Genomic DNA, 57,671 nt, shown 5'->3' on the forward strand with positions numbered 1-57,671 from the left:
TTTATTAAAAATTCTCCTGGTTATATAGTTACCATCCCGGATTTTGACCTAATCCCGGATTTATATAAATTTCAGACTGGGGAATCGGATATAGATACATACAATCTTTAAAGATTCTTTTTTCAACAAGTACTTTTTGGTAATTGAAAGAACCATCTTCATTTTTAGTAATATCTACTCCATAAATGTCGGTTGTTTGATCGGCTATTTTCCATCGTCGGATATCCCAGAAACGGTGATCTTCGAATGACAACTCCACCCTACGCTCGTTTCTTAGTTTCGCTTTGAATTCTTCGGTAGTTAAATTGTCCGGATATCCCGGCATGTCTACATGGGTTCGTTCCCGTATAATTTTAACAGCTTCATTTGCTGATATCGGATAACCTTCTTTGTAGTGAGGATCTCCGTAAGCTTCCATCATTGCTTCAGCAAAGTTTAATAATACTTCGCTATACCGCATGATATTCCATACATGTCGCTTGCTGGTGACAAATTCACTTTTTAAACTGGTACTGCCGTCTACATATTTTCTTAAATAGTAACCTGTTACTGTTGCATTTTTCTGGGGTTTTCCGCTTCTACCCCCATACCAACATTCTACTTGTTGATCATAGACCCACCAGGCTCCGTTCTGTGCAACCAACTCATACATTCGGGGATCTCTCCCTTCGTAAGGGTTTTGAGGATCGTAGTTTGGATCGGCATGTTCGTATCCGGCGTTAGGAATAACAGGTAATCCACTCTCTTGCATTTCATACGCTTCCACCAGATTTTCGGTTGGACAATGTCCGGTGCTTCCGCCTCCTTCTATTCCAATTGGAAAGTTAACACGTTCAAACCAATTGTCTTCTCTTTGCATAACGCCGAAAATCAGTTCATTATTATTTGTGTAGTTGTTATTCCAAAGACTCCATAAGTCGGGAAGCGGCATATAGCCGAAATCCCAGGCATTATCAATAACGTCTGCTGCAGCTTTGGCTGCCGATTTCCATTTCTCAATATCATTGTTCGGATTGAATAATGGACTGGCTGCATAGAGTAGTGCCCTTGATTTTAAGGCCATGGCCGCTCCTCTTGTAGCACGTCCGGTCTCGCTTTTGATCAACTCTTTATAACTGATGGGTAGGTGAGGTGCTATGGCATCACATTCATCAGCAATAAACTGAATGATGGTCTCAAATGGAGTGCGTTTCTGCAGATTAGCCTCTTCTTCTGTTAGAAGTGTTGTGATAAGAGGTATGTCTCCGTAACGTTTGGCTAACTCAAAATAGAAATAGGCACGTAGGAAGCGAGCTTCGTACGGATAGTATTTGAATTGAGCCATGATATCATTATAATCTTCATTGTGCTTCAGATCTTCGAATTCCTGACCTTCCGTTTCTTTTAGAAACATATTTACAGCACGGATTCCTTTGAAATAGTCCCATTTGTCATCAAGTGTGTTGATCGCACTCCATGCTCCGTTGTTGAAACTATGTACAGGTGAAAGATTATCAACGAAAATAGCTTCATCGCATGCAGCTGACCGCATGGCATCATCACCTATTGTACCGAATGCAGCCGGAACATAGGAGTAAATATTGGTCAGAAAGTTACTGGTATATTTGAAACTGGAAAAAACAGCTTCTTTTTCCAGAAAATCGGATTCGTCGTGGTCCAGATAGTTACATGAACTTATACTGAAAGCGAGTAAACATATAAATAATTTAGTTTTCATTCTTTTGTTGTTTATGAGTTTGATATTAGAATGTCAGGTCGAAACCAAAATGAACGGACCGTTGTGCCGGATAAGATTTCCATATAACTTCGGGATCTGTCTCTTTTACATTATCCAGAGAGAATAAGTCCATACCTTTAACAAACAGTCTGAATTCCTGTAAGCGGAATCGCTCGATAACATTTTCCGGTAATTTGTAATAAGCTTCAGCCGAACGTAGTTTCAGGAAAGAAATGTTCTTCATGAATACAGAGTTACTCCGGTAGTTATTGGCACTTTCCGTGGTAGTCAGACGTGGATAAATGGCATCTGAATTATCAGCACCAGGTCTCCAGCAATTTTCTAGATAATGTGTAGAAATCGTTTGATTGTTCATCAAAGGATAGTAAAGGCTACTAAGGTCCCGCTGTACAGTATAGTGGCCTGCTCCTTGGAATTGAGCATTGATACCGAAACCTTTATATTCTAGATCGAATCCGGCTGAATAGAAAATTTCCGGACATTGCGTATTATATCCCATAGGAATAACATCCAGTTCGTCGATTCGTTTATCTCCATTTTGATCTTTGTATTTTAGATCCCCTGGGTATACAGTTGAAAATGTCTGTGTCGGACTATTATTGATATCTGCCTGATCTTTAAAGAATCCGATCACTTCCAACCCGTAAAATTGATTTATCCGTCCTCCCGTTGATTTAAGGTAATTATACGGTTTAAAAGCTTCATTCATCTCAATAATCTTATTCCTTGAAAAAGTAAACTGACCGTTTATATTAAAAGCAAAATTACCAATATGTTTTCCTATGTTCATTCCGATTTCAACACCGTAATTATTTACTATTCCGTTGGGAGAATTTGATGCCGTTGCACCAAAAAAGCCGGAAGTAACGTTTCCGTTCGGAACCATAATGTCGTATCTGTGATCAAAATAAGCCTCCAGATTGAAATCTATTAAATTCAATAAGCGCATATCAATACCGAGATTCGCTTTGCTACTTTTCTCGAAAGTCGCATTTAAACTAGGTAACTGACCTTCTGCTATACCGCCGTTACTTATGAAGTCATCGCCAAAGATGAATCCTCCGCCACCTCCAAAAGGGTACTTATCCATATTTTTCCAAACATCATCGTTTCCGGTTAAACCATAGGATAAACGCAGTTTCAGTAAATCCAACCAAGTGGCTTCTTTTAAGAATGCTTCTCTGTTAAGTAGCCAGGCCGCAGATACTGCAGGAAAGAATCCCCAGCGGCTATTTTTAGGTAAACGGCTGGTTCCGGATACAGCCATGTTTAGATCAAAGTAGTATTTGTTCATTAAGCCATAATGAGCATTCGCTACGATGTCCTGGTGCATATACGTGTTATGTTGTCCCAGATAAACGTTTTTATCTTGTTTGTAACGGATCGATGCAAACAGATTGCTTGAAGAAAATGATTTCTGATAATTCAATGCGAACTGAATATTGGAATGGCGGTTTTGATCATTTAGCCAACTGTTGAATCCTAATTGTTTTTCTTCTTTTCCATATTGTGTATTAATAGTATCTGTTGGAATCCCTTCACTATTAAGATGAGCAATATTCGATTCATACAAGTATTGTTTGGCACGTGTGTCCCATGTTTCCGAATAGGCATCGAAACCAATACGAAATTCAGCGCTGACTCCGGGCAACCAGGAATCCAGATCCTGAGTCAACGTCATGTCTGCCAATAATGTGCGGGCATGCGAGGTACTGTAGCCCGTTGAAGAACTTTCTGCAACGGGATTTTTGGCGTACATATCCGAGCCCCCCCATATACCATTATGCGTTTTAACAGGAAAGGCATTTGCCGGAAGGGTGTATAGTGTACTCATAAGAGCATCATCAGAAATTCCTCCGGGTTCGTATTTCTCTTTTATTTTACCAGATAGATTTACTTTTACGTGAGTAGAAGATGTGATATCTATATCGAGATTCGTTCGTACATTCAATATCGAATTTCCGAATTGAGTAGAGTAGGAATCTTGATTGGTGTTTTTAAGTAATCCTTTATCTGATATAAAGTTGAGCAATGAATAATAACGAATACGATCAGAACCTCCGTTAGCCGTAAAATTGACCTGGTCACGTTGTCCATGATCTCGCAGGGTTTCTTTTATCCAATCTACGTTAGGAAAAAGCGTTGGGTATTTTCCACTCCGGTAGGCATCAGTTTCTTGTTGTGTATAACGTTGAGCCAACCCTTCGTTTGTCAGTCCTTCGTTAACAGCCTCTGCGTAGGTTGCTGCATCGACCATTTTAGGAAGACGCATTGGTGTTGTGATGCTATGTTGATAAGATACGTGAATATTGGCTTTCCCCTTTTTCCCTCGTTTCGTTTTTACCAGCATAACCCCATTGGCTCCTCTGACTCCGTAAGGTGCTAATGCTGCTGCATCTTTTAAAATAGTAACGTCTTCTATTTCTTCAAGGACCAATGAGTTGATGTCGCGTTCCAAACCGTCAACAAGCACTAATATGGAGTTGTTGACCAGAGAACCGATTCCGCGAATATTCATACTTGGATAGCCTTCTCCGTCACCATATCCACCATTTTGCCGGATAAAAAGACCGTTCAGTTTTCCAAAAAGAGCATTTGCCGGGTTAATGTTGGAACGTTTCATTAGTTCTTTGCTATTGACAGAAGAAGCTGCAATCGTTGTTTCATCGACCTGTTCATCTGCCTGTCCTGTCACTTTTTCACTCTGTGCCCAAACAGATGGAGTGGCACACAGAAAAGATAGTGATATGATTGGAATTAATTTATTTCTCATGTTATTTCTCAAATTTAGTATTCGTAATAAAGGTTATCACCATCCCGGATTCTGAATCAACCCATATGCTTTATTGATTTCATTACTGGGAAATGCACTCAGATACCATTTGGGTGAGAACTTGCCGGGATTTGCCCACTGTCTGAGTTCTCCGTTTTCTGCCGGTTTAAATAATTTGTATTCATAACTGAATTCTCCCGTTTCCGAATTTTTAGTAATAACTACACGATGGGGAGTTTTCTGAAATATATCAATTCGTTTGTATCGTATCATATCGAACCAACGTACTTCTTCATAAGCAAATTCACAAGCACGTTCTGTCAATATGGCTTCAAGGAATTCCTCTTTGTTAAGTCCTTTCTTTAGATGACCGATACCTACCCGGTTGCGTAATTTGTTGATACATTCGTATGCCAGATTCATGTCGCCGTTTGTTTGGCAAAGAGCTTCTGCGTACCCTAAATATAATTCGGGTAAGCGGAGATAAGGCCATTGTACGACTTTTCCGGAGATTTCGGCGGGCCATTCGAATAATGGACCACCTCCACCGTCGAGAATGAATTTACGAGGACGATAACCAGACATAAAAGCTCCGTAAGAACCCTCAAATTCCTGATAGTGTTTTCCTCCGACATAGATTTCTGCTATACCTCCGTAATATTTGTCACCGTTTACGACCACCGTTTCGTATAAACGTGGGTCCCGTTGGTTGTAAGGATATTTAGGATCATATAATGGACTTTCTGTGATCGGTAATCCATCAATCATAGGGAACATATCGACAAGTTCTTGAGTACCGCATGCGGTTCCTGCATCACCGGCCGTTTCATAATGACTCCATCCCCATGTCCAATAGTCCGGTACAGTGTATCCATAGTGAGTTGCTATGACTGATTCTCCCGTTCCGCGATCCAGATAACCGGAACGGAATGCTTGCCTGGGATCAGATTTGTAGACTAAGTCATATTGTCCGTTTTTATTGAGTTCGTCGAAAAATGCTTTATGGGCGGTCAGAGCTTGATCCCAAAGTTCAGATTTGTAACTACCGAACCATACTAAGTGATTGCTGGCAGCTTCTCCTTCCATGTAAGGACTGGAGCTGTTAAATAGCGGACTTGCTGCAAAAAGCAATATACGAGCTTTTAATCCCATGGCGGAAGCTTTTGTTAAGCGTCCTTCCCATTCCCGATTTTCACTGGCGGACATAGCCCATGGTAACACAGTAGCTGCTTCATCTAATAATTTTATAATGAAATTTAATGTCTCTTGTGCTGTTCCTCTCTCTCTATGCATATCTTCGTTTGCAGTGTAAGCATGATCAATGATAGGAACACCGCCATAATGCCGGAATATATCGCAGTAGTGCATGGCAATAATAACCTTTGCTTCTCCTTTCAAACGTACTTTTTCGCTTTCTTCCATGTCTGGTACCCTATCCACATTTTCAATGAATAGCCATGCTCTGCGAATACCCGACCAGCACGGTCTTTGATAATAGCTGTATTTTGAAGAGTAACCGTTATTTTCATAATCGGCGGAATAGGTTCCATTGTAATGGATCGCAGCTCCTGATACACCGTCTGTCCATACATTGGAATAGACCAAATCAGTTAAACAATCCAACGGATCGGATCCCATTAGCTGGTTTCCTTGATTCCCCAAATTTAATCCGTAATGTAATGTGGCATACGCACTCCATAATGCAGTACGGGCATATTGGGCATTTGAATAAATGACGTCGATGTCCACATCGTTGGAGGGAGCTTTTTCCAAAAAATCATCGCCGAATTTCAGATCCTGACAAGAGCTGAGTGTGCACATGAAACCTGTTACGACGAATATATATTTGAATATAGAACGCTTCATATTTATTATTATATTTGATTAGAAATTAAGATTTAAACCGATGTTGAAGATCATTTGAAGAGGATATTCAAACTGTTTGTCATCAGTAGCCTCCGGGTCAGCAATCTTCAAATGGTCGAAAGTCAACAGGTTCTCACCGGATGCATAGATACGCATGTTTTTTAGATAGATTTTTTTCATCCAGTTTCCTTTGAATGTATATCCGATCTGTAGGTTTTTTAAACGCATATAAGAAGCATCTTTCAGCCAGAGTGTTGAATTACGTGTATAATTATTTGCGTTTGCTGCTCCTGAAAAACGAGGAGTTTTTGCCGTTTCCGTAGTTTCCGGTGTCCAATGATCATCGATCATGTATTGCAGTAATCCATAATTACCGCCGCCGAACGGAACACGAAGTCCGGCACTGATAAAGCGGGACACTTTACCTGTTCCGACCCACAGCATACTGAAATCAAAACCTTTATACTCAAAACCGATAGTGGCACCTGCTGTTAATTGTGGGTAGATTGGGTTACCGATCGGGCATTGATCGTTATCATCGATTATATTATCCCCATTCAGATCTTTGTATTTGGCATCTCCGGGTTTCAGATCCAACTTATGATCCGGTAAATTTCCGGATTTTATATCATTCTCTGTGACAAATCCGTCAAAGATGAAGCCGAACGGTTGACCGACAGACTGACCTGTTTCATACAGCCAGGGATATTTGTGCGGTATTTCATCTTTGTAAACAATTGTATTTCGGGCATACGATAAATTGGTGTTGATCCAGTACTTGAAATCACCTATATTATGATTCCATTTCAATACCAGTTCGAATCCTTTATTATTAACTTTACCAATGTTGACGACAGGCATTGTGATAGCTATAAAATTAGGAGCTGTATTACGTGTAGTCAGGATATCATGACGTTTCTCTATAAAATAGTCGAAAGAGCCCGATAAACGATCGTTCAATAGGGAGAAGTCCATACCATAATTTTGTTTTCCTGCTTTTTCCCATGAAACGAGAGGGTTACCCATCTGAAGTTCAGTTGCTCCGTCACGGTTACCGGAGACATCGACGCCGAAATTGTAGCTTGTCCCGTAAGGATCGTAGGCATCCGGCAGATAGAAAAAACGTGATTTTGTATTCATCAGGTCATTACCTACGATACCATAAGAGCCGCGTATCTTCAGATAATTGATGAATGATTGATTTTTCATGAATTTTTCTTCGGAGATGATCCAACCAGCTGAGAAGGCAGGAAATATACCATAACGGTGACCTGGAGCAAAATTTTCAGATCCGTTATAACCAATGTTGAAGTCTACCATATAACGGTTGTTATAATCATAAGTAGCGCGTCCAACCAGGCCTACATAACCGCGTGGAATACTGGTATAGTTAAATTGGTTGGGATCAGGATACTGATCGCGCCACTGGTTGTAAAGAATTAATCCTCCTACGTGGTGATTTCCAAATTTGCGGTCATAATTCAAGCTACCTTCCAGATACCAGTTACGTCCGCGATCAGTCGATTCTTCAAAATAAAGTTGAGTTTCTTCTCTGAATTTGCGGAAGAATAACTCGTTGGTATCGGGATCTCTGTGAGCAGTATAATAAGGTATTTCTTTATAACGATTTTTGGTATGTGTATAACCACTGTTATAAGAACCTTTTATCGTGACAGAAAGCCCTTTAGTGATAATATCCAGCTTTTGTTTTAATGAAAGGTCTAAATTAATTTCATTATAAATTCTCTGATTATACCCTTTACCGAAAAAGCATTCAAAAGGATCTGCATTTTCGAGTGCACCTTTATCCCATCCGATATTGTCTGGACTGGTGTGTATCCATTTACCCTCATAGAGGCCTGCTCCTCCAAAAGGTGTTACACGAGTCAGAAAAGTAAATAAATTACTTTTGGTGTTAGGTTCACGAGTATCTTCCAGACGTCCACCCAGGTTAATACTCAATAAAGTCGTTTTAGTTACATCTATATCTAGATTGGCACGATAATTATATCTGTTATATGTGAAATTGGAATTATAACCGGCATCAAATGAACGGAACAGACCGTCCTGAGTTAAAATTCCGACAGAGGTAAAGTAACGTACACGGTCTGTACCTCCAGAGATATTCAGGTTATGCTGGGATTGGAAAGAAGTTGGTTTCATAATCAGATTCATCCAATCCATATCAGGATATAATAAGGGATCTGTCTGATTCTTAAATGCATTTAATATGTTTTCATTAAAGACAGGACTAGCTCCGTCGTTTGTTAATTTTTCATTGAAAGCGACTGCATAATCGTAGCTGTTGGCATATTCATATACACGGATAGGTTTTTGTAGACTTGCAGATGTGGAAACAGATATTTGCGCTTTTCCTTCCTCTCCACGTTTGGTCGTAACCAAAATGACTCCGTTAGCACCTCGTACACCGAAAACAGCTGTTGCTGAGGCATCCTTCAATACTGTCACATTATCAATTTCATTCGGATCGAGACGAAAGAAAGAACGTTCCACTCCGTCGACCATGATGAGTGGAGCAGCCCTTTTGGCATCCAAAGAACCTATGCCTCGTACGAATATGGCAGGATCGTCGGCTCCTGGTTGACCGGAATATTGTATCGTTGATAATCCTGGAACTTTACCTGTTAATGCCTGTGCCACATTAGGAACAGGTGACTTCAAGATATCCTTGCTTCCGACTGAAGAAAGAGCACCAGTCACTGTTACTTTTTTCTGTGTACCGTATCCGATAACCTGAACTTCTTCCAGCATTTCAGAATCTTCGCTCATTATAATAGTAAGAATCTTGTTATCTTTTACAGGAACGATCTGTTCTTTGTATCCGATATAAGAGATTTTGAGTTTGGCAGATGTTGATGGTATGTTCAGGGTGAAATTTCCGTTACCATCTGTCATAGTACCAATTGTTGTTCCTTCAACGATGACATTGACTCCAGCCATAGGCTCATTGAATTCGTCTTTTACAATACCTTTTATGGTTATTGTCTGTTGTGTTACTACAGTGGTACCTGTAGTGCGTTCATTTGATGAAGTAGGAATGTTTATTGCTTTTTCAGCTTGTACTTTTGGGGCAATGACAATACTAAGAAAAGCAAACATGAAACTTCGTAATACAAGTTTTTTCATTCACATTTGATTTAGATGTTTTCTTTATTAGTAAGGGCAAAGTAATGAAATATAAGGTTTAGTCAGCAATGAGAAATTATTCAAAAATGTTTGAATTTTATTCATTCAACCCGAAAGATGGTTAAAAATGAGATTATTTTATCCTGATTGTTATCTGTTTTATAGGTAAGTAAGGTTCGCAAAAAAAATTATTTGTTTACAACATAATATTTGTAGTCTTGTTCTAAATAATATAGAGTATTTATATGGATCGTTGATGATTTTATTTTTATAGGATGATCTATTGATGAAATTGAGATGAAAAAATATGGGGCGAGGTAAGAAAATAATTAAGTATATTTTTCCGATAGTAGGGCTATTGGTTGTTTTTCTTACTATATTAAATCTTTATCTGGCTAACCGTTTGGAGCGATATCTGAAAGTAGAACTGAGTCAGCGAACAGCTGAAGCTACAGATGGTTTTTACAATCTGACATTCGATGACCTGTCTATCGGTTTCGTGAAAGGAGAACTAAAGATTGAAGGTGTCAGGTTGATGCCTGACTCGACTGTGTTTCAACAATGGAAAGCTATCGACAGCCTTCCCCGTACATATGTGAAGGCAGAGATCGGCGTGATAGACTTCAAAGGTGTGAACCTGACCTGGCGTTGGAGCTATAAAGAACTTCATTTTAACTCGTTCGAGATAAAAGATCCTCGGATAGAAGTGTTTGACTCTTATTATTCGGGGCGTATGGAGAAAAAGATACGGCATGCTGAAACGAAATCTTTGTATGAAGTGATCTCCCCTTATATTAATGTCTTAAGTGTAAGGACACTGAACCTGTCTGATGCCAGCGTTTTTTATACTGTCGAGAATCCTGTCACACCGATTGTTTACGGGCTGGACGATGTCAGTTTCCGTGCATACGGTTTTTTACTGGATAAAAATTCATCACAGAGTGGTAAGTTACTTTACTGTGATAACTTCGAGTTTGTCACGAACCAACCGCAGACTCTGCTAGCTAACAACGACTTTCTTCTCCGGACTGACAGCATAAAACTTAGCACGCAGGACTCGATTATTTATATAGAGAAGATACGTTTGATCCCGCAGGATAGTTTGTGGACGGAAAATAAGCAACGCCCGGACAGTTATGTCGATGCACAGGTCAAAACCGTAGAGGTCAACGGTGTTCATTTTAAACGGGAGGAAGCGCTGAATTATCTGACGGCGCGTTCGTTTGAAATATCTTCATCGGATATTCAAATATTTAACCTGGCTGGCAATGATTCGGAGGTTAATAAACCGGTTGACGGTGCAGCGAAGATCGATACCGATTCCCTGGTACAGGCCTTGTCGCTTTATGATATTATTTCACCGGTGCTTCATAGCGTTTCAATAAAAACAATAGGGATTGATGCCGCGAAAGTAACCTATTCGCAAGCAGTGAAAGATTCGGTGGAAGTCTATAAACTGGATAATTTTAATTTCCAGGCAACCGGTTTTCTGATCGATTCGCTTGCCGAAGAGAAACACGGATTGTGGTATTCTCAAAACTTTGCTTTTGAAGCAACCGGTATCAGTGGAAATATGACGGCACGCAATCATCGTTTCGATGTCGAACGTATGGCGTTGGATACAGAGTCCGGAGATTTTAGCATCGAGAAAATTCGTTTGAAACCGATATCGGTCAACTCCCGGAAAGATTATATGTCCGGCAGTATTGACACATTGGCTATGAAAGGTTTGCTTTATGACAAAGGAATCAGTGCCGACCTGTTCAAGATAGACCGTCCGGTAATTTATTATTATAAATCACCGTCTTATGCGAAAAAGAATAAAGAAGTGAAAGCGCCGGTCGATCCGAGGGCAGATGTTGAAAGTATCCTGAATCCTTTATTACAATATTTGTCTATCAAGCGGATCGATCTGAATCATGCCTATGTTACGTTGAATGACCGGAGTGTTCCTGATCCGGTTGTCTACAAATTGAAAGATTTTAATTTTTATGCAACCCGTTTTCTGGTGAATGACAGTACAAACCGGAGCGGCAGTCTATTCTTTGCCTGCGATCATTTCGGTTTTAGTTTCAGCGATTTCGATAATTATTTACCGGGTAAAGCCTATCGCCTGGCTGTGCGGAAAGGAAATTTCTCAACATCAAAAGGTGTATTGAGTTTGCAGGACGTGAAACTGCTTCCACAGGATTCTTTATGGCAGCTGGGGGCGGATTCATATATTAGTGTAGAAACTCCGATGGTCTATGCTACAGGATTGAGCCATTTGCCTCAAAAGTTGCTTCAACATCTGGATGCAGCCTCCCTACATGTCGAATCGCCTGATATACGAATGTTGAAAAAGGATGGTAGTTTATTGCATCTCACACTCCATGATTTGGAAATTGCTAAGATCGCCTGGGATAGCTTGCATTTTTCTGTCGGTTCGATAGATCTGTCTGAACCAGTTATCCGCTATCAGGCCGGAAACTCACCTGATACGATAAAGGTAAAAAAGAAATCTCCCCTGATCATATCGAATGATATCTATGAAGCAGTCAACCGTTTCACTCCTGATCTTTCACTGGGGAAACTGAATATTTCCAATGCTGTATGGGATCGTGATACCGCAAGCCTGTTTTTGGAAGGATTGCATCTCAATGCAAAGGACCGGATATTTGGATTGAAAACCGTCCGCTTCGCTACCCGGGATCTGGCATTCCCGTTGGATAATGGTTTTTATACGTTGAAGATAGGAAAGGTTAATCTGGATAATACCGATCTGAACTTGGAAAATATCCATCTGGTTTCTACCTATCCGAAGATGGAATTTGCTTATCGCCAGCCTAAGCATCAGGATTGGTTCGATATTAAAGTCGGTAAACTGGGATTATCGGGAATTGATTTACCTGCTTACTTTTCGGAGCAGATAGTCCGGATAAAAGAGGTGCAGATCGACGATGCAGAACTTCAAAACTTCAAGAATCAGCAGATTGCTGTTCCCCGCCATATTGTACCGATGATCTATTCCGGTTTGCAGAAGGCTCCGGTGAAAGTGGCTATCGACAGTCTTGGCGTGAATAACTTAACCGTTGTCTACGAAGAATTATCGAAAAAAGGGATACAACCGGGTAAACTCTTTTTCACGGAAATGAACGGTAAATTTTCAGGTTTTACCAATATAGTCTTTCGTCCGGATCAATATATCCGTCTGGATGCGAATGGCAAATTGATGGGCAAAGGCTATTTTACCGCTACCTGGATGCTTCCGGTCGATTCCCTGAATGACCGTTTCCTGCTGGATGCACATCTGGCAGACTTTGACCTGACTGCGCTGAACGAATTGATCACTCCCCTGGCTTTTGCTAAGGTAGAGAGCGGCAGGCTGACAGACTTCACATTCAGTACGGAAGCTTCAACAAAAGGAGCCACAGTCGAGATGTTATTCCTTTACAGAGATTTGAAAGCAGAGATAATGAAGGAAAAAAATGGTGAAGTGATCGATAATAAATTTCTCTCCCGCCTGGCCAATCTGGTACTGAAACATGATAATCCTGATCATCCTGAGCAGGGTACGCACCGGCCTCGTTATTCCCAATTAAGCATAGAGCGTGATCCATACCATTCTACATTCAATTATTTATGGCAGATCCTTCGTCCGGCACTGACAGAATCGGTGGGTGTCTCTAAAAAGGCACAGGATGTGGCCAAGGGAGTGACTGGATTTTTTACTAAAGTGAAGAACTTTTTCCATCCTAAAAAGAAGAACCGGCAAGAGGTAAAAGTTTTCGGACAAAATGAACCAGACAGTGAACTAATCCCGGACTGAACTGTTTTAACAATATAGGGTGTTGTATTGAAGATAAAAAATAGAATTATGGAATATGATATTATTCACTATCCTGAAAAGTTGCGCTTTGAATTAAAGCAGGATGGTTTAACTGCCTTTGTGCAGTACAGGCTCGTTGGCAATAATCTGGATATTATCCACACGATAGTGCCGGAGCCTCTCGAAGGTCAGGGGATAGCCGCCTCTTTGGTGAAAGCGGCTTTCGACTATGCGTTAGAAAATCAGTTGAAACCTCGGGCTGTCTGCTCTTATGCAGTCGCCTGGCTTAAAAGACATCAGGAATATGCAAGATAATCAGTTTGAAAATGAAGATTATCCTTTGATAGTCACCCCCAGTAGATGGGCTAGTTCGAGTGCTTGTAAAGAAGTGACGGTAGCTCCGCGTAACTCACAACCGACTATGGGACTTATTCGGATGCCGGATATGTCGCAGTTGCTGAAGTCGGTACCTTTTAAGGGCGTACGGTAAAATTCCGCTTCTTTGAGATCACTGGCGTTGAAGTTTACACTGGCAAACTGGCAATTTTCAAGAGAACTGTTCCGAAGATCACACTGATCGAAGCTGACGTATTTCAGTTTGCTCATGGTAAGATTCAGATATTCGGCTTTACAGTTGGTGAAAACCGTATGATTTAAAGCTGATTCGGAAAAATTAGTACCGATCAGTTTGCATTCGATAAATTCGATCCGGTGAAAACCTGAGCCGGAGAAATTGACATTTGATAAGTCGCAGTTTCGGAAGATAATATCACTGAACTGCGACTTTTTTATGCTGCAACCGATCAGCAGGCAGTTGGTGAACAGGCAGGATTGCATGCTGATATTTTCCGTTTTAACTTCGAATAGTCTTTGATTCCTGAAAGAATATTCTGTCACGTCTTCTCCTGCCAGCAGGAGTGTTTCGTCAAGTGGACCGTCTTCTTTTAATATTTTAGTTATGCGAGGGGAGGTTATCTTCATTTTATTTTATTTTTATAAGCGGGTAAAGATAGCTATTTTGATCCGTATTTCACGATGCTTGTATCGATATCGTTTTATCCCTTGCCGGAATAATATTATTCCGGTAGCATAATAATTGCTTTATTTGTATTCGAATCATTCCTGTCGGATGATTTTATTAAATAATACAGTTTATGGAAGATAAAAAGAATGGATACAAAAGCAAGCGATATGACTTTCCTACCAAGCGTTATTGCCAGACGCTGGATTTGAAAGACGATCCGGAATTGATCGAAGAATATAAGAAAAGACATGGACAAGCATGTCACTGGCCTGAAATAGGCGAAGGGATCAAGAGCGTCGGGATATTGGAAATGGAAATTTATCTGTGCGGGAACCGATTGTTCATGATCGTGGAGACTCCGGCTGATTTTGACTGGGATACAGCTTTCGCTCGTTTGGCGGGTTTACCGCGACAGGCTGAATGGGAAGAATATATGTCGGTTTTCCAACAAGCTGATCCGAATGCCAGTTCTGCCGAAAAATGGCAGTTGATGGAACGTATTTTCCATTTGTACGAATAACTTATAATTTACTTTTATACATGACAGGAGTCAGCCCCGTGTATCTTTTGAAAAGCCGGTTGAAATAAGATACGTTCTCGAAAGAAAGCGTATAAGCTATGTCTTTGACCGGACGATTGTCGGTGATAATCAACAACTGGGCTTTTTCTATTTTCTTTTGGTTGATGTACTGTACCGGAGTGACGTGTATTTCCTCTTTGAAAAGCCGGATGAAATGGTCTTTAGAGAGGCAACAAATCTCGGTCAGTTCATCGATGGTTATGTTCTTGTCGATGTTTTTACGGATATACCGGATCGTTTTTCGTATCCGGTTATCGGTAATCTCATATTTGTGTGTCGCCTCTTTCATAAAACGTGACAATAGTTGAAGCAAAATCCCCTGTGTTTCCATCATGGTATAGGTCGGGTTTTTAGTGTGAAGCAGGATGTTTTGCATCAGGGTGGAAGAATTGTCGTAGTTGGAAGGATCGTATTCTTTCAGGTTTCTTCCGGGATTGATGTCGGCCAGTTGTTCCACCAGTTGACTGTCCAGCGGGGTCGCATCCATTTCCACCGGAAAAATATAATCTTCCAGGATACGTTGGTTGGATAGCGGGTTCTCATAAATATGTATATAATATAATGTATAGAAATCGTCGCATTCATAACTATGTAGCGTGAATGGAGGAATCAGGTAAAGATGTCCGGGGGTAAGAGACTGGACCTGATCCTGTAAATGCAGTTTGGCTATGCCTTGCCTGACCAGATAAATGCGGGCGAACGGACTGTTTACATTTTTGTAATTCCAGTCGGCACGGTGAACCGCATATCCGATATTCAGCAGGATCAGGTCTGTATTCTCTTTTTCCTTCATCTTCCTTTGACTATAATCCGGTTAGTCCAGTAACTTGCCGGGGATAACGATTTTGTTTTCTTTTTGTGTCCGGAAGATAATAAATTCGATATCTTTCGACTTATCGATCTTCTGAAGAGCATCCTGCATTTCTTTCAGGTTGTTGACGGTGGTAGTTCCTATTTTCAGGATCACGTCATTCGGACGGACATAATCCCGTAGTTTACCGCCTAGAGCATTGACCGATACTACATATACTCCCCGTTCTGAGTCCATTCCTGTTGCCGACCGTTCACCGAGCGTTTGCAGGCTTTTGATCGTTGCCCCACTCCAGTTGATCACTTCGTCGTCTGCATGAGTGGCGATGATGATGGGAGTAGGCATTTTGGGAGTATGTGCGATCGATTTCAGACGAGAAGAGACCACTCCGAACTGGTCCATAACAAAATTGCGGAAGCCACCTTTGGTTATGGCTTCGGAATCATCGGCAACGGTAAAATCTCCTTCTGATGGATTACTGAATTGTACGGAAGTCACAATGGAGTGTTCATCTGTATTGTTTTTTCGGGCGGTAGCACAGGAGAGGCTATCAGTGAAAATATTATAGTCTACCATCAATCCCCATTCCCGTACACCGATCGGTTTGTATTCCGTCATAACGATATTACGTGTAAAGACATCGCCGCTGTTTATAAACCAGACATGTGGATGGAAAGAGTTATTGACCATGATGTTGTTTTCTACTACACGGTAAAAACCTTCCCGTAGCTTGATTCCTCCGTTGAGGCATAGGTTGTTATATATGTGGTAATTACTGGAACCGTCATCCAGATCGATATCCCAACCCCTGTCACAGCGGAAACGGTTATTTCTGATTACGGTCGTCCGGACAGCATCCGCCAGAATAAGGGCCGGGTCTTTGGCTACGATGGATTCCATTGTTTTGTAGCTCGGATGCCAGTAACGGTCGCGTCCCCAGGAATTGAAAGAACCGTGGTCGCCGGTTTCTTTCACCGTATCGAAAATGTCGTTGAATTCCAGGATATGTCCTCCCCATGTTCCCTCGCTGATATTGATTCCGGCGCGGGGGGTGTCGTAGATACTGTTGTGGCTGACGGTGATAGCTTGCGACATGGATAGTTCAACTCCGGTGATCTGTTTTTCAAACAGGCCGATCGAGTGGATCAGGTTATCGTATACCAGGCATTGAGCCGGATAGTTATTGCTTTTGGGGCCTTTGGCATGATCCAGTTGTTCGTACGGAATAAATTCTCCGTATTCAAAACTCGGTGAACGGACCGCATCCGGATCACCGACAAAACAAATGGCACTGGCACCGATCCGGGTGAGATGAGAACCGGATACTTCTGAATGACGGTTATAATTGGAAAAGAAAATAGCATTTCCTCCCAGGTTATGTAAGTAACAGTTGCGTAATGCACAATGCTCGGTTCCTTCAAAGAATACGGCAGCCCCCCGGTAGACCGTCCAGTCCGAGCGGAGCAGTTGTTCATACGGTTCCATGAACGTACGCAGTGTTTGTGTCAATTCCAAACCTTCCAGTGTGATATTCTTTACCGGGGTGGCTTCTGTTCCCCGAAATTCGATCAGGTGTTTGAGTTGAGGGGATTCGAAAAGTACTTTAGATACATTTTCGCCTTCCAATGGATAGTAATATAATGTATGTTCACCGGCAGCATAATACCATTCGCCCGGAGCATCGAGTTCTTCAAATATATTTTCCACCATCCGGTTATCCGGGTGAAGACCGGACTGGCGGTTATTTTGCCAGCCTCCTTCCATCTCTAATTCTCCTTTCTTATTTTTCCCCGTAATGCGGTAATGGAAGTCACCCCAGTCATGATTGTGCATGGCATGCAGATATCCTCCAGTGGGATTTTTCCATTTTTTGACCCGTTCGGGAGCGGTAGCCTGAGCAGATGTTCCATTGAAACGGACTGCTTTTTCATCGAAGTTCGGGTAACGGGCCATGTGGCGGAGCTGGCCGTCTGCAACCAGCATATCCATTACGGGGTTACCATCTATCCTGGCTTTCATAATCCCTTTTTTATAAGGTTCCCATTTTAGGGTTAAAGGGATACCTGAAGAGAGGATTACTTTTTCTCCCGGGTAGGCTTTTACGGAGAGTTGCCGACTGTCGTTTCCATCCTGCGGGGTGAATACGACCGGTTTGTCAAGAATATATTTCCCTTCCCGGATATAAATGACCACGTCTCCTTTTTCCGTCCGAGCCTTTTCCAAAGCGGCAGGGATACTGTTCAACGGATTCCTTAAACTTCCGTCGCCTGTGTCTTTGCCTGTCTCGGCAACGTAAAATTCAGATTGTGCCGATATCGGTAATGTTATAAGGGTCAGTAATATTACCGGCAGAGCATTTAGTACTTTACTCATCATTGTTACTTATTAGATTTAAATTGTTATGTAAGTGTGTTCTATCTCTTTTCTTTAACGTTTGCAAGATAGAGTTTTTTTATGGAAAATAACTATACTATTCCGGGTATGAATGATAAAATGTCGAAATCGTGTTATTCCTTCTCTTTTTTGTATCACTCATTTCATATTAATAATAGTTCTTTTGTATATCTAATTTAATCTGTTAATCTTATGGGCAAGCACACTTCTTTTCTATTCATTGCATTATCCTTACTTATGTCATGCAAGCAGGCCGGTACACCGGCAAAGGATGTTCTTTCGGTAGCCTCTCCGAAGGGGACGGCTGTGTTTCAGGATAACTGGGAAAATATGGGTGAGAATTACCTGTTTCCTGCATGGTTTTCGGATGCAAAGTTCGGTATATTTATCCATTGGGGTGTTTATGCAGTTCCGGCCTATGTAAATGAATGGTATCCGAGAAATATGTATCAGAAAGATTCTAAGGAATATAAGCACCATATTGAAAAATACGGCGATCATGTAAAGTTCGGTTATAAAGACTTTATACCGATGTTCGGGGCGGAGAAGTTTAATGCGGATGAATGGGTGTCGTTGTTCAAGGCTGCCGGTGCAAAATATGTGGTACCTGTTGCGGAGCATCATGACGGTTTTGCTATGTATGACAGCGATCTGAATCCGTGGAATGCCGTAAAGATGGGACCGAAGAAAGATATTATCGGTTTGTTGAAGAAAGCGACTGAGAAGGAAGGACTTGTTTTCGGCCTGTCGAGCCACCGGCTGGAAAACTCCTGGTTTTACAATGGAGGAATGGAGTTTCCTTCGGATGTGCAGGATAAGTCGGTCTCTCTATATGGTCGTCGACTGGAACAGGAGAAATATACGGATGAGGTCGGTCTGGACTTCTTGGCACATACTCATGAACTGATAGATAAGTATCAGCCTCAGTTGATCTGGTTTGACTGGACAGTGAATAATCCGGTTATACGTCCTTACTTCAACAAGTTTATGGCTTACTATTATAATAATTCGATAGATTGGGGAAGAGGTGTTGTGGTAAATACCAAGCATGGTTACCCGACAAATATCCAGGTTGGCGACGTAGAGCGTGGTAAATTGGATAAGATGCGTAAATATCCCTGGCAAACAGATACTTCCGTCGGTAAACATTCGTGGTGTTATACCGATGGTGAAGAGAATAAAACCCCGGAACAGATTGTACACGACCTGATCGATATTGTCAGTAAAAACGGTAACCTGTTACTGAATATCGGTCCCCGTGCGGACGGAACGATTACGGAAGAACAAAAATCAGTGTTGCTTTCTATCGGTGATTGGCTGAAAGTGAACGGAGAAGCGATCTACGGAACTCGTTGCTGGATAAAATCAGGAGAAGGAGATATTGCCGGTACTGCCGGTACCTTCACGGATAATGAAGCGACCGCTTATACCGCCCGTGATATGCGTTTTACAACCAAAGGAAACGATCTTTATGCGATTGTTCTGAATTGGGATAAGGCCGGTGTTTTAATAAAATCGCTGGATAAGACTACTGTTGCCGATGCAAAGATACTGGATGTGAAGTTGTTGGGATCCGATGCGAAGATCAGCTGGAAGCAGACCAACCAAGGTTTGAAACTATCTGTTCCGGCAGAGAAGCCGTGTGAATATGCTTATGCTTTTAAGATCAGTTTCGATAAGAAAGCAGGAAGCCATCTGGAATCGGAGATGATCGACATCCCGTTTAAGCACGGGGATGAATGATCTACATGGAAGCAACCTGTTGTTTGGATAAAATAGGGCTGTAAGCCAGATAATACTGATTATTAGCGTAGATAAAAAGTAGGGAACCGCCTTTAATCGTGTTGATAATAGGTTTGCTTACAGCCTGTGGCAATGCCGGACAACCGAAGCTGCGTCCCAGGCGACCGGATGAAGCTATGACCGAGGGGTTGGAGTAAGCTGCTCCGTGGATCACGATCGCCCGTTCTTTTGCGCGGTCGTTGATCCCTTTTTCCAGTCCGTTAAGGACAAGCGAATAACCGTTTTTACCCTGATAGGTATTTTCTGTCAGAAAGAATCCCAATGAACTTTTGAGAGAACCGTTCTCGTTGGAGAAAGAAGTTGCATAATTTCCTCCGCTATTCTTTCCGTGTGACACAAGTGAAGAGAATAACAGTTTTTTATGTCTCATATCGAATACGTAAAAACGTTCTTCAGTGGAAGGCTTGCTGAAATCGACCAGTGTCAGTATCTCTTTAGACTTTTCTTCGATTTTATTATATCCGGCGATTGCCTGTTCGAATGCCGTGAAGTTTACGATCCCTTCCAGTCGCATCTCCTGGTATAATTGCCGACAGCTTGAAATTTCATACATGACAGGTTCTGAACTTCTCATTTGGGAGAAATTCACAGGTATGAACAGGAGGAGCAGGTAGATGAAAATTTTGTGCATGTCTGTGTGAATCAGACTGCAAAGTTAGAATTTTTAATCGAAAACAAAAACGAGTGCCTCATAAACCGGTGCCCAGTCGTAAATAAATTTAGCATGCGAAGTGGCGTTCCGGACACACATGTGGGAGCGGGGAGTCGTGCCTAATGATGGGCTGTATTCGATAAATGTTTTGCGTGGGGCATTGACCGGTACGCCGTGGATATACCCTCCGTTAGTGAAGCGGCTGGCATAGGGTGCAAATCCTCCGGTTTCTGTTGTCCCGTCCACCAAATAGATCATACGGGGTTTCTTTTCCTGGACGACATATACGCCGGGAGGAGTTTCCTGGGCATAAGGTGGTCTGTGTAACCCGGTAGTTGCAGGATTCATACTTCTAACCAGCCATTTATCGCCATCCTGTTCCAATGTCGCAATGTTTTGATTCTTTGTATCGACGAAGATAGCTTTTCTGAATGCGATCGTGTCGGGAATGGTCTTAATATATTTTTTAGGGATCATCCATTCCTTTCCGGTATGTACGGAAGCCACTTTCGTAAAATTCGTGTAATCTTCCAGATGTTTAACCAGGGCACCGTCTCTGCCGTAGAGTTCAGGAACGGAGGTATCTGTCGTCAGGTAAAGAGGGATTCCTTGGAAACGTTCGACACCTAAAGAATCCGCAATGCGCCGATATGAATCCCTGTGGTAGTTTTTTACCAACGGAGCTTCTCCGTTTTTGTTCCTGTAATTCTGCAGGACTGACCAGGTCGCCGGTTTCTTCTGGATAGATTCCAGCCAGGAGAGGCGTTCTTTTATTTTATCCCACTGGAATTCCCGTGTCGTGTCTTTATAAGGATATGTGTCGGCCAAGGTATGCTGGTCATAGAGCAGTTCTTTTTCTATGATGATCTCTTTGGGAACCGTATCGATTACCTCTGCCGCTTCTATAGCTATAGAGTCGGGAAGAGCTTCTCCGCCGGAGACCGCCCTGTCCGTTTTAGTCGTACAGTAACTAAGCAGAATAAGACAGAATACCGGAAATATAACAGCTTTTTTCATCCCATTTATCTTTTTTGTGAATATACGGTTTTTTATCGGAATAACCGCAAGTACCGGCAGAAAAAGAGGTTACTCCGGATGGAATAACCTCTCTGCTTTTTACTCTGTGAAACGGTGAGTGATCCATCCTCACTTAATCATATTTAATAACGCTGACCGGACAGCTTTCAGCAGCTTCTTTGATCCCTTCTTCGAAATCGTTGAAGTTCACCCCTTCATTTACGTGGGAACGGTCAGTTACATGAAAAACTTCCGGACATATACCTTCGCAAGTACCGCAAGCGATACAATCGTCTTCTATCCAAACACTTTTAATAGCCATAGTTTATACATTTAAGATGATTATATCCTAATAACAGATATGGTAAAGAAAATGTTGATATGTCCGGCAGAAAGACACTTGTCCAATTAAAACTAATTTAACGCATTAAGCCGTTTGATTTAAAATTATTTTATTACGTTTACAGCATAGATAAAATCATTGATTAACCATTCATAAACTAAAAACAACATGGATAACGCTATCTTTAGATTTCCTAAGCCAATTAATGAGCCGGTAAAATCGTATGCACCCGGATCAAGTGAAAAAGCAGCCCTGAAAAAAACATTAGCACAACTGTCGAATGAAGAATGGGATATTCCATTGATCATCGGAGGGAAAGAAGTTCGTACGGGTAACACCGGTAAAGTGGTTATGCCACACGATCATCACCATGTATTGGCTACTTACCATAAAGCAGGTGAGAAAGAGGTACAAATGGCTATCGATGCCGCTATGAAAGCGCATAAAGACTGGTCGGAACTGCCCTGGGTAGAACGTGCGTCCGTTATGTTGAGGGTGGCGGAACTCTTTGCTACAAAATATCGTTATCTGTTGAATGCTTCCGTCATGCTGGGCCAGAGCAAGAATCCGTTCCAGGCAGAGATCGATGCTCCTTGTGAGTTGATCGACTTCCTGCGCTTCAGTACATTCTATGCCAGCCAGGTGTATGCAGACCAGCCTTATTCGGAAACAGGTATCCTGAACCGGATGGAATATCGTGCACTGGAAGGTTTCGTGTTCTCGTTGACACCGTTCAACTTTACTTCTATCGCCAGTAACCTGAATATGGGACCGGCTATGATGGGGAATGTTGCTGTATGGAAACCGTCTACGACAGCTATCCATTCGAATTACCTGCTGATGAAAGTCTTCCAGGAAGCCGGATTACCGGATGGTGTTGTCAACTTTATCCCTGGCCAGGGCAGTGTGATCGGTAAGGTGGTAACAGGTAGCCGCGATCTGGCAGGTTTCCATTTCACCGGTTCGACAGCTACATTCAATACCTTATGGCGTCAGATGGGTGAGAACCTTGGTCATTATAAATCTTATCCGAAGATTGTCGGTGAAACAGGTGGAAAGAATTTTATTTTTGTTCATCCTTCAGCTCCGTCTTCGGACGTAGCAACGGCTATTGTTCGCGGTGCATTCGAATATCAGGGACAGAAATGTTCTGCCGGATCACGTGCCTATATACCTGCTTCCATGTGGAAAGAAGTGAAAGACCAGGTTGGCGATATGTTGAAAGAGATCAAGATGGGAGATGTGCAGGACTTCACGAACTTTATCAATGCCGTTATCGATGAGGCATCGTTCGATAATATCATGAGCTATATCAATTATGCGAAACAGTCGCCGGATGCAGAGATTGTCTTTGGAGGTAATGGCGATAAATCGGTCGGTTATTTTGTTGAACCGACAGTTATCAAGACGACCGATCCGATGTTCAAGAGTATGGTAGAAGAAATTTTTGGTCCGGTCATTACGATCTATGTCTATGACGATGATAAATATGAAGAAACACTCGAACTGTGTGACCGCACTTCTCCGTATGGCCTGACAGGTTCTATCTTTGCACGCGATCGGTATGCTATCGATACAGCTTTCAATAAGCTTCGTTATGCAGCCGGTAACTTCTATATCAACGATAAGCCGACAGGTGCCGTTATTGCCCAGCAACCGTTCGGTGGTTCAAGAGCTTCCGGTACGAACGATAAGGCAGGTGGTCCATTGAACCTGATCCGCTGGACGAATCCTCGTTGTATCAAAGAGGCTCTGGTTCCGCCTACTTCTTATGGTTATCCGTTCTTAGGAGAAAAATAACATATCAGATGACAATTGACAAGTGACAGTTGACAGGTAATGGTTAATGAGATATTACCTGTTTATCTGTCATCTGTCAACTGTCATCTGTTAACTCTTAAAATCAAATGCTATGTTAGACTTTAATAATACAGAGATTGCGTTCTCATCCAAATCGCAGTCCGAATTGAAAAACGCTTACTTACTATTCAACACAATCAAATATCCGTGGTTGGTAAAATGCGCCAGCTTCGCCAGTAATATCGCTTTAAAAATTCATTTCCCTCTTGCATGGGCTGTGAAGCCTACGTTGTATAAACAGTTTGTTGGTGGTGAGACCTTGCAGGATTGTACGAGGGCAATCGACCATCTTCGCCGCTTCAATGTGCGTTCAACACTCGACTTCTCAGCCGAAGGAGAACAGACTCCCGAAGGTATACAAGCTACATTTGAAGAGACAATACGTTCGATCGATTTCGCAAAAGGAAACGATAACCTGGCGTATGCTGTATTCAAACCTTCTACTATTGTAACTGATGAACTGTTGGCCAAAGCATCCGAAAAACGAAGCGAACTGACCATCGAGGAGGTAAAGGCTTTCCGTGAATTCAAGGAACGTTTTATGGCATTTTGTCAGCGGGCCTATGAAAATGACGTCCGCCTGATCGTCGATGCCGAGGATTACTGTTTCCAGGATGCGTTGGATGAACTGACTGACGAAGCAATGCGGAAATATAATAAAAAACGGGCTATCGTATTTGCTACTTTACAAATGTACCGCCACGACCGCATGCCTTACCTGCGCCGTATCCTGGATGATGCCACGGAAAAAGGGTATATTGCCGGAGTCAAGTTTGTACGTGGTGCTTATATGGAAGCCGAACGTGCCCGTGCTGCAGCTTTAGGTTATCCTGATCCGATCTGTAAGGATAAAAAAGCGACGGATGAGAATTTTGATGCAGCCGTTCGTTTCACAATGGATCATCTGGATCATCTGGAAATGTTTATGGGGACACATAATGAGGAAAGTAATTATAAATTAGCAAAGCTGATAGATGAAAAAGGCCTTGAAAGGAACGATCCCCGTATCTTTTTTGCCCAGTTGCTGGGAATGAGTGATAATATCTCATTCAATCTGGCGCATGAAAAATATAACGTTACGAAATATGTGCCCTATGCTGCGGTAAGAGAGGTTCTGCCTTATCTGATTCGTCGGGCAGAAGAAAATACTTCAGTTGCCGGGCAGACCAGTCGTGAACTAAAGATGCTACAGTCAGAGTTGAATCGCCGTAAAAAAGTGAAACAATAATCAGCCATCATGATTCTGGTGGTGTTTATTTGTTAATTTTGCGAAGCTGTCTCAAAATAAAGAGACAGCTTTTTTAATATAATCAAAAACAAAAGATGAATAAACTAATTACTGCCGGCTTATTGCTGGCTTGTACGTTTTCTGTGACTGATGTCTGGGCACAGGAAAGTGATGAGTATGTATTTACTCCGGTAAAAGAATTGAAGATTACTCCCGTAAAGAACCAGAACCGTACAGGTACCTGTTGGTCTTTCTCAGCAATCGGTTTCCTGGAAGCTGAATTGTTACGTATGGGAAAAGGTGAATATGACTTGTCTGAAATGTTTGTTGTAAACCACTCTTATAAGGACAAGGCCGATAAGTTCGTCCGTTTGCATGGTTGTCTGAATTTTGGTCAGGGTGGCTCTTCCGGTGATGTGCTGTATGCCGTTAAGCATTATGGTATCGTTCCTGAATCGGTCATGACCGGACTGCAGTATGGTGAAGATCAGCATGTGCATGGCGAGCTGGAAAGTCTGGCTCTCTCTTATGTAAATACTGTGATCAAAAATCCTAACGGGAAGTTGTCGCCTGCCTGGAAGAAAGGTTTTGACGGAATTATCGATTCTTATTTAGGTGAAATTCCGGAGAAGTTCACTTATAACGGAAAAGAATATACCCCGGAGAGTTTCAGAGAAGAACTGGGGCTGAATATGGACGACTATGTTTCTTTGACGTCTTATACGCATCATCCTTTTTATACGGAATTCTCTCTTGAACTGGAAGATAATTGGCGTTGGGAATCGGCATATAACTTGCCGTTGAATGAGTTGATGCAGGTCATAGATAATGCAATAAATACCGGTTATACGATTGTGTGGGGTTCTGATGTAAGTGAAAAAGGTTTTACCCGTAACGGAATTGCTGTCGCTGCCGATGTGGCTTCTATGGAGACATCCGGTTCGGATCAGGATAAATGGGTTGGCTTGAGCAAATCGGAAAAAGATGAGGAGATCAGGAAGATGATCGAGAAACCGGGATGTAAGGAATTGACCATCACTCAGGAAATGCGTCAGAAGGATTATGATAACTATCAGACTACTGATGATCACGGCATGTTGATCTACGGTATTGCCAAGGATCAAAATGGCAAAAAGTTCTATATGGTGAAGAACTCCTGGGGCACTGATAACAAATATAAAGGTATTTGGTATGTTTCTGAACCGTTTGTAGCTTACAAGACGATGGATATCGTCGTCCACAAAGCTGCACTTCCCAAAGCGATCAAGGTGAAATTAGGTATTGATTGATTGATTGATTGATTGATTGATTGATTGATTGATTGATTGATTCCTGGGTTAGAAAAAGGCGAAATCTTCAGAGAAAAAGCTTACGTTTTTTTGTCGAAAAGCTTACGTCTTTTTCAGAATGGGTAGGCAGTCACTCCGAAATGGGTAGGCAGCCATTTCAAATAAGTGCTGCAGCGATTTTTCATGATTGCTGCAGCTACTGGGAATGACTGCAGCAGCTACCCGAAATGGCTTCTACAAGCGAGATCCATATAGTCACCTTTCAGCCTTCAGTCGCTTCACGGGTTTGATTTACAGGGTATTATCCTGAAGGGAGAATAAAGCGTGTCATTGAGGTAAAATCTATGGCTGTATCGTCCTGAGTTTAGGAATCAGATATATTTTTACCCAATATTTTTATCCTTCAGGATTAAGCTATGATTATCTAGGGTCGGAAGTTCCTGAAGGCTGAAACGTGCATGATAAATTCTGAACCAAATTTTTACTTACTGGCTTTCAGACCCTTGATCACCGAAGAAGTGAAACCGGACATTTCCATTTCATTCAACCCTTTGATCGTAATTCCTCCCGGAGTCGTTACTTTGTCTATCTCCATTTCCGGATTGCTTTTATTTTCCAGCAACAGGTCTGTAGCCCCTTTTACCGTATGAACAACGATCTCCTGTGCCTGCTTCGGATAGAAACCGAGTTCGACACCACCTTCGATTGCTGCACGGATATAACGAAGGGCAAAGGCAATGCCACTCGAGGCCAATGCCGTTCCGGCACCCATCAGGCGTTCTTCTACCAGCATGGCATTTCCCAGTTCGTTGAATATGTTGACAATCAAATCGCACTGTTCTTTCGTTGCATTATGTGCAGAGACAAAAGTCATGCTGCTCAATACTTCGATAGCAGTATTAGGCATGATACGGAACAGCGCCGGCGTCACCCAGTCCTCGTAACTGGTTTTCTTTGTAAGATATGTATTCAGTGTCTCGAAAGTGATTCCTGCGGCTACTGAAACGATGATCTGTTTGTCGGAATCGAGTACTCCCTTTATCTGGTCGATAATTTCTTCCACCCTCCAGGGTTTTACTGCAATGACAACGATGTCGGCTCCTTTTACGGCTTCGATATTGTCGGACAATACGACAAAATCAGGATTGGCCGCTTTGATTTTATCCAATGTAGCTTGCGACTGTGCCGTACAGGTTATGTCCGATGCTTTGAACATATGGCCTTTTGCCAGTCCACTGGCAATGGCGCCACCGATATTCCCGGCTCCGATAATAGTTATTTTCATGTCTCCGTTTATTTATAATTGTAAAATCATGAGTTGCAAAAGTATGGAAAAAAGGAATAAAACCCGTACATTTGCCTCAAAATGTATAATTGCTAATATAATCGAAAACAAAAGATGAAGAAACTTATTGCTGCTAGCCTGCTGTTGGCTTGTGCCTTCTCTGCAACGAGTGTTGAAGCACAGGAAAAAGACGAGTATGTGTTTACTCCGGTCAAAGAATTGAAAATTACTCCGGTCAAGAATCAGAACCGTACGGGAACGTGTTGGTCGTTCTCTGGAATCGGTTTCCTGGAAGCAGAATTGTTGCGTACGGGAAAAGGTGAATATGACCTGTCTGAGATGTTTGTAGTAAGTCATTCTTATAAAGATAAGGCTGATAAATTTGTCCGTTTACATGGGTGTCTGAACTTCGCACAGGGCGGTTCGTTTGGAGATGTGCTTTACGCAACGAAACATTATGGCGCAGTACCCGAATCAGTCATGAACGGATTGCAGTATGGCGAAGAACAGCATGTGCACGGTGAATTGGAAAGCCTGGCCATCTCTTATGTAAATACAATCATCAAGAATCCGAACGGAAAGCTGTCGCCAGTCTGGAAGAAAGGTTTTGACGGGATTATCGATTCTTATTTGGGAGCAGTTCCTGAAAAGTTTACTTACAACGGAAAGGAATATACTCCGAAGAGCTTTGGTGAAGAACTGGGTTTGAATATCGATGACTATATCTCTTTGACTTCTTATACACATCATCCTTTCTATACTGCATTCCCTATTGAAGTGCAGGATAACTGGCGTTGGGATTTATCTTATAACCTGCCGTTGGATGAACTGATGCAGGTCATGGACAATGCAATCAATACAGGTTATTCTATCGCATGGGCTGCCGATGTTAGTGAAAAAGGTTTTACTCGTAACGGTATTGCTGTAGCTGCTGATGTTACTTCCATCGAAACATCCGGTTCAGACCAGGATAAATGGGTAGGTTTGAGCAAGACTGAGAAGGATGCAGAGATCAAGAAGATGATCGAAAAACCGGGTTGCAAGGAATTGACGATCACTCAGGAAATGCGTCAGAAAGATTATGATAACTATCAGACTACCGATGATCACGGCATGTTGATCTACGGTATTGCCAAAGACCAGAACGGTAAGAAGTTCTATATGGTAAAGAATTCCTGGGGAACTGACAATAAATATAAGGGAACCTGGTATGCTTCGGAACCGTTTGTCGCTTTTAAAACTATGACGATCGTCGTTCACAAAGATGCACTGCCTAAAACGATCAAAACAAAATTAGGAATCAAGTAATTACCTATATTATAAAAAGCGAAAAGAGGCATTCCCGGTAGGAGTTGGGGTGCCTCTTTTCTATTTATACAAAGATGTGCTTATTTATGGAACCAGTATCAGGGTGTAATTCAGATCGGATGCTGCTTTCTGTAATTCCTGATTCAATAGTGTCAGACTGTCGCCTTCTGCCTGGAAATAGAATGTCATACTTCCGTCGCTAGGGATCAATTCGTAAACGACAGCTTCAGAATCGCTGGGTGTACCATGTTTTACCTGACGTTTACCGGTAGAAGAGAATGTTTTATCCTGTCCGTTTTCAGCTTCCAGATAAGTGGCATCCATTTCGTAAACGCCGTCGTCGCTATCTTGCTGATAGAACAAAGTCAGGTCATAAACGATGCCGGGACCATCTGCAGCCGGGAATGTTCCCTTATATTTTTTCTGGATAACGCTTCCTTTTTTAGGATCTACTTTCAGCGAATCACGCATGTTCACAGGTTTGGTCGTTTTTCCTGTTACTTCAGGCAAAGCCGGTGCATCGGGTACCGCTTCAGCTACTGTTACGCTTTCTTCCTCTATTAAAGCGGGTTCGGTTGTTTTCTTCCCGCTACATGCAGCTAATAAAGCCAGAGCTGCTACTGCGATAAAATACTTTTTCATTATTCTGCATTTTTATTTATTAGTGACTTTGCCGTTATAACAAAAGTCCCCCTGCATTTTGTTTTGCAGGAGGACTTTTTTAACTATATGACAGGCTGTTTCTCATTTTTTATCCGGACTCTCCGGTTTTTTCTGATATTCAGGAGGAATAGTGATAGCACTACCGTCGCGTTCTGCATAATAATGGGGCGACATGATCTCTATACCTGCTTCATTGAATACATCCTGTATGTTCTGGTGCAGGTCGGAATATATCTGAGATAATTTGTCGGCCTCTTTTATATAAGCATTTATCTGGTAACAGGGATAGTAGTCCTGCAATTCCGTTTCCAGAACAAACGGTTTCGGGTGCGACATCACTCCGGGAGTCGAGCGGGCTGCATCGATCAGTAACTGATGGACCTGACGCCAGGGAATATCATAACCGATACTGACTGTCGAGTGGATGATCAGACCGAACTGGCGGGCGGATGCACTGTAATTGACCGTATGTGACGACATGATGAATGAGTTGGGAATTGTAACAACCTCATTCTTTGGGGTACGGATGCGGGTTACGAACGGCGTTTTTTCAATTACATTTCCTGTAGTCTCGTTTAACTTGATGCGGTCGCCCAGTTTGAACGGACGCATATAAGTAATGACCAGCCCTGCTATGATATTTCCGATAACCGTACTTGAACCCAGGGAGACGATCAGTCCGACAAAGACCGAAATACCCTGGAATACACCGGAATCAGAGCCTGGCAGATACGGGTAGACCATTGCGATCATAAAGGCATACAACAGGAAGCGTATAATATTGAAAGATGGCTGTGCCCAGTCCGGATAGAATCCGGTGATCTTTAATTTCTCGCTTTCAATCTCATTGGCTATATATTGAATACCCTTTATAATATATTTTACACTGTAATAAATGACAATGATAATGAAAAGGTTAGGTATGTATTCGACAACAGATTTAAGAACCATTTTGATCGGTTCGATAATATAAGTGAATAACCTCATTGCCAGATTCTCTGTTTGCGGGAATATGGCAAACAGCATCGGGACACTGAACATAAGCTGTATCAGTAAAACCAGGTAGCGAAGAATGTTATTCAGGAAGATAAGTATCCTGCCTTGCCGGTGAGTGTTCAGAAATTCATAATCCCGTATGGTGATGGATTTGAGTTTGTTCTGCTTCAGCCAGATAATACGGCGGCGTAGTTTTCTGAACAGATAGTTGGTCAGCTTAAACAGGAAATACTGAACGACCAGTACTAAGATGAAAAGGCCTACCCGTTTAGCGATCTGAAGGATGCTGTGTTCTTTTTTCAGCGACAGGATCTTATCGTGGACAGCAGATTGATATTGTTTTGCCAGTTCGTCCCTATCCGTATTCATCCAAAGGGCATCCTGGTCGGTAACACTCAATATCACTTTTTCTCCATACATGATATCCGTCTGGTATTCACTGGTGAACAGATATACAGAGTCGGTTTTCAGGCTAAGGTCTTTTCCGATCTTCAGGATTAAGTTGACGGCATTTTCAGCACGGTCGTGTGCAGAAACACCTCCTCTTTTGGCATAGAAAGTGAGGAGCGTATCATTGTCGATGATAAGAGGGACACCGGGTGTCAGGGTTCGTAACGAGTCGATGCGGTGACGCTGTTCCTCTTTTTTCAGCGAATCGGTGGTGATATGCTTGTTCAGCGCATCGTCCAACTCGGTCCGGAGTACGATCTCATTCAGCTTCATTTCCTGTAACTGAAGTTCAAGCTCCTGCATTCTGATAGAATCCTGCCGGTACTTTTCTTCCATTACGGCGGATGAATCGGCCGGAGCCTCGTTTGTCTTGTTCTCTGTAATGACAGCATTCAATAATCCTTCAGCCTTTTCCCTGATCTGGGACGTAGCCCGGGAAGGCATGAAGAATAGGGCCGATATAACGGCAAAGCATATAACTAAACGTTTCATAGTGCCTTTTTACTCTATACTTTAATTTATATATGTTTATTTGCCTCCTGCCGGCAAATGTTTCAACCAGTAGTCTGCCATACTTTTCCGTAGATGTAAGGTGGTGCCTTCACGCTCATAGATACCGTGGCTACGCATCGGATAGCTGATCTGACTGAATATCTTTCCATGTTTGACCAGTTCATTCACCTGCATTTCGCAGTTCTGGTAATGTACGTTGTCGTCGCCCGTTCCGTGTATCAGTAATAAGTTTCCTTTCAATCCTTTTGTATAACTGATAGGAGAACCTTTACGATAACCTTCCGGATTATTTTGCGGGGTGTTCATATAGCGTTCCTGATAAACGGTGTCATATAAGCGCTGGTCGGCAACAAAAGCGATTGCAATGCCGGTGTGAAATACTTCCGGATAGCGGAACATACAGTTCAGTGTCTGGCTACCGCCTCCGCTCCATCCGTTGATACCGATACGAGACAGGTCGATGAACGGGTATTGCCGTCCGAGATCCTGTATGCCCCGTGCCTGATCTTCGGATGCAAATGTACCGACTTCCCCATAGATGCATTTGCGCCATTCACGTCCGCGTGGTGCATTAGCTCCCCGGTTTTCGATGCTGACATAGATGTATCCTTGATTGACCATATATTGGTTCCACAGATCGCCGCCACCCCATGAGTCCTGTACGGTCGATCCTGCCGGTTCGCCATAGACTTCGATAATAACCGGGTATTTCTTCGAAGGGTCGAAGTTAACAGGTTTAATCATGCAGGCATCGAGTAGTAAATCGCCTGATTTGACTTTGACAAACTCTTTCGGATTCAATCCCAGTGCGTCATATTGTTCTTTCGCTTTTGCATTATCTTCGATTATACGAACGGACTGATTCTTAGGAAATGAAACCATGTCAATCACCGGAGGGGTTACTGAATTGCTGTAGGTATGTACTGCCCATTTTCCGGTCGGAGACATGTTATAACGATGCTGCCCCGGCTGGTTCTCAGGGCTCAAGCGTTTTACTTCGCCTTTGCCAAACAGGTTTGCACTGTACAGATAACGTTGTGTATAGTTTTCCGGTGAAGCGATAAAATAAACCAAACCTTTTTGCAGATCGGTTCCGACCGGCTGGATATAATCGAAATCTCCTTTTGTGACAGGGATGATCTCTTTTCCGTCACGGCTCACACGATACAGGTGACGCCATCCGCTGCGTTCGCTTTCCCAGGTGAAATACTGGTTGTTCTTCAGCCACTGGATATTATCGTTTGTATCCAGCCAGGCTGCATCTTGATCGGTAAAGATATTTTTAGGTGTTGTACTGCCTATTTGGGCAATCCATACTTTATTGGTATTCTGTTCCCGGTTCAATTGTTGAATGAACAATTCGTTGCTTTCCGGAATGAAATCCATACGGGGAATGTAATTGTTCCGCGGATCTCCGGGAATATCGATCCAGGTGGTCGTTCCCCCTTCTGCCGGGACATATCCTACTTTTACTGCTGAATTGGCTGTACCTGCTTTCGGATAGGGAAAGTGGAGGATAGTAGGATAGACAGAATCGACATTGTTGATGATGTCGAATACGCCGGTCCCTTCCGTATCGCTTTGCCAGTAGGCTATATATTTGCCGTCCGGGCTCCAGCGGAAACCGTCGCGGCAGCTGAATTCTTCTTCATATACCCAGTCGAACGTACCGTTTACGATAGTCCGGCTTCCGTCGTGGGTCAACTGGGTTCTTTTGCCGGAGTTTATATCTTCTACATAAATATTATTGTCGGAAACGTAGGCTACTCTGGTTCCGTCGGGAGAGAATTTGGCGAACATCATCGATGATTCGGGCAATCCTTTTCCCAACTGGCGTAGGCTGCCGTCTTGCAGGCTAAGCACCCAGTAATCTCCCCGCGTATCATAACGCCAAACACGTTTAGTGTTATTAAATATCATAACTTTGTCATTGTCATTGCTCCAGGAGAGGCGCCCCATTCCAATGTGTTTTCCTGTCAATGGGTTTATAAACATGGAAGAGGGGATGATCACTTCGCGGGCATTATCTTTGGCACGGTAGGCAACGACATCCATACCTCCGTCTGTTTCATTTCTTTCCAGGCGGCTGTAACGTTCCCCGTCTTTCATCCAGTTCATGGCACCGATTCCTTTTGTCTGGATCAGCCTCCCACTGAGAACTTCTTCTAAATCCGATGATTTTTGTGCGGTACACAGATTGCTGCAGAAAATAGTAATAGCGGCGGCAACAATTAGTTTATTTAGTTTCATTTGTATTTATTGTGTTTGTTTCTGAATATACAAATAACGTAAAGTTCTTTGAGATAACAAAGGAGAAACTCTTATTATTATCTTTGCGGCTTCAAAAGAGTTTAATAGTAAAATAAAAGACGAATAATGAGATCTATTTATGCAGTCGCATGTTTTGCGATGGTGATGTTGAGTGGGTTTACCGCTTGTAATAATGATGACAGTATTGAATTTACTTCCGAGCAACTTGCCTATTTTGAAAAGAATCGTGAATATATTCGTGAGAAGAAGTTGGAAAAAGATGAAAACGGAGAACTCGTTTATCAGCAGCTGGTAAAGTATGGAGATACGACTTTATACCGGGTGATTGACAGGAGGGCAGAGAAGCCGGAGTATCCAACAGGTGATCAAATACTAACGTATGATTTAGAAGGATTTCTGATTGATGGCACGAATTTCCAAAAGAAGGGGTTGATAAAGTATCCAGCCAATGGCTTAATAGAAGGTTTGCGGGGAGTTATTTTAGACACTTCGATAGGTGATTCTATAGAAGCAATTATCCCTGCTACGTTGGGTTATAAGTACAGAGATAATGGTCCGGTTCCTGCCGGTTCAACTTTAATATTCAACTATAGAGTAGAGAAAAACTGATTGTTAGTCAGTTCGGTTGTTGGTACCGAGAAAGGTATGTTTGCCAATGCAGTAACAAATCTTTCGTTCCAACCTTGACTGTACAGGAGATAAAATAAACAAGAAGGGCGCCTTCGGAATATCCGTTGGCGCCCTTCTTTTATAATAAAGAACTAATTAAGCATTGAGTACTTTTTTGAATCGGGCAAGGAATTCTTTCGCTTCATCCATTGTCAGGCAAAGCGGCGGAAGCAGGCGGATCGTATTAGTTCCGGCAACTCCGGTGAATACTTTTTCTTCAAAAAGAAGTTTGCTACGTACTTCTTTGATCGATTCTTCAAACTCGATACCGATCATCAGACCGCGACCACGAACTTCCTTGATTCCCGGCAGTTTGTGTAACTCTTCGATCAGAAATTCACCGACTTTGGCTGCATTGTCAACCAACTTCTCGTTTTCCATGATGTCCAATACGGCGATAGCAGCAGCACAAGCCAGATGGTTACCTCCGAAAGTCGTTCCCAACATGCCGTAAACAGGCTTGAACATCGGGCTGATCAGCAAACCGCTCATCGGGAAACCATTACCGATCCCTTTGGCAACCGTGATCAAATCCGGTTTGATATCAGCATATTGATGGGCAAAGAACTTTCCGCTTCTACCGTAACCGGACTGAATTTCATCCAGGATCAGGCAGGCTTCATATTTGGTACATAAGGCACGCAATTCTTTCATAAAGTCGTCTGTCGGAAGCTGGATACCGCCGACTCCCTGGATGCCTTCTATAATAACGGAAGAAACATCCCCTTTCTGCAATTCAGCTTCAACAGCTGCCGCATCGTTCAACGGCAGGTAAGTAACAGCCAGGTCTTCGTTGACCGGAGCGATGATCTTCGGATTATCAGTGACGCGAACCGCAGCAGAAGTACGTCCGTGGAAAGCGTGCTTGAAAGCGATTACCCGTTTCTTCCCATTGTGGAAGGAAGCCAGTTTCAACGCATTTTCGTTTGCTTCGGCACCTGAGTTGATCAGGAATAAGGAATAATCGTCATAACCGGAAGCTTTTCCCAGCTTGTCAGCCAGTTTCTGTTGCAAACTGTTGATGACAGAGTTGGAATAAAATCCCAACTTGTTCACCTGGTCGGTGATAGCAGCTACATAAGTAGGGTGGCTATGACCGACGGATATAACGGCATGGCCACCATACAGGTCGAGGTATTCTGTACCTTCACCGTCCCATACATGGCATCCTTTGCCTTTTACTATTTCTATATTAAATAAAGGGTATACGTCGAATAGTTTCATGATTTCTTATTTAAAACGCTGACGGTTTGAGATGTAATCCTACAGTCTCTTCCAAACCGAACAGCAAATTCATATTATGCACAGCTTGTCCGCTGGCGCCTTTCAACAAGTTGTCGATCATAGATACGATCAGCAATTTGTTATCATATTTCTGGAGATACAGGAGACATTTGTTTGTGTTGACTACCTGTTTCAGATCCGGATTCTTATCTGTAATGAATGTGAACGAATGATCGTCGTAGTATTCTTCATAAATACGGCGGATCTCATCCAATCCTACTTTACAGTCGATATAAGTCGTTGCAAAAATACCGCGTGAGAAATTGCCCCTTACCGGAATAAAGTTGATATTACTTTCGAAACTATTCTGCAACTGGCGCAGACTTTGGCCAATCTCAGCCAAGTGCTGGTGTGTGAACGGTTTATAAATCGAAATGTTATCGTTTCGCCAGCTGAAATGAGAAGTCGACGAAGGTTTCACGCCGGCTCCCGTAGAACCGGTGATCGCGTTGACGTGTAATTCGGAGTTCAGCATCAAGTGTTTAGCCAGTGGCAAAACGGCTAACTGGATACAGGTGGCAAAACAACCGGGGTTCGCAATGTGTCGGGAATTGCAGATACGTCGTCGGTTCAATTCCGGCAGACCGTAAACGAAATCATGCTCGTCGCTTTCGATACGGTAATCCATGCTGAGGTCGATGATCTTCACGTTCTCGGGTACAGTATGGCTTTCCATGAACTTCTTCGTGTCGCCGTGGGCGGTGCAGAAGAACAGAAGGTCAATGCTGTTCAACGGCAACTCGTCGGTAAAACGTATTTCGGTTTCGCCGAACAGGCCGCTATGAACGTCAGTGATCAAATTTCCGGCGTTACTGGTACTATTCACAAATGTAATCTCGGCGTCCGGGTGATTAAGCAGCAGGCGGATCAATTCGCCTGCCGTATATCCCGCACCACCTATAATTCCGATCTTTATCATATTTCTTCGTCCTTATGGTTGTTATAATAAACACGTAACGGTGTAGAAGTTACTTTGATAAAGCCTTTGGCATCTTCTGCCGTCCAGCCTTTCTGCATTTCACCGTATTCACCGAATTTAGTCTTCACCAGGTCGTCTTCCGATTCAACACCGACGGTTGAGAAAGAAAGCGGGCGGAGTTCGAGTATAGCCGTACCGTTTACATTACGCTGTGATTCCTGCAACATGGCTTCAATGTCACGCATAACCGGTTCCAGATACTGGCTTTCGTGCAGGAACATGCCGTACCAGTTGGCAACCTGGTCTTTCCAGTACTGCTGCCATTTGCTCAATGTATATTTTTCCAGGAAACGGTGTGCACCGATGATCAGCATAGGAGCAGCAGCTTCAAAACCTACACGTCCTTTGATACCGATGATCGTGTCGCCGACGTGCATGTCACGGCCGATACCGTAAGCAGCACCGATCTCTTCCACTTTCTGGATAGCGGCGATCTTGTCTTCGAATACTTCACCGTTCACTGCATGGATCTCACCTTTCTTGAATTCGATGCGTAGTTCTTCGCTGCCGGTTTTTTCTACCTGTTTCAGGTAAGCACTTTCAGGCAATCCCTGAGCTGAATCCAAAATTTCACCTCCACAGATGGAAGTACCCCACAGGCCAACATTGTAAGAATATTTCAACTTCGTGAAATCGGCAACAAAGCCGTGTTCTTTCAGGTAGTTGATCTCATAATCGCGGGTCAGCGCCATGTCGCGGGTCAATGTGATGATCTCCACGTTCGGAGCCAGTACCAGGAAAGTCATGTCGAAACGGATCTGGTCGTTACCTGCACCGGTTGAACCGTGAGCGATCGCATCCGCACCGATCTCGTTGGCATAACGGGCGATAGCCAATGCCTGGAAGATACGTTCGGAGCTAACGGAGATAGGGTAGGTACCGTTACGCAATACATTGCCGAATACCATATATTTCAAGCTCTTTTCGTAATATTCTTTTGTAACGTCGATCGTTACATATTTGGTAGCTCCTAGTTTATAGGCATTTTCTTCGTTCTGCTTCAACTGTTCTTCGCTGAATCCACCCGTGTTGGCACAAGCTGCATATACTTCGTAGCCTTTTTCTTTGGCAAGGTACATCACTGTGAAAGAGGTATCCAAACCTCCGCTGAATGCAACTACTACTTTCTTTTTCATTGTCTGTTTGTTTTTGTGGGTTCCGTATGGGCGTTTCGCGAAACGCCCTTACCGGAAAGCCCCGTATGATTTATTTATTATTATTTTTTTCTCTTTCGTCTGCTTCTCGTTTGGCACGGTGCGGATCGGCCGGGTCGAACAACATCGCCGTACAGATACAATATTTCCGGTTCGTACGTTCCAGAATATCATGGTTTACGCAACCGATGCAACCGCGCCAGAACGATTCGTCGTCGGTCAGATCGGAAAAGGTTACAGGTACATAACCCAGTTCGGTGTTCATCTTCATCACCGCTGCACCCGAAGTAAGACTGAATACCTTCGCTTTCGGCCAACGCATGCGAGCCAGTTGAAACGTCATATCCTTGATCCGTTTGGCAATACCCAAACCTCGGAAATCCGGGTGAACAATTAACCCGGAGGTCGTTACATACTGTTTGTTCCCCCACGATTCGATATAGCTGAAACCGGCAAACTGATCTCCGGCCAGTGCGATGACTGCTTTCCCTTCTTTCATTTTCTGGGCCACATATTCATGCGTACGCTTAGCGATACCAGTTCCGCGCACTTTGGCAGCCTCTTCAATGGTAGTCAATATCTTGTCTACATATATTTCGTGAGAGGCGTCAGCAATCATTACATCGATTTCTGTTTCTTGTTTCATTTTACGATTGTTCTTAATCTTCTTTTGTTTATAAACGGAAGAACTGTTGTCTCCCTTAATCGCCCTTATATAAAATGTGATAATGCTTTCACTATCCGGTCCCTGCTGATCCCTTCGCGGGGGATGATCAGGATGGTGTCGTCTCCGGCAATCGTTCCCAGTATCTCGTGCGGAGCATGGGTATCGATATCGGAAGCGATCCCCATCGCATATCCCGGACGAGTCTTGACAACTGCGAGATTTCCGGAAAATTCGATGTTCGGATGATGTTGTGTCTGTACCTTGTTCGGCTGTATCAAAGCTGAATAATCAGGCAGACAATATACATAATCGCCGTTCGCATCATGTACTTTGGCTACTTTCAGTTGCTTTATGTCGCGTGACAAGGTAGCCTGTGTGACCTGAAATCCGCTGGTTTCCAATTCTTTCAGCAGCTCTTCCTGGTTACATATCGCCTTTGTTTGTATGATGCGGCAGATAGCGTCCAATCGTTCCTTTTTTGTACTCATGTTTGTATATTTATGCAAAACGGATGCAAATATAAATCGAATAATTGAATAAATATACATTCTACTCCGGTTTTTTTGCATAATTATCATAATAAGACTTTTATATTTGTCTACATTTAGAATGTATATCTGACTTTTACTAAAAACTCCCTTGGTCGGAGAGTTATCCATGAAGTATAACTTTCTGTGGTAGAATATTGTGTATACCGGTATTCTTTTTTATTGAACAAGTTGGTGGCATCAGCTGTCAATTGCCATTTACCGGTTTTCCAGCAAAGGGAAATATCGGCAAAGAATGTATCTACCGATTTGTCCCGGTTGATGTCATTATGGTAGTGATTGAGGAAAAGTCGAATATCCACGGCTGACAGATTATAGATGATTCCTAATTTTTGAACTATATTTAATAACGGACTAAGATTGGTTTCGCTTCCGATGCGTGATCCTCCGTAATAAATAGTTGATTGATAGTCTATTTCTAGTAATCGTGATGGTGTCCAGATTATTTTAGGTTCATATTGCATATAGTCGGAACGGAAAGGTAACCGTTCTCCGTTACTGAGTTGCTCTGCTTCATTACGTCCTATTAGATAGGAAAGGGAGAATTTTACCCCCCCAATCGTAAAAACCTTTCGACAGAGTTCCGTTGACTGACCAATTATGCGAATTATTTTTTTTCAGATGAGATATGAGTGATACCTCTTCTCCCTCTATCTGTTGTTCGAAAATACGGTTTGACCAATTGTTGGTATAATTCAGATAAAGTGTGAAGAAGAATTCGCGCACCGTACTTTTATATTCTCCGTATAAAGAGTATGATTGCTTGCGCTCTGTCGGTAGTATTCCGTTACTCACGATCCGGTTACGGAAACTTGTGCGATAGGGAGTGGCGTATAAGTCAGTGATATTCCCGTATGATTCTTCATATCCAGCACGAACAGAAAACCGCCAGGCGTAATTTAGCTTGTAATTTACATATAGGTATGGATTTAGTGTCGGATGTGAAATTATCGTTCCCGTAAAAGTTGTCCACCGAAACGGAAGGTTGAGTGAGATAGTCCATTTCGGTAAATTCCATTGGTACTCGGGAATAGCGTATACAGTGAAACCGTTGTGTAGATTGTTTATATCTCCGGAAGCACCGGCTGTATACCGCTGGGTCAGCATTCTTTTTTTACATAATATCGACAATGAATGGTTGATATATAACTGGCGTAAATTCATTTTATCGGAATAATCATCTATATTGATTTGTGACGGCTGATTATGGTAGCGGATAAGTGAACGGGCTTCAACCGTATATTTGCCGCGTGTCCAGAGACTTTGCAGGTAATTGCGTACTCCGAAGTTTGGTGTTTGTATCTGCTGTGTGACTGTCTGGTCGGTCTGGATATGTGATAAGCTGTTATCCCAGTTCCCTGTCAGATTGAAATGATTCGTAAGGAAAAGATTTTCCGTGTTATTTTCAAGGCTCGCTGCAAGTTCTGTTCGGTCACTTCTGATCCGGATACTGTTCTGTTCTTTCAGTGAGAATGTATCGGCTTCCTGATAATAATGAGTGATACTCCCCCGTTGTTGGTTTTGTAAGTCATGTATATAATTGGCGTTTATCCGGAGTTGTGTTGTTTCATTCAGCTTATACAGGCGATTGGCGGATAAGGTATGTACCTGATTGAACAATAGCCGTTCTTTTTTCAAAGGTGCATTCAGCAAGGGTTGTTTGAGGAACTCAGGTAAAGGTTGTCCGTACTTCTTTTCTTCATTTTCTGTCCGGAAAAGTTTTTGTTCGTCTGTTACATCATTTCCGGTATTATTCCCTTTATAGAGATATATCGACTGGCTTTTACGACTTAACTGCATCGCATTCAGGTTGCCTGACCAAAGGATAGGAGAGCCTCCTGTTCCACCTTCTATACTAATTAACCAGCGGTTGTGGAATTGTGGTTTCAGTTTTAGGTTGAGGGCTATATCCTCTACTGATATTTTTTTACTTAGTGCACGTATAGGTTGATGATTTTCCAACACTTGTACCGTTTCTATTGCATTAGCCCGGAGGTTATTGCTGATCTGTCCGTATCTTCCGTCACTCAGATCCATCCCTTCTACATAAAAACGGCTTATATCTTTTCCGTTATATGATATTTTTCCAGCATCGTTCACTTGGATACCCGGAAGTCGTTTCAGTACATCCTTTACCGATTCGTCTTTAGGGGAAATAAAGCGGGATATATCATAATTGATCGTATCTTGTCTCCCATAAACTCTTCCGGGACGTATTTCGACCTCTCTCAGACTGAACGACTTGAAGGATAACGGAAAAAGTAATTCTTCTTTACCGGACACCACCGGAAGTTCCATCGTGCTATATCCCAAGAGGGATACACGAATAACCATCGAGTCATTAACATGTATAACAGGAAGGGTGAAACACCCTTCCGCATCAGTTAGCGTGTAATTAACAGGTATCTCGCTCCCTTTTTTTTGTAATTGCACAGTGGCAGCATCAATAGGCTTATTATTTTCAGCATCCGTAACGAGTCCTTTTATTTGTATTTGCGACTGAAGATGAAAGGTAATAAGGGATAAAAGATAAGTTATTATCAGTTGTTTCATTTTTCGATCGGATTATATGGCATATTCTTCGGACGGAACGGTTGTCCATCTTCCCCTCTGACAGTCACATTTATTCCGGGAGATGTCTCTGTCACATAACCGATCGGATCGGATGCATAACGTTTATGTGCTTTTTGTAAATCATTTGGCAAGATAGGCTCATATTCGGATCCGGAAAATTGTATCATTTCTTCCTTACGACTTTTTTCTATACCAGAGCAGGTGAATGTATAATGTCCCTGTTTATCGGAAGCTTTAAGAATTAAACCGGGTAGCCCCTGTAGTTTCCAGGGACCCTCACTTCTGGGAATTTCCTGGGTATACCAGGCCTCGTACTTTCTTCCGCGAAAATAACAGGTTGCTTTCCGGCAAATATAAGAAAGAATAGTTGTTGTATCGGGATATAAAGTCCATACCGGTCGTTCGGCCGTTTCTTCACACCGGAAACGACTGGCTGCTAGTTGGTCAAGCATAGTAATTTTTCCTATCGGATAATTTTTGTATATCTGATAATTTACGTAGCCATTACCTTGTTTCAGGTGTTCGGAGATAATATCCTGTGAAGCTCCTGCTGCTTTATCCGCTTCAATCAATGAATCCATGTGGAAACGAGCGTAACTGTAGTATACGGAACTTTTAGAACCTATCTTTAACATCATAGTTTCTTCTGTTTGTTTATCAGGTGATAATGTATCGTTGACAAACGTGGTTTGATATTGGACGGTAAATAATAGTTTGTCTATGGGCTTAGCTTTCAATACATCGTTGATATCATATACCTGGATATTGATCTGTGCTGTTAAGGAAAATACAGAACAAAATAATACCGTTGTTAATAGTAACTGTTTCATATTCATTTTGTTTTAGGTTGTTGATGCAAAAATATTGACTTAAAAGGGTACGATAGGATAATATTTATTACTGAAGTATTACGAAGAGAAAATATTACTGTTTTATTATCCGAGGAAAAAATATATTATTTACTCTTTATTCACTCGCTCTCCTTGTTAACTTTGTCGGAAAAAGAGGATGGAAAAGCGTATACGATTCATCTGTATATTATCATTGTCTGCTGCATTGTTTGCGATTGGAGTACAGGGATATTGGTTGTATAACCAACTTCAATATGAAATGCAACGGTATGCAGAGGAACTGGTTGGTAAAATAAAAGAAGTTGAGGAAGAAGAGTTTCATATACGTAAGCAAGAAGCTTTGGATACTAAGGTAACCTATATCTTGAACCGAAATGTGGAACATTGTGCTTCGTCAGGTAATGAAATGTCTTCTTCTAGTTTTGCCGGTTTGAAATTCAGCTTGAAAGATACTACTAAGACAGATCAGCTTAATCTTAACTTTAATCCATCCATGCCTGAAGATAGCCTGCTAACAGGAATGGAGCGTTTGATCGTTAATCGCTTTGTGCCTTTTTCTATCGATGGTCTGGATAGTCTGCTGAAGGTCCGCTTACCGGAATATGTAATAAGCTGTTCCCCATTGGAAGTAAGTGATACTTTGAACACAGTTTCTTCTTGGCAATTGCAGGGAGATACTTTTTTGCCATCTTTTCTTGTTGTTAAATATATGTATTCACCTCTTGATGCAGTTGGTATTCTGATGACCGTGTCGCTTTCTTTTCATCCGTTACTCGTCCGAATGGGGAATCAGTTAGGTGTAAGTTTACTTTTGATTTTGTTGCTTATTTCCTGTTTGTGGTTTCAAATATCTACGATCTTAAAACAGAAAAAAATCGGGAAGATGCGTGAAGATTTCGTTCACACGATGATACATGAGCTTAGACGTCCGGTACAAGCCCTGAAAATGTGTATCTCATTTCTGAATGATCGGGAAATGCGTACAGATGAAAAGACTTGCAGAGAAGTTGCCCATGATGCTATATTTGAGCTAGATAATCTTTCTGCCTATTTGGGTAAACTGAAAGATATGGTGTGTGCTGATGGCGGTATAACTCCGCTTGCTATTTCTTCATTTAATTTGCAGGAACTTGTAGAGAAAGTATTACGTCTTTTACAGATTCCACCAGGGAAACAGGTTTCTTTTTCCACTGCATATTCTCCGGGGTTAACTCATATTACGGCAGATCCGGTACATTTGGCAAATGTGTTATGTAATTTAGTAGAGAATGCGATCAAGTATTCTGATTCGGAAGTTCATATACGTATTGTCGTTATGCGAATGGGAAAAGGATTTGAATTGTCGGTAGAGGATGATGGTTTCGGTATTTCTTTAACTGAACAGCGGACAGTTTTTGATAAATTTTACCGTTCTCCTCATTTGTCAGGAAAACAGATACCGGGCCTTGGTCTTGGTTTGAGCTATGTAAGGCAAATAGTGGAAGCGCATCACGGAAAAGTATCCCTTCAAAGCAAAATAGGAAATGGAACGAAAGTAGTAGTGACACTTCCTCAATAAGAATACAAAACTATTTTTATACGTATAAAATATATGACAACACTTCTGAAAATTTTATTAGCAGATGATGATCTGAAATACTCGATTCTTTTAAAGAAATTTCTGGAAAAGGAGGGTTATGAAGTAACATATACGGGCAATGGAACGATGGCCTTGGAACAGTTTCTGGTAGTTAAACCGAATCTTGTTCTGTTAGATATTAACATGCCGGGAAAGAATGGTTTTGAAGTAGCTGAAAAGATCAGGGAGTTAGATCATAATGTCTTGATTTTTTTCTTATCCGATCGTTCGGATAAGAACGACCGGTTGATGGGGTTTAGCGTGAAAGGAAATGATTATCTGGCTAAGCCTTTTTATCCGGAGGAATTGCTGGCGCGTATCAGGGAGCGTTTTGATCAAAATCTATCTATGGGAACAGGAGATGAACCATACTCTTTTGGTAATACGTATTTCAATTATGCAACAAATGAAATACGTACAGGTAATAGTAAAACGCTGATTACTTCCCGGCAGGCGGATATTCTTCGTCTTCTGGTACGTAACCTGAACAAGGCGGTAGATCGTAATGTTATTTTGGATCTCATATGGGGAAATAATTCATATGCCAATTCTCTTGCCCTGAATGTACAAATCACTTATCTGAGGAGAGCTCTGAAGATGGATTTGTCTGTAGGTATTGTTTCTTTTACAAAGAAAGGGTATATGTTGAAAGGATAATATTGTTATATATCTGTTGAGCAAAAATGTCGTTCTAATTGTTTTATTCCTATAAAGAAATGGTAATTTTGTATTCGTAAAAACTAAATGAGAGAGATGAAAAAGATTACAGGTTTATTAATGGCTATGCTTCTGCTGCTGAGTGCTTGCGGAAGTGTTCCTTTGACAGGGAGAAAACAGGTATTGTTGGTTTCCGATCAGGAAGTGTTGACTTCCAGCTTAACGCAATATAGCGATTATATGAAATCAGCCACAAAGTCAACGGATAAGAATGAGAGTGCAATGGTTACCCGTGTCGGTAAAAAGATTGCCGCAGCCACAGAGGCTTATCTGAAAGCAAACGGGATGGAAAGTGAGATCAAGAATTTTCAGTGGGAGTTCAATTTGGTGAAGGATAACCAGATAAATGCTTTCTGTATGCCGGGTGGTAAGATCGTTGTTTATGAAGGTTTGATGTCTCTGGTATCGTCGGACGATGAACTGGCGGTTGTTGTTGGGCACGAAGTAGCTCATGCCGTGGCTAAGCATAGTAACGAACGAATGAGTCAACAGTTGATGGCACAGTATGGCGCGGCTATTCTGGGTCAGGCGGTAAGTAATAAGAGTGCGGCAGTACAGAATCTGGCGAATACGGTTTATGGAGTAGGGGCACAATATGGTGTTATGTTGCCATTCTCCCGCAAACATGAATCGGAAGCGGATTATATGGGATTGGTATTTATGACAATGGCCGGGTATAATCCGGATGTCGCTGTGAATTTCTGGCAAAAAATGTCTGCCGGAAAGAGCGGGGCGACTCCCGAGTTCATGAGCACTCACCCGAGTGATGCGACCCGTATTGCAGAGATACAGCGGGCATTGCCGGAAATCAAGGCGAAGTATAAAACCAAATAAAATAGGTTAAGTTTAAAAAGAAAGGCTATCATTTTTGATAGCCTTTCTTTTTAAACGGTTATTCCCATCTTCTTCATCAGAAAACAAGCATTCATATTTTGGGCAATGCCTTCCCGGAGTTGATAGGAGAAAGTCAGTTCTTCGTTTTTGATATCTGCCTCGAAACGGTAATTTTTTATCTGGTCGGGAAATTCTTTTTCCAGTTCACCTAATACCAGGTCGTGTGTGGCGATGATACCGCAAGCCTGGAAAGATACCAGTTGCTTCATCAGGGCGATCGAACCTTTCTGTTTGTCGATGGAGTTGGTTCCTTTCAGGATCTCATCCAGGATGATAAATAACTGTTCGCCTTGTTGCAGGCGGTCGATAATCATCTTCAACCGTTTCAGTTCGGCAAAGAAATAAGATTCATTGCTGACCAGTGAATCGGAAGTACGCAGGCTGGTCACCATCTTTGCCGGATAGACCGTTAGTGCCTCTGCATATACCGGAGCACCTATACAAGCCAATAAATAATTGACCCCGACAGTCCGCAGGTAAGTACTTTTTCCTGCCATATTAGCCCCGGTAATGATCAGGAACCAGGGACTTTTCTCGATCGAAATATCATTTCTGACACAAACATCACGACGAAGAAGGGGATGTCCCAATGCTTTGCCGCTCATCTTGAAATAAGTATCTGCTATTTCCGGATAAATATAACCCGGATGATTGAATGCGAAACCGCCTAGCGAGCTATAAGCATCGAATTTTTCCAAAGCATCGAACCACAGAGGAATATCTCCGGCATGTGTCTGTATCCAGCGTTCCAGCCTGATCGCTGTCCGGGTATCACGCAGGATGAATATATTCAGGATGATTCCCATAAAGCTGATCCGTTGGTCGAGTGCTCCGATGCAGCGGGATAACTTTTTCAGTGAACGGGAAGCTGTACCGTCCGGCCCGTTGAACCGTCCGCTGATAGTTGCCAGTTCGGATGATTTGAAAATATCACCTTCAATACTTTTGATCAGTGAAGAATAGGTGTATAGTATTTTTTCCATCTTATTCACAGAGTTGTGAAGCGTGTTGATCTGCTTGGCTCGTATATTCGAAATAAGGAATGCAATGGCAAAAAATATACCTAGCATGGCAAAAGTGACTGTTCCGGTCGATGCTCCTACGAACAGAACTGCCCATATGGCAGGGATAATCCATGTCAGGCTTTTCCAGAGCAAACTGTTGATGAATACCGGTTTATTGTCAGTTAGTGAGATCAGCGTGCGAATATCTCCCTTTTCTCCGGGATGCAGCATGCCGGTAACATAGAAATGCTGTCTTAACTGTGTCATTTCGCTTAGTTCGCGGATTCCTTCCTGCCGTTTGAGAATTTCCTCTTTGTCGGTAAGCGGGTTGGTAAACCAGTCGGCAAGCCTTTCTTTTCCCATGGAAGTGACCGTGCGGTTGATTGACTGGAAGATGGAACGATTCCCGAAAAGATCCAGGTCCAGACTGAAGGAGTGTTCTCCGCTGCTTTTTTCAGAAGCTCCGTCGAAAGCGCTGAAGTCATAATCCAGTCCTTTCATTTCATTGTTGCAGAGTGATATAAGAACGTCGGCATACGATTTTTTCGATGATAAAAACGTATGATAGACCATTAGTCCGACGAAAGGTATAAGGAACAGGATAACTGCCCCTGTCAGCATCATCCAGCTTTCGGCCTTTAAAAACCATATTGCTGCAATAAGTCCGGCAACGAGTAACAGGCGTATTGTTCCTATCAAATGTATTTTCTTTTTCAGATTGTCCGAGCGGCGTGTGTATGCTGCTATTGTATCCCGATAATATTGATATACTTTTTCCATGCGGACAAAGATATAAAAAATGAACTTACCGGATAAGAATTGGTTATTAATAAAGAAAAGGTAACTGAATTGACCATAATTCAGGAAATCGGGGAGAATTGTTTAGCTGTGCGGTTATTACCTTTGCTCTGTTTTATAGGGTCTATACACAATAATATTATATATGAAAAGGATAACTATATTTCTGTTTGTTTTATTTATCTCCGGCTTCGTATCAGTTTTCTCCCAGGTGCTGGTCCAGGACCCCAAGATGGAATATAATGCAGACAGTGTACGTGCGGTATTGGACAAGGCTCCTTATTTTACATTATTTAAAGACAACTATTTTATCGGTGGAACGACGATCGGGCATAAACCGACCGCTGCCAATTCGGATGTCAAATTTCAATTGAGTATTGCGCAGCGGCTGACCAAAAGTAAGTTACCTTTCGATACCTATCTTTTCATCCAGTATACACAGAAAGCTTTCTGGAATGTTTTTCAGGAATCTCTTCCTATGCGCGACCTGAACTTTAATCCGGGAATAGGACTCGGACACCTGATCATCCATCATAACAAATATATAGGTAAAGGATATCTGATGCTTGAACATGAGTCGAACGGGAAAGACAGCACAGCTTCGCGTAGCTGGAATAGGGTCACATTTGCTGCAGCCGTTGTTCTCAACAAGAATTGGGAAGCCCAGTTCAAGACCTGGATACCGATCGTCGATGGTAAGTATAACAAGGACTTGCTGAAATACAACGGTATATTCCAACTGGCAACTAATTTCCGAACGGATAATAAGCGTTTTAATTGCGGAGTGATCCTGACGAAACGTAAAACATGGTTCAGCTTTAACACGCAGATTGAACTGAGTTATAAGTTTAATAATAATGAAAATCAATATTTCTTCCTACAATATTATAATGGCTACGGTGAAAACCTGTTGGAATATAATCAGTTCAAGAGTATGCTGCGGATCGGATTTGTGATAAAGCCGCAGGATTTCAGTATTTATTGAGATTGAGTGATAGGGTTAGTTCCAATTCCATATTTTTACTGAATAGACGGACGGAAGATATTGCTTTGTTAAGATTTTTGTAAATTATGAAAATCTATTTTCTTATATTATGAAACACTATTTTCACAATATATGAAAATGTCCTTTCATAATATATGGAAATAAAATTACTGTCGTTTAACGATTTTAGTTGACTACTTTCTGCCTAATCAATAAAAAGGGTTGACTCGGTTTAATATGTGTAAAGGGATTTTCCTGTTTTATATCTTTCGATAAAGATCGTAGTATTCTACATATTCATCGAAGGCAGGTTCTTCTGTTACTCCTCTCTTATGAAATAATGTTCGTATATATTCCTGTTCATGGGGTTTGATAAGACGTTCTTTCCGGGAAAAGCGATAATAGTTCGTCTGTCCGAAATGTTCTATCATTTGTTGTTTGATAATAACAGCATCATTGTGCGGAACACGATCGAGCAGATGAGTGATTCCTCGTGCATATTGTTCCGGTTGATCGGGAACAAAGAGCTTACAATCCTCCCCCGAAGGAGCAACATGTTTCGGGTTCACGACTGTAACCGCTTCTCTTTCTTTTGGCATACGTAAGGCAACTTGCCGACGCAGGCATTTTTCTGCACGTAGGCATTCGCTGTTCAGACAGTGGGCGAAAGAGTATGGGAATAAGCTGTAGTCGAAATTGGGATTCATATATTTGTCGTTTAGTTAACGAAGCAAACATACATTTTATTCCTTGATTAAACGAATTTAGGAGAAGATTATTTCATCTAAATTTTTGTACGGTTCTTAATCGCTTTCCTTGTAAAGCAAGAAAGCACATCCCGCCGCTGCAAATACGCTATAATCGAGTGGTGCTTTTATATTCAAAGAAAACAGCATGGCAAAAGCAAAAGTCAATAATAGAATGCCGCTAAGAAGAGCAACCAAACGTTTTTGGAAACCTATTAATAGTAATACGCCAAGTACGATTTCAGCGATTGTAGCCGTCCATGCGAACAGCGGTAACAGATATGGAGGAACCCACGGCAATAAAACTCCAGTGTAAGCAGTAAAACTTTCCATATTCCCCCAGACCACATTGTCACTTCCCAATAATGGAGTCCATAACCCTAAACGGTCTGCAACGGCTGACAGAAAGCCCAAAGCTAAAGCAATGCGTGCAAACAAAGATATATAATCTATTTTTTTAGTCATATTGATAATATTCAAAGAATGATATTTAAAATCTCTCTTGATAATGATTTTCAGAATCAAGCGGAGACCTTTTATTATAAAACGGGAGAAAGGTATTATATGTTTTGGTTAGGTTCATGAAAATGTATTATTTTTATAGCATAAGACAATTTGTAAATTGAAGAGACATGGTTTCTTCAAAAGAAACGAGGGAGATTGTATTAAATGTGGTGTAATGGTGAATCCTTTTAGAAAAGCCATTAAGATGAATGATAGTCTTTTAGAGTAAAAAATAAACCTCCTACAAAGTAGTATTACTACGTGGGCTTAAAATAATAAAGTTTGGGGGGATAAGAATTTATATTCAATATGGGATGGAAAACCTGTATATTACGACAGGTTTGACTGAAAGTGCTTATATTTGCAAATAGACTTATAAACAATAAAAAACGAAAATGATAACAGGCGAGATAAAAAACCGTGTGGACCAGATATGGGATGCATTCTGGACAGGTGGTATCACGAACTCGATTACAATTCTGGAACAAATGACCTATTTGTTCTTTATGAAGATGTTGGATGATGCGCAGATTAAAAAAGAAGCAATAGCAAATGCATTTAAGTATCATGTTGCTCCTGAAAAGCTTATATTTAAGGATGGAAACTGGCATAATCCGGAAAGTGATAAGGACGTCCCTTATAAATCGTTGCGTTGGTCTGTTTTTAAGAATATGGATACTGTTCGTATGTTCAATACTGTTCGTAACGATGTTTTCATTTTCATTAAAAATATTGGTGTAGGAGAGGATTCAGCTTATAGCCGTTTTATGCGAAGTGCTATTTTTCTAATCCCTAATGAACGGACTTTAGCCAAGGTTGTCGATGGTATCAACAATCTGGATATGAATAACCGCGATACGATGGGAGATGTGTATGAGTATATCCTGGGTAAAATGGCGGCAAGTGGTACCAACGGACAGTTTCGTACACCACGGCATATCATCCGGATGATGGTGGAATTAATGAAACCGACTGTAAGAGATATCATTTGTGATCCGGCAATGGGATCAGCTGGGTTTATTGTGGAATGCGCAAAATACATCACAGAGCATTGTAAAGATGAATTGTTGAACGAAAATGCTGCTGATCATTTTAATAATGAAATGTTCAACGGGTTCGATACCGATCAAACAATGTTGCGTATTGGGGCGATGAACTTGATGTTGCATGGAGTTAATAATCCGAATATTCAATGGCGTGATTCGTTATCGTCTGATAATACGGATGAGAATTTATATACGCTTTGTCTGGCAAATCCTCCGTTTACCGGTAGCCTTGACAATGATTCGGTGAGTAAAAGCCTGTTGGCAATTACCAATACAAAGAAGACTGAGCTGTTGTTTGTCGCTTTGTTTTTACGTATGTTGGTAGCGGGCGGACGTTGTGCTTCGATTGTCCCTGATGGCGTATTGTTTGGCAATAGTAAAGGACATAAATCTATCCGTACAGAATTGGTAGATAAGCATCGGTTACAGGCTGTTATCTCTATGCCGGCAGGTGTTTTTCAACCTTATTCCGGGGTAAGTACGGCTATTCTGATCTTTACAAAAACAAATCTAGGAGGTACGGATAAAGTTTGGTTTTACGATATGAAAGCCGATGGTTTTACCCTCGATCAAAAACGTACTGAATGTGAAGGAAGCGATATTCCTGATGTGATAAAAAGGTTCCATAACCTTGCAGGAGAAGAATCCCGTACTCGTAAAGACCAGTCTTTCTTTGTCCCTGTAGATGATATACGTGCCAATGATTATGATCTTTCGATCAATAAGTATAAAGAAGTGGAACGGGAAAAGGTAGAGTATGAAAAACCGGAAGTGATTCTTGCACGTATTGAGAGTTTGGAGGAAGAGATTCGGCAGGCGATTGTGGATTTTAGGAAGATGATGGGATGATGAAGGAAGGTTGGGTAAGAAAAAAGATAAAGGATATTTGTGATAAAGCTTCATCCAATATTGTTCAAAATAAGGTAATGGATAATAATGGTGATTACCCTTTATATGGAGCTAGTGGTTTTGTAAAATGTCTAGACTTTTACCATCGTGATGAACCATATATTGGTATTGTAAAAGATGGGTCTGGCGTAGGAAGAGTAAACGTATATCCTGCATATTCTTCTTTAGTTGGAACGATGCAATATGTGATACCTAAAAATGGCTTTCTATTGGGATATATAAAATATGTATTGCAAAGTTTGAATTTAGCACATTTTGCCTCAGGTGCTGCTATTCCTCATATTTATTTTAAAGATTATGGTGAATGTACAGTATTGATACCTCCCCTTTCTGAACAAGAATCTATCGTTGCAGAACTTGACAAACTAAACGAAATACTAGCAAAGAAGCAAGAACAACTTAAAGAGTTGGAGCGTCTTGGGTTGGCTATTTTTTATGATATGTTTGGAGATCCTATCCTTAATGAAAAAAATTGGGAGATGGTTCCTTTTAGTTATGTAGGTACATTTGGTAGAGGTGTGTCAAAACATAGACCAAGAAATGCGGAGAAATTATTGGGAGGTACAGTTCCATTAATTCAGACAGGTGATGTCGCTCGTGCCAATATGTATATAACAGAATATGTTTCAACCTATTCTGAATTTGGGGTTGCACAAAGTAAGATTTGGAAGTCAGGTACTTTATGTATAACGATTGCTGCAACTATAGGTAAATGTGCGATATTGACATTTGATGCTTGTTTTCCAGATAGTGTTGTAGGTTTTGTTGCTAATTCAAGAGTATGCAATGAATATGTTTATTATATATTTGGAAGTATCCAAGGGGTATTGGAAGAAAATGCCCCTGCTGTAGCACAAAAAAATATTAATCTTGCGACTTTGAATGCTTTAAAAATCCCTCTTCCCCCTTTAGATGCTCAAAAAGAATTCGTAAATAAAATTCTTAGAATTGAAAAACAAAAACAAAAAATAAAACAGTCCATAGTCGAAGTTCAACAGCTCTTGGACTACACCATGAATAAATATTTTGGATAAAACTTAATCAACCATGAAACAATACAACCGAGTAATGTTAGGAAGAGGCAGCATATATGCTGACGAGTGTAAAGAAGGTGGTTTTATTGGAACTAACTTTCTTCCGGATAATGATTTGTCTGGTCATTTACCTGATGGATGGAAAGCTTTTAATAAAGAGTATATACCTGTATATCTGCAAGAAAATCCGGAAAAAACAAAAGTTGCTGCTGGTCTTTCCTGTGGATTTCTCTGGACTGTATGCCGTGGGCTTGAAATAGGCGATATTGTTTTAACTCCTAATGGCAAAGGTGAATATTATATTGCCGAAATTGTAGGAAATTACTATTATGTGCCGGGAACTAATCTACCTCACCGACGCAGAGTTCAATGGTATGATAAAACCATTCAAAGAAGTGAAATGAGTGAAGGTTTGCAACATTCGACCGGTTCTATCGGCACATGCTGCGATATCACAAAATACCAACAAGAAATAGAAACATTTTTGATAAGAACTGCTCCTCCAACTGTGTATTGTAATGATGAGGAGGTTGAAGACCCCACAGTCTTTGCTTTGGAAAAACATTTGGAAGATTTTCTCGTAAAAAATTGGAAACATACTGATATTGGGAAAAAATATGATATATTTGAGGATAATGGTGAAATAGTAGGGGAACAATATCCTAGCGATACTGGTCCTATTGATATACTGGCAGTCAGCAAGGATAAAAAGACCTTGTTGGTCATAGAGCTAAAAAGAGGGCGAACATCCGATGTCGTTGTCGGGCAAATTCATCGATACATGGGGTATGTCAAAGAAGAATTAGCGGAACCCAATCAAGAGGTAAAAGGTATTATTATCGGATTGGAGGCAGATACCCGGTTGAAGAGAGCTCTTTCTGTATGTACTAATATTGAGTTCTATCGGTATCAGATAGATTTCAAACTTTTTAAAGGCGTGTGAATTTATAAATCAACATAACTAGTGTTAGTGTTATGATACAAGCAAAAAACTTTGATTACCTGAAAGAAAATTCGGACTTTGCAGATTTGTATGCATATTGCAATGAGGCAGAAATTAACCAGATTATAGATCCGGAGAAGTCGGCTATCAATAGTCGCCGGGCTTTAGAGTACATTGTAAGAGCTATTTATTTGTTTAAAGGGATGGAAATACCGGAACGGTCTTCACTTTTCCAGTTGGTAAATGCTGAGTCGTTTAAGAATTTTATTCAGAGTGATGATTTGTTGAAACGCTTGCACTATATCCGTAAAGCCGGTAATAATTCAGCACATTTGGGAAAAGTAGCAAAGAAAGAATCTTTTTTCTCTTTACTGAATTTGTATGTTTTTGTCGGTTCCGTATTAGTAAAGCTGAAAGTAATAGATGATTATCCGACTTTTGACCGTAATTTGATCCCTGGACAGGCTGAAGTTCATATAGCTCCCAAAGAAAATATGGAGCCGACCAATGCTTTGGTAGAGAAATATGAGGGTCAGTTAGAAACAGCCTTGGTTACGAAAGCAGTTACAGGTATTTCGGAAGCGGAAACCCGAAAGTATTTTATTGATCAAATGTTACGTGAGGCAGGTTGGGATATTTTGGAAGCAAAAGGATCTATTATGCCAGCAAAAGCCTGCATCGAAATACAATTAGCAGGAATGCCGAATCATAAGGAAACTGGTTTTGCTGATTACGTCTTGTTTGGTGCTAATGGAAAGCCTTTAGCGGTCATAGAGGCTAAACGTACCAGTGTGGATGCCGCCAGAGGAAAACATCAGGCTGAATTGTATGCCCAATGCCTGGAAGCACAGTATGGCGTGATGCCTGTTATTTATTATACAAACGGTTTTAATACCTTTGTGATAGATGGGTTAGGTTATCCTTCACGTCCTGTATATGGTTATCATACGCAAGCTGATTTGGAGCTGATCATTCAGAAACGAGAGAGAGCGGAGATTACCGATTTGCGTATTCGTGACGAGATAACAGACCGCGAATATCAGAAACGCGGAATTAAAGCTGTTTGTGAATATTTCAATAAAAAACATCGTCGTGCCTTATTGGTTATGGCAACAGGTACAGGGAAGACGCGTGTTGCTATTTCTTTGGTTGAATTACTAATGCGCAACAGCTGGGTGAAAAATGTTTTGTTTCTGGCTGATCGTACCGCTTTGGTAAAACAAGCATATAAGAATTTTACAAAATTATTACCAGGAACCTATTGTGTCTTGTCGGATGATAATAAACCGGATTTGGCAGCCCGTGTTATGTTCAGTACTTATCAAACGATGATTAATTATATAGATCGTGATACGAAAGATTTTTCTGTAGGTCGTTTTGATTTGATTATTGTTGACGAGGCGCATCGTTCTATTTTTGGAAAATATGGGGATATATTTGATTATTTTGACTCTTTACTGGTCGGATTGACTGCTACACCACGTAGTGAGGTGGATAGAAGTACTTATCAGTTATTCGAACAGGAACAGGGAGAACCCAATTTTGCTTATGAACTGGAGGAAGCTGTTGCTGAAAAGTATCTGGTCCCTTATAAAGGAATTATCCGTCATTCTGCTCATATTAATAATGGAATTAAATATGAAAATTTGAGTAAAGAGGAGAAGGAACAGCTTGAAAAAGTGTGGGAATATGAAAAAGCTCAAAGAAATATTGATCCGGATGAGGATTATCATCGTGATATAGAAAAGGATGAAATATTTAAGTTTCTCTTTAATGAAGATACTGTAGATAAAGTGTTGCAGGATCTGATGGAAAACGGGTTGCGGGTTCAGAGCGGTGAACGGATCGGAAAAACAATCATTTTTGCTTATAATCACAAACATGCAGTATTGATTGTAGAACGGTTTGGAAAACTTTATCCTGAATATGGTCCGAGCTTTTGTCAATTGATTGATAACTCGGTGACGTATGCAGGAAATCTGATTGATCAGTTTGAGGTGAGAGATAATTTACCACAAATAGCTGTTTCTGTTGATATGCTCGACACTGGAGTTGATGTGCCGGATATTTTGAATTTGGTCTTTTTTAAAGTGATTAAATCAAAGATCAAATTTATGCAGATGATAGGTAGAGGAACTCGTTTATCTGAAAATATATTTGGGCCCGGAAAGAATAAGGAATGTTTTTACATATTTGATTATTGTAATAATTTTGAGTTTTTCAATGATAACCCTCAAGGGGTAGAGGCAAAACTTGTTCAGTCATTGACTGAGCGTTTGTTTTGTCTTCGTACGGATATATCTGTGTTTTTGCAGCATAGCCGATATCAGGAAGATCCTTTTGCTAAAAACTTACATGATGAATTGAAGACTCTGTTGCATAGTCAGGTGGCTACGCTGAATGATTCACGAATTGGAGTTCGGAAGCATTGGGATTTGGTATGTAAATATCGTAAATCAGAAAATTGGATTTTTATTTCCGAGACAGATGCTTTACACATAAAAAATAGTCTATCTCCGTTATTGATTCAAAAAATGGAGAATGAAGAGTCTAAACAGTTCGATTTACTTATTCTTTATATAGAATTATCCTTGTTGGATGCAGATATTAATGCTGTGAGAAGCAAGAAAAAAGTAATTGAAATTGCCCGAGATCTTCAAAAAGCAACTTCCATTCCTTTGGTTATGGCAAAGATAGAGACTATAAAGGAGGTTCTAAGCTCTCATTTCTGGGAAAATCTGAATTTGGATGGTTTGGAGCGTGTTCGTAAGGACTTGCGTGAACTGATATTATTCTTAAAAGGAAATAGTAAGAATACTTTTACTATAGATATTGAAGATGCTTTTACCGATGGAGGAGAAGCGCCAGGAATAGTTACGACTACGACTTACAAACAGCGTGTTGTGGATTATTTGGCTGAGAACAAAGATAATGCAGTATTGCAAAAGATATTTAATGTAGAGCCATTATCTCAAGCTGATATTCGTGATTTGGAACGTATATTATGGCAGCAGTTGGGAACCAGAGAGGAATATTCAAAATATGCTCAGAATATGATTTATGGAGGTAATGTTGCTGCTTTTATCCGTTCTATAATTGGAGTGAATCGGAATATTGCTATTCGAAAATTCACAGAATTAATATCTGAAAGTAATCTGAATTCCATGCAGGAGGAATATTTGAAGACTATTTTAAATTATGTATGTGAAAATGGGGACATAACGACCTCTACATTCGGAAATGATCCATTTGTGAATTTTGATTGGTATGATGCATTTGGTGATAAGCTTAGTGACCTTACTCAATATGTGGAGAATTTGCATAAGGTAATAACTGCTTAAAGTAAACGAGGCATTATTATAGATTACCCTACGCTGAATTTTTGTATCTTTGTCCGGCATTTAAAGTATAAAAGGCAGTATGATCAGTTACTTACAGATAGACGGACTGACCAAAAGCTTCGGCGATTTGGTTCTTTTTGAGGATATTACATTTGGTATTGCACAAGGTCAGAAAGTGGGCCTTATTGCAAAGAACGGGACGGGTAAAACAACTTTGCTGAATATCATTGCAGGGAATGAAGATTATGATAACGGAGCTGTCGTGTTCCGTAACGACTTGCGTGTCGGCTACTTGGAGCAGACGCCTGTCTATCCGGAAGGGTTGACTGTTCTGCAAGCCTGTTTCTATTCTCCGAACGAGACGGTTCGTCTGATTGCCGAGTATGAAGAAGCGATGGCGAGTGACGATCATTCCAATCTGGAGGATATCCTGATGCGTATGGATAACCTGAAAGCCTGGGATTATGAACAGCGTGCCAAACAGATCCTTTCGCAGTTGAAGATCACTAACTATGATCAGAAAGTGGAACATCTGTCCGGTGGGCAGTTGAAACGTGTGGCATTGGCCAACGTTCTGATCACCGACC

42 protein-coding genes and 1 pseudogene (1 of these 43 only partly in view) are annotated in these 57,671 nt (G+C 41.5%); 18 read left to right on the forward strand and 25 right to left on the reverse strand.

Annotated elements, in window-relative coordinates:
* Window positions 1-28 precede the first annotated feature (28 nt).
* From IEY67_RS20410 to IEY67_RS20425, 4 genes are read right to left on the reverse strand one after another with little or no spacing between them, the layout of a single operon-like run.
* The gene (locus IEY67_RS20410) at window positions 29-1,717 is read right to left on the reverse strand and encodes a RagB/SusD family nutrient uptake outer membrane protein (protein WP_221267832.1); all 1,689 of its coding nucleotides are present in this window, start codon (window positions 1,715-1,717) and stop codon (window positions 29-31) included.
* 25 nt (window positions 1,718-1,742) lie between these two features.
* Complete coding sequence (locus IEY67_RS20415; RefSeq protein ID WP_183672212.1) at window positions 1,743-4,511, reverse strand: SusC/RagA family TonB-linked outer membrane protein; 2,769 nt, start codon at window positions 4,509-4,511, stop codon at window positions 1,743-1,745.
* A gap of 36 nt (window positions 4,512-4,547) precedes the next feature.
* Window positions 4,548-6,377 carry a RagB/SusD family nutrient uptake outer membrane protein gene (locus IEY67_RS20420; RefSeq protein WP_183672213.1) on the reverse strand — a complete coding sequence of 610 codons (1,830 nt, stop codon included), beginning with the start codon at window positions 6,375-6,377 and terminating at the stop codon, window positions 4,548-4,550.
* 18 nt (window positions 6,378-6,395) lie between these two features.
* A complete protein-coding gene (locus tag IEY67_RS20425) occupies window positions 6,396-9,524 on the reverse strand; it encodes a SusC/RagA family TonB-linked outer membrane protein (RefSeq protein ID WP_183672214.1) in 3,129 nt (1,042 codons plus the stop codon).
* A 307-nt stretch (window positions 9,525-9,831) separates the two neighbouring features.
* On the opposite strand from IEY67_RS20425, the gene IEY67_RS20430 reads away from it, so the two are divergent.
* Window positions 9,832-13,332, forward strand: coding sequence for a hypothetical protein (locus IEY67_RS20430; protein WP_183672215.1), 3,501 nt, complete (start codon window positions 9,832-9,834; stop codon window positions 13,330-13,332).
* 48 nt (window positions 13,333-13,380) lie between these two features.
* A complete protein-coding gene (locus IEY67_RS20435) occupies window positions 13,381-13,647 on the forward strand; it encodes a GNAT family N-acetyltransferase (RefSeq protein WP_122352198.1) in 267 nt (88 codons plus the stop codon).
* A gap of 18 nt (window positions 13,648-13,665) precedes the next feature.
* On the opposite strand, the gene IEY67_RS20440 is transcribed toward IEY67_RS20435, so the two are convergent.
* Window positions 13,666-14,313, reverse strand: a complete 648-nt coding sequence (locus IEY67_RS20440) for a pentapeptide repeat-containing protein (protein ID WP_122375495.1) — start codon at window positions 14,311-14,313, stop codon at window positions 13,666-13,668.
* A 173-nt stretch (window positions 14,314-14,486) separates the two neighbouring features.
* Between IEY67_RS20440 and IEY67_RS20445 the strand changes: the two genes are divergently transcribed.
* Entirely contained in the window at window positions 14,487-14,876 is a 390-nt protein-coding gene (locus IEY67_RS20445) for an L-rhamnose mutarotase (protein ID WP_122352200.1), read from the forward strand.
* A 1-nt stretch (window position 14,877) separates the two neighbouring features.
* On the opposite strand, the gene IEY67_RS20450 is transcribed toward IEY67_RS20445, so the two are convergent.
* On the reverse strand, window positions 14,878-15,729 hold the full coding sequence (locus tag IEY67_RS20450; protein WP_183672216.1) for an AraC family transcriptional regulator: 852 nt from the start codon (window positions 15,727-15,729) through the stop codon (window positions 14,878-14,880).
* A 21-nt stretch (window positions 15,730-15,750) separates the two neighbouring features.
* On the reverse strand, window positions 15,751-18,123 hold the full coding sequence (locus tag IEY67_RS20455; RefSeq protein ID WP_183672217.1) for a right-handed parallel beta-helix repeat-containing protein: 2,373 nt from the start codon (window positions 18,121-18,123) through the stop codon (window positions 15,751-15,753).
* Between the two features lie 210 nt (window positions 18,124-18,333).
* Between IEY67_RS20455 and IEY67_RS20460 the strand changes: the two genes are divergently transcribed.
* Window positions 18,334-19,884 (forward strand): alpha-L-fucosidase, encoded by a 1,551-nt coding sequence (locus tag IEY67_RS20460; RefSeq protein WP_183672218.1) that lies wholly within the window; start codon window positions 18,334-18,336, stop codon window positions 19,882-19,884.
* A 1-nt stretch (window position 19,885) separates the two neighbouring features.
* Here IEY67_RS20460 and IEY67_RS20465 read toward each other — a convergent pair whose 3' ends face one another.
* The 3 genes from IEY67_RS20465 to IEY67_RS20475 form a co-directional block, all read right to left on the reverse strand.
* Window positions 19,886-20,518: a murein L,D-transpeptidase catalytic domain family protein gene (locus IEY67_RS20465; protein WP_122352360.1), complete on the reverse strand. Its 633-nt coding sequence runs from the start codon at window positions 20,516-20,518 to the stop codon at window positions 19,886-19,888.
* 90 nt (window positions 20,519-20,608) lie between these two features.
* Window positions 20,609-21,613, reverse strand: a complete 1,005-nt coding sequence (locus IEY67_RS20470; RefSeq protein WP_183672220.1) for a L,D-transpeptidase — start codon at window positions 21,611-21,613, stop codon at window positions 20,609-20,611.
* Window positions 21,614-21,746: 133 nt separating this feature from the next.
* Window positions 21,747-21,935 carry a ferredoxin gene (locus tag IEY67_RS20475; protein ID WP_183672221.1) on the reverse strand — a complete coding sequence of 63 codons (189 nt, stop codon included), beginning with the start codon at window positions 21,933-21,935 and terminating at the stop codon, window positions 21,747-21,749.
* 189 nt (window positions 21,936-22,124) lie between these two features.
* Here IEY67_RS20475 and pruA point away from each other — a divergent pair, with 189 nt between their 5' ends.
* From pruA to IEY67_RS20490, 3 genes are all read left to right on the forward strand, one after another.
* On the forward strand, window positions 22,125-23,756 hold the full coding sequence (gene pruA, locus IEY67_RS20480) for an L-glutamate gamma-semialdehyde dehydrogenase (RefSeq protein WP_122375499.1): 1,632 nt from the start codon (window positions 22,125-22,127) through the stop codon (window positions 23,754-23,756).
* 112 nt (window positions 23,757-23,868) lie between these two features.
* Window positions 23,869-25,044, forward strand: coding sequence for a proline dehydrogenase family protein (locus IEY67_RS20485; RefSeq protein WP_122352207.1), 1,176 nt, complete (start codon window positions 23,869-23,871; stop codon window positions 25,042-25,044).
* Between the two features lie 95 nt (window positions 25,045-25,139).
* A complete protein-coding gene (locus IEY67_RS20490; RefSeq protein ID WP_122375500.1) occupies window positions 25,140-26,333 on the forward strand; it encodes a C1 family peptidase in 1,194 nt (397 codons plus the stop codon).
* Between the two features lie 481 nt (window positions 26,334-26,814).
* On the opposite strand, the gene proC is transcribed toward IEY67_RS20490, so the two are convergent.
* Window positions 26,815-27,618 carry a pyrroline-5-carboxylate reductase gene (gene proC / locus IEY67_RS20495; RefSeq protein WP_183672222.1) on the reverse strand — a complete coding sequence of 268 codons (804 nt, stop codon included), beginning with the start codon at window positions 27,616-27,618 and terminating at the stop codon, window positions 26,815-26,817.
* A 114-nt stretch (window positions 27,619-27,732) separates the two neighbouring features.
* Here proC and IEY67_RS20500 point away from each other — a divergent pair, with 114 nt between their 5' ends.
* Complete coding sequence (locus IEY67_RS20500; protein ID WP_122375501.1) at window positions 27,733-28,926, forward strand: C1 family peptidase; 1,194 nt, start codon at window positions 27,733-27,735, stop codon at window positions 28,924-28,926.
* 84 nt (window positions 28,927-29,010) lie between these two features.
* On the opposite strand, the gene IEY67_RS20505 is transcribed toward IEY67_RS20500, so the two are convergent.
* The 3 genes from IEY67_RS20505 to IEY67_RS20515 form a co-directional block, all read right to left on the reverse strand.
* On the reverse strand, window positions 29,011-29,568 hold the full coding sequence (locus IEY67_RS20505; RefSeq protein WP_122352266.1) for a copper resistance protein NlpE N-terminal domain-containing protein: 558 nt from the start codon (window positions 29,566-29,568) through the stop codon (window positions 29,011-29,013).
* Window positions 29,569-29,670: 102 nt separating this feature from the next.
* Window positions 29,671-31,527 (reverse strand): mechanosensitive ion channel family protein, encoded by a 1,857-nt coding sequence (locus IEY67_RS20510; RefSeq protein ID WP_183672223.1) that lies wholly within the window; start codon window positions 31,525-31,527, stop codon window positions 29,671-29,673.
* A gap of 36 nt (window positions 31,528-31,563) precedes the next feature.
* Complete coding sequence (locus IEY67_RS20515; RefSeq protein ID WP_183672224.1) at window positions 31,564-33,798, reverse strand: S9 family peptidase; 2,235 nt, start codon at window positions 33,796-33,798, stop codon at window positions 31,564-31,566.
* A gap of 126 nt (window positions 33,799-33,924) precedes the next feature.
* On the opposite strand from IEY67_RS20515, the gene IEY67_RS20520 reads away from it, so the two are divergent.
* Window positions 33,925-34,428, forward strand: a complete 504-nt coding sequence (locus IEY67_RS20520) for an FKBP-type peptidyl-prolyl cis-trans isomerase (RefSeq protein ID WP_221267833.1) — start codon at window positions 33,925-33,927, stop codon at window positions 34,426-34,428.
* A gap of 156 nt (window positions 34,429-34,584) precedes the next feature.
* On the opposite strand, the gene IEY67_RS20525 is transcribed toward IEY67_RS20520, so the two are convergent.
* The 8 genes from IEY67_RS20525 to IEY67_RS20555 form a co-directional block, all read right to left on the reverse strand.
* Window positions 34,585-35,712 (reverse strand): aspartate aminotransferase family protein, encoded by a 1,128-nt coding sequence (locus tag IEY67_RS20525; RefSeq protein ID WP_122375505.1) that lies wholly within the window; start codon window positions 35,710-35,712, stop codon window positions 34,585-34,587.
* 10 nt (window positions 35,713-35,722) lie between these two features.
* Window positions 35,723-36,691, reverse strand: coding sequence for an N-acetyl-gamma-glutamyl-phosphate reductase (argC, locus tag IEY67_RS20530; RefSeq protein WP_183672225.1), 969 nt, complete (start codon window positions 36,689-36,691; stop codon window positions 35,723-35,725).
* Entirely contained in the window at window positions 36,688-37,887 is a 1,200-nt protein-coding gene (locus IEY67_RS20535; RefSeq protein ID WP_007653701.1) for an argininosuccinate synthase, read from the reverse strand. Before IEY67_RS20535 ends, argC begins: the two co-directional genes overlap by 4 nt.
* Window positions 37,888-37,957: 70 nt before the next feature.
* Complete coding sequence (locus tag IEY67_RS20540; protein ID WP_122352273.1) at window positions 37,958-38,551, reverse strand: GNAT family N-acetyltransferase; 594 nt, start codon at window positions 38,549-38,551, stop codon at window positions 37,958-37,960.
* Between the two features lie 65 nt (window positions 38,552-38,616).
* Window positions 38,617-39,060, reverse strand: a complete 444-nt coding sequence (gene argR / locus IEY67_RS20545; protein ID WP_183672226.1) for an arginine repressor — start codon at window positions 39,058-39,060, stop codon at window positions 38,617-38,619.
* Between the two features lie 116 nt (window positions 39,061-39,176).
* The gene (locus tag IEY67_RS25230; protein WP_229801149.1) at window positions 39,177-39,422 is read right to left on the reverse strand and encodes a TonB-dependent receptor; all 246 of its coding nucleotides are present in this window, start codon (window positions 39,420-39,422) and stop codon (window positions 39,177-39,179) included.
* Between the two features lie 214 nt (window positions 39,423-39,636).
* On the reverse strand, window positions 39,637-41,673 hold the full coding sequence (locus IEY67_RS20550) for a carboxypeptidase regulatory-like domain-containing protein (protein ID WP_229801150.1): 2,037 nt from the start codon (window positions 41,671-41,673) through the stop codon (window positions 39,637-39,639).
* Window positions 41,670-42,524, reverse strand: a complete 855-nt coding sequence (locus IEY67_RS20555; RefSeq protein WP_183672227.1) for a GLPGLI family protein — start codon at window positions 42,522-42,524, stop codon at window positions 41,670-41,672. The genes IEY67_RS20550 and IEY67_RS20555 overlap by 4 nt, the downstream gene beginning before the upstream one ends.
* Before the next feature lie 178 nt (window positions 42,525-42,702).
* On the opposite strand from IEY67_RS20555, the gene IEY67_RS20560 reads away from it, so the two are divergent.
* From IEY67_RS20560 to IEY67_RS20570, 3 genes are all read left to right on the forward strand, one after another.
* Window positions 42,703-44,103 (forward strand): sensor histidine kinase, encoded by a 1,401-nt coding sequence (locus IEY67_RS20560; protein ID WP_183672228.1) that lies wholly within the window; start codon window positions 42,703-42,705, stop codon window positions 44,101-44,103.
* Between the two features lie 33 nt (window positions 44,104-44,136).
* On the forward strand, window positions 44,137-44,820 hold the full coding sequence (locus tag IEY67_RS20565) for a response regulator transcription factor (protein WP_183672229.1): 684 nt from the start codon (window positions 44,137-44,139) through the stop codon (window positions 44,818-44,820).
* Between the two features lie 96 nt (window positions 44,821-44,916).
* Window positions 44,917-45,714, forward strand: coding sequence for a M48 family metallopeptidase (locus IEY67_RS20570; RefSeq protein ID WP_122352361.1), 798 nt, complete (start codon window positions 44,917-44,919; stop codon window positions 45,712-45,714).
* Between the two features lie 50 nt (window positions 45,715-45,764).
* On the opposite strand, the gene IEY67_RS20575 is transcribed toward IEY67_RS20570, so the two are convergent.
* A complete protein-coding gene (locus IEY67_RS20575; RefSeq protein ID WP_183672230.1) occupies window positions 45,765-47,558 on the reverse strand; it encodes a MutS family DNA mismatch repair protein in 1,794 nt (597 codons plus the stop codon).
* A gap of 163 nt (window positions 47,559-47,721) precedes the next feature.
* Between IEY67_RS20575 and IEY67_RS20580 the strand changes: the two genes are divergently transcribed.
* Entirely contained in the window at window positions 47,722-48,561 is an 840-nt protein-coding gene (locus IEY67_RS20580; RefSeq protein WP_183672231.1) for a phospholipase A, read from the forward strand.
* 260 nt (window positions 48,562-48,821) lie between these two features.
* On the opposite strand, the gene IEY67_RS20585 is transcribed toward IEY67_RS20580, so the two are convergent.
* Both IEY67_RS20585 and IEY67_RS20590 read right to left on the reverse strand, forming a co-directional pair.
* Window positions 48,822-49,268 carry a DUF6078 family protein gene (locus IEY67_RS20585; protein ID WP_122375508.1) on the reverse strand — a complete coding sequence of 149 codons (447 nt, stop codon included), beginning with the start codon at window positions 49,266-49,268 and terminating at the stop codon, window positions 48,822-48,824.
* Window positions 49,269-49,364: 96 nt separating this feature from the next.
* Complete coding sequence (locus IEY67_RS20590) at window positions 49,365-49,832, reverse strand: DoxX family protein (protein WP_229801151.1); 468 nt, start codon at window positions 49,830-49,832, stop codon at window positions 49,365-49,367.
* 374 nt (window positions 49,833-50,206) lie between these two features.
* On the opposite strand from IEY67_RS20590, the gene IEY67_RS20595 reads away from it, so the two are divergent.
* The 5 genes and pseudogenes from IEY67_RS20595 to IEY67_RS20615 all read left to right on the forward strand — a co-directional run.
* On the forward strand, window positions 50,207-51,706 hold the full coding sequence (locus IEY67_RS20595; protein ID WP_183672232.1) for a class I SAM-dependent DNA methyltransferase: 1,500 nt from the start codon (window positions 50,207-50,209) through the stop codon (window positions 51,704-51,706).
* Window positions 51,703-52,800: a restriction endonuclease subunit S gene (locus IEY67_RS20600; RefSeq protein ID WP_183672233.1), complete on the forward strand. Its 1,098-nt coding sequence runs from the start codon at window positions 51,703-51,705 to the stop codon at window positions 52,798-52,800. Before IEY67_RS20595 ends, IEY67_RS20600 begins: the two co-directional genes overlap by 4 nt.
* 13 nt (window positions 52,801-52,813) lie before the next feature.
* A complete protein-coding gene (locus tag IEY67_RS20605) occupies window positions 52,814-53,743 on the forward strand; it encodes an endonuclease NucS domain-containing protein (RefSeq protein WP_183672234.1) in 930 nt (309 codons plus the stop codon).
* A 281-nt stretch (window positions 53,744-54,024) separates the two neighbouring features.
* The gene (locus IEY67_RS20610) at window positions 54,025-57,084 is read left to right on the forward strand and encodes a type I restriction endonuclease subunit R (RefSeq protein ID WP_506330616.1); all 3,060 of its coding nucleotides are present in this window, start codon (window positions 54,025-54,027) and stop codon (window positions 57,082-57,084) included.
* Window positions 57,085-57,163: 79 nt separating this feature from the next.
* A pseudogene (locus tag IEY67_RS20615) lies at window positions 57,164-57,671 on the forward strand (ABC-F family ATP-binding cassette domain-containing protein); its annotated part runs 1,101 nt beyond the window's last position; the annotation flags it as partial.

This window comes from Parabacteroides faecis (assembly GCF_014647375.1).
Classification (GTDB): domain Bacteria; phylum Bacteroidota; class Bacteroidia; order Bacteroidales; family Tannerellaceae; genus Parabacteroides; species Parabacteroides faecis.

Coding starts and splice junctions, on each gene's coding strand:
- IEY67_RS20570 (WP_122352361.1), top strand. CDS start 44,917: ATGAAAAAGATTACAGGTTTATTAATGGCTATGCTTCTGCTGCTGAGT.
- pruA (WP_122375499.1), top strand. CDS start 22,125: ATGGATAACGCTATCTTTAGATTTCCTAAGCCAATTAATGAGCCGGTA.
- IEY67_RS20560 (WP_183672228.1), top strand. CDS start 42,703: ATGGAAAAGCGTATACGATTCATCTGTATATTATCATTGTCTGCTGCA.
- IEY67_RS20470 (WP_183672220.1), bottom strand. CDS start 21,613: ATGAAAAAAGCTGTTATATTTCCGGTATTCTGTCTTATTCTGCTTAGT.
- IEY67_RS20450 (WP_183672216.1), bottom strand. CDS start 15,729: ATGAAGGAAAAAGAGAATACAGACCTGATCCTGCTGAATATCGGATAT.
- IEY67_RS20485 (WP_122352207.1), top strand. CDS start 23,869: ATGTTAGACTTTAATAATACAGAGATTGCGTTCTCATCCAAATCGCAG.
- IEY67_RS20490 (WP_122375500.1), top strand. CDS start 25,140: ATGAATAAACTAATTACTGCCGGCTTATTGCTGGCTTGTACGTTTTCT.
- IEY67_RS20475 (WP_183672221.1), bottom strand. CDS start 21,935: ATGGCTATTAAAAGTGTTTGGATAGAAGACGATTGTATCGCTTGCGGT.
- IEY67_RS20425 (WP_183672214.1), bottom strand. CDS start 9,524: ATGAAAAAACTTGTATTACGAAGTTTCATGTTTGCTTTTCTTAGTATT.
- IEY67_RS20605 (WP_183672234.1), top strand. CDS start 52,814: ATGAAACAATACAACCGAGTAATGTTAGGAAGAGGCAGCATATATGCT.
- argR (WP_183672226.1), bottom strand. CDS start 39,060: ATGAGTACAAAAAAGGAACGATTGGACGCTATCTGCCGCATCATACAA.
- IEY67_RS20520 (WP_221267833.1), top strand. CDS start 33,925: ATGAGATCTATTTATGCAGTCGCATGTTTTGCGATGGTGATGTTGAGT.
- argC (WP_183672225.1), bottom strand. CDS start 36,691: ATGATAAAGATCGGAATTATAGGTGGTGCGGGATATACGGCAGGCGAA.
- IEY67_RS20410 (WP_221267832.1), bottom strand. CDS start 1,717: ATGAAAACTAAATTATTTATATGTTTACTCGCTTTCAGTATAAGTTCA.
- IEY67_RS20500 (WP_122375501.1), top strand. CDS start 27,733: ATGAAGAAACTTATTGCTGCTAGCCTGCTGTTGGCTTGTGCCTTCTCT.
- IEY67_RS20420 (WP_183672213.1), bottom strand. CDS start 6,377: ATGAAGCGTTCTATATTCAAATATATATTCGTCGTAACAGGTTTCATG.
- IEY67_RS20540 (WP_122352273.1), bottom strand. CDS start 38,551: ATGAAACAAGAAACAGAAATCGATGTAATGATTGCTGACGCCTCTCAC.
- IEY67_RS20595 (WP_183672232.1), top strand. CDS start 50,207: ATGATAACAGGCGAGATAAAAAACCGTGTGGACCAGATATGGGATGCA.
- proC (WP_183672222.1), bottom strand. CDS start 27,618: ATGAAAATAACTATTATCGGAGCCGGGAATATCGGTGGCGCCATTGCC.
- IEY67_RS20580 (WP_183672231.1), top strand. CDS start 47,722: ATGAAAAGGATAACTATATTTCTGTTTGTTTTATTTATCTCCGGCTTC.
- IEY67_RS20510 (WP_183672223.1), bottom strand. CDS start 31,527: ATGAAACGTTTAGTTATATGCTTTGCCGTTATATCGGCCCTATTCTTC.
- IEY67_RS20550 (WP_229801150.1), bottom strand. CDS start 41,673: ATGAAACAACTGATAATAACTTATCTTTTATCCCTTATTACCTTTCAT.
- IEY67_RS20525 (WP_122375505.1), bottom strand. CDS start 35,712: ATGAAACTATTCGACGTATACCCTTTATTTAATATAGAAATAGTAAAA.
- IEY67_RS20445 (WP_122352200.1), top strand. CDS start 14,487: ATGGAAGATAAAAAGAATGGATACAAAAGCAAGCGATATGACTTTCCT.
- IEY67_RS20535 (WP_007653701.1), bottom strand. CDS start 37,887: ATGAAAAAGAAAGTAGTAGTTGCATTCAGCGGAGGTTTGGATACCTCT.
- IEY67_RS20565 (WP_183672229.1), top strand. CDS start 44,137: ATGACAACACTTCTGAAAATTTTATTAGCAGATGATGATCTGAAATAC.
- IEY67_RS20575 (WP_183672230.1), bottom strand. CDS start 47,558: ATGGAAAAAGTATATCAATATTATCGGGATACAATAGCAGCATACACA.
- IEY67_RS20465 (WP_122352360.1), bottom strand. CDS start 20,518: ATGAGAAGTTCAGAACCTGTCATGTATGAAATTTCAAGCTGTCGGCAA.
- IEY67_RS20440 (WP_122375495.1), bottom strand. CDS start 14,313: ATGAAGATAACCTCCCCTCGCATAACTAAAATATTAAAAGAAGACGGT.
- IEY67_RS20555 (WP_183672227.1), bottom strand. CDS start 42,524: ATGAAACAGTTACTATTAACAACGGTATTATTTTGTTCTGTATTTTCC.
- IEY67_RS20460 (WP_183672218.1), top strand. CDS start 18,334: ATGGGCAAGCACACTTCTTTTCTATTCATTGCATTATCCTTACTTATG.
- IEY67_RS20415 (WP_183672212.1), bottom strand. CDS start 4,511: ATGAGAAATAAATTAATTCCAATCATATCACTATCTTTTCTGTGTGCC.
- IEY67_RS20435 (WP_122352198.1), top strand. CDS start 13,381: ATGGAATATGATATTATTCACTATCCTGAAAAGTTGCGCTTTGAATTA.
- IEY67_RS20455 (WP_183672217.1), bottom strand. CDS start 18,123: ATGATGAGTAAAGTACTAAATGCTCTGCCGGTAATATTACTGACCCTT.
- IEY67_RS20585 (WP_122375508.1), bottom strand. CDS start 49,268: ATGAATCCCAATTTCGACTACAGCTTATTCCCATACTCTTTCGCCCAC.
- IEY67_RS20600 (WP_183672233.1), top strand. CDS start 51,703: ATGATGAAGGAAGGTTGGGTAAGAAAAAAGATAAAGGATATTTGTGAT.
- IEY67_RS20430 (WP_183672215.1), top strand. CDS start 9,832: ATGGGGCGAGGTAAGAAAATAATTAAGTATATTTTTCCGATAGTAGGG.
- IEY67_RS20515 (WP_183672224.1), bottom strand. CDS start 33,798: ATGAAACTAAATAAACTAATTGTTGCCGCCGCTATTACTATTTTCTGC.
- IEY67_RS20505 (WP_122352266.1), bottom strand. CDS start 29,568: ATGAAAAAGTATTTTATCGCAGTAGCAGCTCTGGCTTTATTAGCTGCA.